This is a genomic window from Lysinibacillus parviboronicapiens, from assembly GCF_003049575.1.
Classification (GTDB): Bacteria; Bacillota; Bacilli; order Bacillales_A; family Planococcaceae; genus Lysinibacillus; species Lysinibacillus parviboronicapiens.
Map to the genome: position 1 here is coordinate 173015 of NZ_PYWI01000003.1, position 57671 is coordinate 230685.

General features: G+C 38.4%; 54 protein-coding genes, 1 pseudogene and 1 riboswitch (2 of these 56 running past the window's edge). Of the genes and pseudogenes, 3 read left to right on the plus strand and 52 right to left on the minus strand.

Annotated elements, in window-relative coordinates:
- The 25 genes and pseudogenes from rpiB to C9J35_RS05190 all read right to left on the minus strand — a co-directional run.
- On the minus strand, positions 1–391 hold the 5' portion of the coding sequence (gene rpiB / locus C9J35_RS05080; protein ID WP_107923664.1) for a ribose 5-phosphate isomerase B. 47 nt of this gene lie to the left of the window's left edge; 391 of the gene's 438 nt are visible here — the first part of the coding sequence; the start codon lies at positions 389–391; its stop codon lies beyond the left edge, outside the window.
- Positions 392–749: 358 nt separating this feature from the next.
- Positions 750–2033 carry a methyl-accepting chemotaxis protein gene (locus C9J35_RS05085; protein ID WP_107923665.1) on the minus strand — a complete coding sequence of 428 codons (1284 nt, stop codon included), beginning with the start codon at positions 2031–2033 and terminating at the stop codon, positions 750–752.
- An 8-nt stretch (positions 2034–2041) separates the two neighbouring features.
- The gene (locus C9J35_RS05090; protein ID WP_107923666.1) at positions 2042–2482 is read right to left on the minus strand and encodes a low molecular weight protein arginine phosphatase; all 441 of its coding nucleotides are present in this window, start codon (positions 2480–2482) and stop codon (positions 2042–2044) included.
- A gap of 25 nt (positions 2483–2507) precedes the next feature.
- Positions 2508–3005, minus strand: coding sequence for a manganese efflux pump MntP (locus C9J35_RS05095; RefSeq protein ID WP_107923667.1), 498 nt, complete (start codon positions 3003–3005; stop codon positions 2508–2510).
- Between the two features lie 147 nt (positions 3006–3152).
- Positions 3153–4187: an L-threonylcarbamoyladenylate synthase gene (locus C9J35_RS05100; protein ID WP_107923668.1), complete on the minus strand. Its 1035-nt coding sequence runs from the start codon at positions 4185–4187 to the stop codon at positions 3153–3155.
- 102 nt (positions 4188–4289) lie between these two features.
- Complete coding sequence (locus C9J35_RS05105; RefSeq protein ID WP_107923669.1) at positions 4290–4871, minus strand: stage II sporulation protein R; 582 nt, start codon at positions 4869–4871, stop codon at positions 4290–4292.
- Positions 4872–4915: 44 nt separating this feature from the next.
- The gene (prmC, locus tag C9J35_RS05110) at positions 4916–5773 is read right to left on the minus strand and encodes a peptide chain release factor N(5)-glutamine methyltransferase (protein WP_107923670.1); all 858 of its coding nucleotides are present in this window, start codon (positions 5771–5773) and stop codon (positions 4916–4918) included.
- Positions 5763–6839, minus strand: coding sequence for a peptide chain release factor 1 (prfA, locus tag C9J35_RS05115; protein WP_054767372.1), 1077 nt, complete (start codon positions 6837–6839; stop codon positions 5763–5765). The genes prmC and prfA overlap by 11 nt, the downstream gene beginning before the upstream one ends.
- 447 nt (positions 6840–7286) lie before the next feature.
- Positions 7287–7859, minus strand: a complete 573-nt coding sequence (locus C9J35_RS05120) for a thymidine kinase (protein ID WP_107923671.1) — start codon at positions 7857–7859, stop codon at positions 7287–7289.
- A 295-nt stretch (positions 7860–8154) separates the two neighbouring features.
- The gene (gene rpmE / locus C9J35_RS05125; protein WP_010857976.1) at positions 8155–8358 is read right to left on the minus strand and encodes a 50S ribosomal protein L31; all 204 of its coding nucleotides are present in this window, start codon (positions 8356–8358) and stop codon (positions 8155–8157) included.
- Between the two features lie 183 nt (positions 8359–8541).
- On the minus strand, positions 8542–9591 hold the full coding sequence (locus C9J35_RS05130; RefSeq protein ID WP_107923672.1) for an NAD(P)/FAD-dependent oxidoreductase: 1050 nt from the start codon (positions 9589–9591) through the stop codon (positions 8542–8544).
- A gap of 57 nt (positions 9592–9648) precedes the next feature.
- Entirely contained in the window at positions 9649–10044 is a 396-nt protein-coding gene (locus tag C9J35_RS24055; protein ID WP_235616199.1) for a TroA family protein, read from the minus strand.
- Positions 9986–10270, minus strand: a complete 285-nt coding sequence (locus C9J35_RS24060; protein WP_235616200.1) for an ABC transporter substrate-binding protein — start codon at positions 10268–10270, stop codon at positions 9986–9988. Before C9J35_RS24060 ends, C9J35_RS24055 begins: the two co-directional genes overlap by 59 nt.
- Before the next feature lie 57 nt (positions 10271–10327).
- Entirely contained in the window at positions 10328–10603 is a 276-nt protein-coding gene (locus C9J35_RS24065) for an ABC transporter substrate-binding protein (protein ID WP_235616201.1), read from the minus strand.
- A gap of 67 nt (positions 10604–10670) precedes the next feature.
- Positions 10671–11708 (minus strand): FecCD family ABC transporter permease, encoded by a 1038-nt coding sequence (locus C9J35_RS05140; protein ID WP_107923673.1) that lies wholly within the window; start codon positions 11706–11708, stop codon positions 10671–10673.
- Complete coding sequence (locus C9J35_RS05145; RefSeq protein WP_054767367.1) at positions 11705–12760, minus strand: FecCD family ABC transporter permease; 1056 nt, start codon at positions 12758–12760, stop codon at positions 11705–11707. Before C9J35_RS05145 ends, C9J35_RS05140 begins: the two co-directional genes overlap by 4 nt.
- Positions 12761–12934: 174 nt before the next feature.
- Complete coding sequence (locus C9J35_RS05150) at positions 12935–13729, minus strand: ABC transporter ATP-binding protein (RefSeq protein ID WP_054767366.1); 795 nt, start codon at positions 13727–13729, stop codon at positions 12935–12937.
- Between the two features lie 99 nt (positions 13730–13828).
- Positions 13829–15553, minus strand: coding sequence for an ABC transporter ATP-binding protein (locus C9J35_RS05155; RefSeq protein ID WP_107923674.1), 1725 nt, complete (start codon positions 15551–15553; stop codon positions 13829–13831).
- Positions 15554–15846: 293 nt separating this feature from the next.
- Complete coding sequence (locus tag C9J35_RS05160; RefSeq protein WP_107923675.1) at positions 15847–17742, minus strand: AraC family transcriptional regulator; 1896 nt, start codon at positions 17740–17742, stop codon at positions 15847–15849.
- A 126-nt stretch (positions 17743–17868) separates the two neighbouring features.
- Positions 17869–19152, minus strand: coding sequence for a transcription termination factor Rho (gene rho / locus C9J35_RS05165; RefSeq protein WP_107923676.1), 1284 nt, complete (start codon positions 19150–19152; stop codon positions 17869–17871).
- Positions 19153–19480: 328 nt separating this feature from the next.
- Entirely contained in the window at positions 19481–20437 is a 957-nt protein-coding gene (gene glpX, locus C9J35_RS05170; RefSeq protein WP_107923677.1) for a class II fructose-bisphosphatase, read from the minus strand.
- 95 nt (positions 20438–20532) lie between these two features.
- Entirely contained in the window at positions 20533–21819 is a 1287-nt protein-coding gene (gene murA / locus C9J35_RS05175) for a UDP-N-acetylglucosamine 1-carboxyvinyltransferase (protein ID WP_107923678.1), read from the minus strand.
- 60 nt (positions 21820–21879) lie between these two features.
- Entirely contained in the window at positions 21880–22530 is a 651-nt protein-coding gene (fsa, locus tag C9J35_RS05180) for a fructose-6-phosphate aldolase (RefSeq protein ID WP_107923679.1), read from the minus strand.
- A 152-nt stretch (positions 22531–22682) separates the two neighbouring features.
- Positions 22683–23537: a class II fructose-bisphosphate aldolase gene (locus C9J35_RS05185; RefSeq protein WP_054767364.1), complete on the minus strand. Its 855-nt coding sequence runs from the start codon at positions 23535–23537 to the stop codon at positions 22683–22685.
- 415 nt (positions 23538–23952) lie between these two features.
- Positions 23953–24316 (minus strand): annotated as a pseudogene (locus C9J35_RS05190) (response regulator).
- A 156-nt stretch (positions 24317–24472) separates the two neighbouring features.
- Here C9J35_RS05190 and C9J35_RS05195 point away from each other — a divergent pair.
- Positions 24473–25003 carry a DUF2529 family protein gene (locus C9J35_RS05195; RefSeq protein ID WP_054767363.1) on the plus strand — a complete coding sequence of 177 codons (531 nt, stop codon included), beginning with the start codon at positions 24473–24475 and terminating at the stop codon, positions 25001–25003.
- 450 nt (positions 25004–25453) lie between these two features.
- Here the strand turns inward: C9J35_RS05195 and pyrG are convergent, their stop codons facing one another.
- From pyrG to C9J35_RS05305, 21 genes are all read right to left on the minus strand, one after another.
- Positions 25454–27046: a CTP synthase gene (gene pyrG, locus C9J35_RS05200; RefSeq protein ID WP_054767362.1), complete on the minus strand. Its 1593-nt coding sequence runs from the start codon at positions 27044–27046 to the stop codon at positions 25454–25456.
- 646 nt (positions 27047–27692) lie between these two features.
- Entirely contained in the window at positions 27693–28214 is a 522-nt protein-coding gene (rpoE, locus tag C9J35_RS05205; protein ID WP_201262043.1) for a DNA-directed RNA polymerase subunit delta, read from the minus strand.
- A 712-nt stretch (positions 28215–28926) separates the two neighbouring features.
- The gene (gene icmF / locus C9J35_RS05210) at positions 28927–32175 is read right to left on the minus strand and encodes a fused isobutyryl-CoA mutase/GTPase IcmF (RefSeq protein WP_107923681.1); all 3249 of its coding nucleotides are present in this window, start codon (positions 32173–32175) and stop codon (positions 28927–28929) included.
- A 199-nt stretch (positions 32176–32374) separates the two neighbouring features.
- Complete coding sequence (locus C9J35_RS05215) at positions 32375–33007, minus strand: TetR/AcrR family transcriptional regulator (protein WP_054767361.1); 633 nt, start codon at positions 33005–33007, stop codon at positions 32375–32377.
- A gap of 3 nt (positions 33008–33010) precedes the next feature.
- Positions 33011–34147, minus strand: a complete 1137-nt coding sequence (locus tag C9J35_RS05220; protein WP_107923682.1) for an acyl-CoA dehydrogenase — start codon at positions 34145–34147, stop codon at positions 33011–33013.
- Between the two features lie 115 nt (positions 34148–34262).
- On the minus strand, positions 34263–35396 hold the full coding sequence (locus C9J35_RS05225) for an acyl-CoA dehydrogenase (RefSeq protein WP_054767360.1): 1134 nt from the start codon (positions 35394–35396) through the stop codon (positions 34263–34265).
- 69 nt (positions 35397–35465) lie between these two features.
- Complete coding sequence (locus tag C9J35_RS05230; RefSeq protein WP_107923683.1) at positions 35466–36317, minus strand: 3-hydroxybutyryl-CoA dehydrogenase; 852 nt, start codon at positions 36315–36317, stop codon at positions 35466–35468.
- Positions 36317–37522 (minus strand): acetyl-CoA C-acetyltransferase, encoded by a 1206-nt coding sequence (locus tag C9J35_RS05235; RefSeq protein WP_107923684.1) that lies wholly within the window; start codon positions 37520–37522, stop codon positions 36317–36319. Before C9J35_RS05235 ends, C9J35_RS05230 begins: the two co-directional genes overlap by 1 nt.
- A 236-nt stretch (positions 37523–37758) precedes the next feature.
- A complete protein-coding gene (locus tag C9J35_RS05240) occupies positions 37759–39984 on the minus strand; it encodes a heterodisulfide reductase-related iron-sulfur binding cluster (RefSeq protein WP_107923685.1) in 2226 nt (741 codons plus the stop codon).
- A 355-nt stretch (positions 39985–40339) separates the two neighbouring features.
- A complete protein-coding gene (locus C9J35_RS05245; RefSeq protein WP_107923686.1) occupies positions 40340–40903 on the minus strand; it encodes a cob(I)yrinic acid a,c-diamide adenosyltransferase in 564 nt (187 codons plus the stop codon).
- A gap of 5 nt (positions 40904–40908) precedes the next feature.
- Complete coding sequence (locus C9J35_RS05250; protein WP_107923687.1) at positions 40909–42375, minus strand: adenosylcobinamide amidohydrolase; 1467 nt, start codon at positions 42373–42375, stop codon at positions 40909–40911.
- Positions 42372–43373 (minus strand): FecCD family ABC transporter permease, encoded by a 1002-nt coding sequence (locus tag C9J35_RS05255; protein WP_107923688.1) that lies wholly within the window; start codon positions 43371–43373, stop codon positions 42372–42374. The genes C9J35_RS05250 and C9J35_RS05255 overlap by 4 nt, the downstream gene beginning before the upstream one ends.
- Entirely contained in the window at positions 43370–43855 is a 486-nt protein-coding gene (locus C9J35_RS05260; RefSeq protein ID WP_107923689.1) for an ABC transporter substrate-binding protein, read from the minus strand. Before C9J35_RS05260 ends, C9J35_RS05255 begins: the two co-directional genes overlap by 4 nt.
- Before the next feature lie 230 nt (positions 43856–44085).
- Positions 44086–44268, minus strand: a riboswitch (cobalamin riboswitch).
- 101 nt (positions 44269–44369) lie between these two features.
- Positions 44370–46037: an acyl-CoA dehydrogenase family protein gene (locus tag C9J35_RS05265; protein ID WP_107923715.1), complete on the minus strand. Its 1668-nt coding sequence runs from the start codon at positions 46035–46037 to the stop codon at positions 44370–44372.
- Between the two features lie 2 nt (positions 46038–46039).
- A complete protein-coding gene (locus tag C9J35_RS05270; protein ID WP_107923690.1) occupies positions 46040–47542 on the minus strand; it encodes a class I adenylate-forming enzyme family protein in 1503 nt (500 codons plus the stop codon).
- The gene (locus C9J35_RS05275; protein WP_107923691.1) at positions 47535–47924 is read right to left on the minus strand and encodes a MerR family transcriptional regulator; all 390 of its coding nucleotides are present in this window, start codon (positions 47922–47924) and stop codon (positions 47535–47537) included. The genes C9J35_RS05270 and C9J35_RS05275 overlap by 8 nt, the downstream gene beginning before the upstream one ends.
- A gap of 263 nt (positions 47925–48187) precedes the next feature.
- Positions 48188–49855 carry an arginine--tRNA ligase gene (argS, locus tag C9J35_RS05280; RefSeq protein ID WP_107923692.1) on the minus strand — a complete coding sequence of 556 codons (1668 nt, stop codon included), beginning with the start codon at positions 49853–49855 and terminating at the stop codon, positions 48188–48190.
- On the minus strand, positions 49855–50289 hold the full coding sequence (locus tag C9J35_RS05285) for a YwiB family protein (protein WP_235616202.1): 435 nt from the start codon (positions 50287–50289) through the stop codon (positions 49855–49857). Before C9J35_RS05285 ends, argS begins: the two co-directional genes overlap by 1 nt.
- Positions 50290–50943: 654 nt before the next feature.
- Entirely contained in the window at positions 50944–51258 is a 315-nt protein-coding gene (locus C9J35_RS05295; RefSeq protein WP_107923694.1) for a hypothetical protein, read from the minus strand.
- A gap of 229 nt (positions 51259–51487) precedes the next feature.
- Positions 51488–51712, minus strand: a complete 225-nt coding sequence (locus C9J35_RS05300; RefSeq protein ID WP_167395922.1) for a hypothetical protein — start codon at positions 51710–51712, stop codon at positions 51488–51490.
- Between the two features lie 118 nt (positions 51713–51830).
- A complete protein-coding gene (locus C9J35_RS05305) occupies positions 51831–52631 on the minus strand; it encodes a helix-turn-helix domain-containing protein (RefSeq protein ID WP_054767476.1) in 801 nt (266 codons plus the stop codon).
- A 222-nt stretch (positions 52632–52853) separates the two neighbouring features.
- Here C9J35_RS05305 and C9J35_RS05310 point away from each other — a divergent pair, with 222 nt between their 5' ends.
- Positions 52854–53081 carry a helix-turn-helix domain-containing protein gene (locus tag C9J35_RS05310; protein WP_107923695.1) on the plus strand — a complete coding sequence of 76 codons (228 nt, stop codon included), beginning with the start codon at positions 52854–52856 and terminating at the stop codon, positions 53079–53081.
- A gap of 422 nt (positions 53082–53503) precedes the next feature.
- Here the strand turns inward: C9J35_RS05310 and C9J35_RS05315 are convergent, their stop codons facing one another.
- From C9J35_RS05315 to C9J35_RS05335, 6 genes are all read right to left on the minus strand, one after another.
- Complete coding sequence (locus tag C9J35_RS05315) at positions 53504–53959, minus strand: hypothetical protein (protein ID WP_054767354.1); 456 nt, start codon at positions 53957–53959, stop codon at positions 53504–53506.
- Positions 53960–54080: 121 nt separating this feature from the next.
- A complete protein-coding gene (locus C9J35_RS05320) occupies positions 54081–54359 on the minus strand; it encodes a hypothetical protein (RefSeq protein WP_054767353.1) in 279 nt (92 codons plus the stop codon).
- A 190-nt stretch (positions 54360–54549) separates the two neighbouring features.
- Complete coding sequence (locus C9J35_RS05325) at positions 54550–55047, minus strand: hypothetical protein (protein WP_054767352.1); 498 nt, start codon at positions 55045–55047, stop codon at positions 54550–54552.
- 243 nt (positions 55048–55290) lie between these two features.
- Positions 55291–55782 (minus strand): hypothetical protein, encoded by a 492-nt coding sequence (locus tag C9J35_RS05330; protein ID WP_054767351.1) that lies wholly within the window; start codon positions 55780–55782, stop codon positions 55291–55293.
- A 346-nt stretch (positions 55783–56128) separates the two neighbouring features.
- Complete coding sequence (locus C9J35_RS23505; protein ID WP_167395923.1) at positions 56129–56275, minus strand: hypothetical protein; 147 nt, start codon at positions 56273–56275, stop codon at positions 56129–56131.
- Positions 56276–56360: 85 nt separating this feature from the next.
- Positions 56361–56543, minus strand: a complete 183-nt coding sequence (locus tag C9J35_RS05335; RefSeq protein WP_107923696.1) for a hypothetical protein — start codon at positions 56541–56543, stop codon at positions 56361–56363.
- A gap of 830 nt (positions 56544–57373) precedes the next feature.
- Here C9J35_RS05335 and C9J35_RS05345 point away from each other — a divergent pair.
- Positions 57374–57671, plus strand: the beginning of a protein-coding gene (locus C9J35_RS05345) for a threonine ammonia-lyase (protein ID WP_235616203.1). 500 nt of this gene lie beyond the right edge of the window; only the first 298 of its 798 coding nucleotides appear in the window; its start codon is at positions 57374–57376; its stop codon lies off the right edge, out of view.

A 57671-nucleotide genomic window follows, 5' to 3' on the forward strand; every position in this document is an offset into this window, starting at 1 on the left:
CGCCTTCAAAATCAGTTTCAAGCCAAGTTCTTGCGATTTCACGTGCTAGGCCAGGACCAATAACACGTTCCCCCATCGCTAAAATGTTCGAATCATTATGGCAGCGTGTTGCCTTTGCACTAAATACATCATGTACTAACGCACAACGAATTCCTTTTACTTTGTTTGCTGCGATCGACATGCCAATGCCTGTGCCACAAATTAAAATACCTTTATCAAATTCCCCGTTCGCAACACCGTCAGAAACTGGCTTTGCATAATCAGGATAGTCTACTGAATCCGCAGATTGTGGACCAAAATCTTCGTAGCTAATATTTAGCTCATCTAACAGTTGCATAATCTCACGACGTAAGTTATTGCCTCCGTGATCAGAAGAAATTGCTATTCTCACTGGGTTCCCTCATTTCGAATTATAGTCAACACTAGTTTACCACTTCTCTCTCAATAATAACACGATTTTTCTTGCATTTTTATGCTGATTTCCCCTGAAAGACGAACATTTCTTGTTATTATATAAAAAATCGTTCATTTTTAAGTCAATTTATTTGTGGATAATGTGAATATCATGTTAATAAATTCGGTTTATGGTCTTTTGTTGTAATATTCCACCTTCTGAAGTTTTTCTACTTTTTCAGTTACCGTGGACAAACTATTTCAATATTTTATCAACAATTATAAAATGTTGTAAAAGCTCCTGACGACAAAAAAAATCGAATTCATTAGCGAAACTAATGAATTCGATTTTTAAACTATGCCTGTCTATCAAATTGTTGGATCATTTTATGCAGTTCTTCGGATTGTTTTTTCAAACCTTGTGCAAGTTGCTCCACTTGCTCGATTGCATATGCTTGCTCCTCTGCGGCACTGCGAACTTCTTGTGCACCCGCCGATGTTTCTTGAGCAATTGCTGCTACTTCTTGTGATTGTCTAGCAGTTGTTTCAATATTGCGCATTTGTTGTTCTATTAATGAAGAAATTTCCACAATTGATGTCGCCATCTCGTGTACACTCGAGGACATACCCTCTACCGCTGTCGTTGTCTCTGATACGCGTGCAGCCTCTTTTGTTGCGAAGGCTACCTGTTGGTTCATTTGCTTTACGACAACCTCAACGTTTTGTTGCATGGTTTGGATAAGTGATGTTATTCCCTGCACAGCTTTTGCGCTTTCATCTGCCAACCCACGAACCTCTTCAGCGACTACTGCAAAGCCTTTTCCATGCTCTCCGGCACGCGCTGCTTCAATGGATGCATTTAACGCTAATAAATTTGTTTGTGAAGCGATGTCGCCAACTAAGCCAATAATACGCTCAACTTGCACTGCATTATCTTCTAGCGCGCGAATACTTACCAATGCCTCATTGTTACCAGCCGCAATTTGCTGAATACTATTGACCAATGTTTCAATAGCTTTCGTTGTTGTCGTTAAATTATGTAAAATCTCTTTTGTTTGCGTTGCTGACTGTTCCGCTCTGCTATTCACTTCTGTTGCAAGTGCTCGGACATCCTCAATTGCCTCAGCAGTATCCTGTACTGCCGTTGCTGATGCCTCTGCTCCAGAGGAAATATGCTTGACAGTTGATGCGATACCTTCCGCTTTTTTTGTTGCAACCTCAGCTTCGTCGGAGAGCTGGATAATCGATTGGTTTGTTTGTTGGAAGTTTTGATCGATACTTTCCACCATTTGTCGTAAATTTAACACCATTTGTTGGAATGCCTCTGCCACTGAGTGAATCTCATCATTTGTTCTTGGCATTTTTACATCCTGTCCAATTTTGCCTTGTGCTACACGAGACGCCGAATACTCAAGTTGTTGTAACGGTTTGATTAAAATGACACTGAATATTGCTGCTAGGATACCTGACCAAGTGATCCCTAATGTATAAGTAAACACTTGAAACAGTTTACGATTAATTTCTGGGAAGAAGGTAGGTTGTACAAATTCAATGAATATAAAACTGATACTATATGTGATTAGTGCAAGAATGCTGACAAATAATACTAGTTTAATGCGTAAACCAAACTGTTTTTTCATAGCGCTCCTCAATTCTTTTCAAGTTTTTTTACTAAGTTATCTACCAATTTATTTAATTCGGTAAATGTTTCTTCATATATTGCTTTATTGCCACCATACGGATCTACAACATTTTCTAAACTACCTATACTCGTATATTCTTTTAGTGTAAAGACCTTTCCTTCTGCATAAGGAAAATTTGCAATGACTGTATCTCTATGAGCTGTTGTCATTGTTAAAATTAAATCCGCCCAGTCCATTTCAGTTTCTGATAATTGCGTGGCTAAATGTTGATGTGTCATATTCGCTTCAGCTAATATTTGCTGCGCATGTGCTGACATTTCAGCATTAGGCATAGCATAAATACCCGCGGAACGAACCTCAACATTATTCATTTGCTTATGCTTTAAAATTACCTCTGCCATTGGACTGCGACAAGTATTTCCTGTACATACAAATAGTATATTCACACCTATCACCCTCCCACTAGTCAATTTATTGCTGGATAGCTAGCATACTCATTATGATAAAAACAATTCCCGCAATAATTTGAATATTTTTTCCAAAAAACACCTGACTCCTTCGCGCTATAACTAAAGCCCCATAAGAACAAATAAGAGCACTTATGCCAGCACTAATGATAAAAATGGTTTTCTCTAAATTGAGCATACCAAAAGAAACACTTACTGAAAAGGTGTCTAGGCTGGCAGTCACAGCTAAAAGGACCGGTGAAATCGTTATTTTTTCATTTTTATGTGAGAATAATAGTAAATGCAGGCCAATACAAAACAATAAAATACTTGAAATCCATTGTCCCCACTCTAACAAGAAACGTACTAAATAATTCCCTAATTCAAATCCTAACAATGGGAAAAGCATATGCAATGCCGCCGTCCACACAGATAATAATAATCGATATCTAATATTTGGTATTAATACGTATAAACCAATTACATCAACAGACGTTAAAATACCTGCAAGAATTCCCTGCAAGAACGCACTCCCTCGCTACCTAATATTTTATCATTTTATGCTAGAAAATACAGTATTATCATAGTTTTTCCCATACATTTATAAAATCTATTAGTAAATGAAAAAACCCAGCTATTTTATTATTGTAAAATAGATGAGTTGAATATTTTATGTTATATACCACTTTCCACCAGCAGCTTTTTCAAGTCTATTCATAATGGCTGCACCTACACCTTCAGTAGATGTTGTCGTTGCTAATATCAATGTAGCTTGTGTTTTGTCACAAGCACGTAAGGCATGGTACAACGCCGCACCCATCTCTTCCTTATTAGCAGCTACACCAATAGAAAAATAATAATCTACTGAAATATTAACAAAACTTTCTGGTGCTAATAGTGCAACTTTATGCCCTTGTGAATGAAGTTGCTGTATAGCCTGTTCCACTTTCTTTTTATCACAATGAATTAAGTATACAGGTGCATTTGGAGCATAATGCGTATATTTCATACCAGGTGCTTTCGGTGTAGATTCCATATGCTGTTCTATTGTTGTCGGCTGGATTACAGGACCAATTGCTTCCTCAAGCATTTCCTTCGTAATACCGCCAGGACGTAATATGACCGGTGGTTCATGTGTTACATCAAGTACAGTCGATTCAAGACCAATGCCTGTAGAACCTCCGTCTAAGATATAAGGTATATAACCTTGTAAATCATCCTTTACATGAATCGCTTCAGTTGGACTTGGCTTTCCACTACGATTTGCACTCGGAGCAGCGAGTGGTTTTTTAATATGGTGGAGCAATGCTAATGCCACAGGATGATCTGGCATACGAATTCCGACAGTGTTCAGTCCTGCTGTCACGCTTTTCGCCAGTACATTTGGCTTTACCGGCATGACGAGTGTAAGTGGGCCTGGCCAAAATAAATCCATGCATTTCATTGCAACTTCTGGAATATTTTCTATATAAAGCTCAACTTCTTCTTTTGTCCCAATGTGGACAATGAGTGGGTTATCTGAAGGGCGACCTTTTGCTTCAAAGATTTTTTTTACTGCATAATCATTTGTTGCAACAGCACCTAAACCATAAACCGTTTCAGTGGGAAATGCCACAACCTCACCTGCATTTAAGATATCCACAGCCTGTGTATAATTTAACTGACTATTCACATTACTGTCCACAATCTTACAAACGGTTTCCATCGCGAATACCTTCTTTCAATTGTTTGTTTTTACTGAATTTATCCACATTTTGTTTATAACTTACTAAAAATTGTGTATAAGTTATCTGAATTTGTGCACAATTTATTCGAATAAACCTTTAATCCATTCCCAAATAAAGAACGTAGTCTGTTCCTGTTCTTCTTCCACTACTTCCTCTTTTTCGGGTTCACAAATGGATGGAAATATGCTACACCACCAGTTATCACCGCGTGCATCACCTATTTTCACGACGATAGAATGGTACATTTTTTGTGGATAAAACATAGCATCTTGTCTCTTTGGTGGGAATAAGTTATCCCCAAGTACAACCTCTGTACGCACTTGTGGATAATTTTCTTTTATTTCTTCTTCAATTTGCTGTTTTAATGTTACAAATTGTTCGCTATCCACAGTATTAGTAGCAACTACTTGATTAAAATAAGGTTTTAAATCTTTCACAAGTTGCTCTTTTGCTAATTGATCGCTAGCCGTATTACTATTCGCAATCACTCTTATACGAAAATCGTTTTCTTGCTCACTGTTCGTAGTTTCCTGTGCAGCACCTATTAATGTTGGAATATATAAAGCACATAATTCTAAAACTATCGCCATTAATACTAGTCTCACAAAAGCTAGTAAAATATTTTGTTTAGGTAATCTAATAATCTTGTATTCGTTTAACATAAAAATCCCTCCTTGCTCAACATTGTTGTCAAGAAGGAGATTCTTTATACATGAATTTCACAAAAAATCATTCTAGGTTTTCCATTAATATCTTTTTCCACAGTCACAGTAGCCTGTGGAAAACTATCCTTAAAAAACTTTGCCACCTGATCCCCCTGTGTATAACCAATTTCAAGACCAATTAGCGATGGTTTGTTCATAAGTGCCGGTAATTGTTCAGCTAATTTACGATACAATATCAACCCATCTTCTTCAGCAAAGAGTGCGCTGTGCGGTTCATGCTCTAAAACTATCGTTGACATTTCCTGCGCTTCATCAAATGCTATATACGGAGGATTCGATAGTACAATATCAAATTTCTCTTCTGCAAGTGGCATCGTTAAATCCCCAAGTCGAAAATCTACATCCGCCGCTAACATTTGGGCATTCTTTTTTGCTGTTGCTAGTGCTTCCTCCGATAAATCTGTTGCTACTACTACTACTTCAGGACATTCTAGCTTCATAGAAATAGCTATAGCACCACTACCAGTACCGATATCTGCTAATTTCAACGATTTATCATGAAATAATTTATTAATACGATTTACAGTCCCGAGTACTAACTCCTCAGTTTCCGGTCTAGGAATAAGCACCGATTCATCCACTAAAAAGGTACGACCATAAAATTCCTCGCTACCGACACAATATTGAACAGGACGTCCGTTAGCATGCTCCTCAATTAGCGCTACAAATTGTTTACTTTGCTCCACACTTAACGTATCCTGCAAGTGAAGCATGACACCTGCATACGTAGAGCCTAAAATATGTTGCATCACAATTCGTGCAGCTGTTTCTTCACGCCCATTATCCACTAAAAAAGAAGAAGCCCAATCAAGGGCCTCCATCACATTTTTATAGATCATCGTTTAATCGCTCAAGCTTCGATGCCTGCTCTTCTAAAATAAGTGCATCAATGATTTCGTCCAGTCTACCCTCGACGATTTGATCAAGCTTTTGAATCGTTAAACCAATGCGGTGGTCTGTCACGCGGTTTTGTGGATAATTGTATGTGCGTATACGCTCGGAGCGGTCACCCGAACCAACTGCTGATTTACGTGTTGCATCGACTTCTTTTTGTGCTTCTTGCAAATACATATCAGCTACACGGGCGCGAAGAATTTTCATTGCCTTTTCACGGTTTTTAATTTGAGAGCGTTCATCCTGCATCGAAACGACAACACCTGTTGGTAAATGTGTCATACGAACAGCTGACATCGTTGTATTTACTGATTGACCACCAGCACCAGAAGATGCAAATGTATCAACACGGATATCTTTTTCATGAATTTCAACATCTACTTCCTCTACCTCAGGTAAGCACGCAACTGTCGCTGTTGATGTATGAATACGGCCTTGTGATTCTGTCGCTGGCACACGTTGTACACGGTGTGCACCATTTTCAAATTTGAATTTTGAATAAGCACCTTGCCCATTAATCATAAAAATAACTTCTTTATAGCCGCCCATTGGGTTTGGCGTCGCTTCCATAATATCGATTTTCCAGCCCTGTGCTTCAGCATAACGAGAATACATACGGTATAAATCCCCCGCAAAAATATTCGCCTCGTCACCACCAGCTGCACCACGAATCTCCATAATAACGTTTTTATTATCATTCGGATCTTTCGGAATCAATAATACACGTAAGCGTTCTTCTAATTCCTCTTGCTGTTCTTTTAATGAATTGAACTCTTCTTTTACCATCTCGTGCATGTCAGGATCTTTTTCACTATCTAACATTTCACGCGCATCTGATAATTGCGCTTTTACTTCTTTATATTCACGATAAGCATCTACTGTTTCCTGAATATCAGACTGTTCTTTCGAATATTCACGTAATTTTTTACTGTCATTCACGATATCAGGGTCACTTAAAAGTTCATTCAGCCTTTCATAGCGATCCTCTACAGCTTGCAGTCGATCAAACATAGATTTCACCTCTATTTAGTTTTTTAGCTTTAATCAGCAGTAGTCACCGATACTGGTGACATAAATACAAAATTTCAACCTTTATTCAGCGAACGGCGAACGCCTACCGAATGAAGGGAACTTAGACAAAATGGACCACATCTTGTGGCATTATCGAAATGACTAACATTGTGTCAGCTCTTAATATGAAGCTAAGCTCTGTTATCATTCAGACGACAAATACCACTGTAATTGAAGTATCATAATTTTCATTCATTCCATTACTAAGTATAAGGAAAATTTCACATGTATGCTACTTTTTCTTATATGGTTAAAGCTTTACTTTCTTTAAAGCCGCCACAATCGATAACTACGAAGTTAGGCTCACATTTGTCGCTACACTTTTTGTATTGCACTTGTTGCTGTAGCGATGCGCCGAACTGGATGATTGGCATTTTCGCGCTTTCTTTATAGTGAGGGATGCGCGTGGCATTTGCGACATACAGGAAAGTAGGAATCATTCCCTCCAATTTGAATTTGGTCACCTGTGTAGACAGGATGCCCATTTTCATCAACCCGTAAATTCATAGTCGCTTTTTTATGACAGAACCAACAAATCGTTTTCATCTCTTCGATTTTATCTGCATATGTAAGCATATACTGACTGCCTTCAAACAGCTCATTTTGAAAATCATTTTTCAAACCAAAGCCCATCACTGGAATATCCAGCTCATCCACAATATTCGCTAATTGTAGCACATGCGCTTTTTTTAAAAATTGTACTTCGTCGACAAGTACACAGTATGGTTTCACTACATTGTTTTTCACAAGTTCATAAATATTTGTATCATCATAGACAGGGATGGCTTGTTGTCGTAGTCCCACTCGACTTGAGACATATCCTACCTCATCTCGCGTATCGAGCCCTGATGTAAATATCATCACTGGCTTTTGTTGTTCCTCATAGTTATGCGCAACTTTCAGTATCTCAATTGATTTACCACTATTCATCGCGCCATGCTTAAAGTATAACTGTGCCATTTTGTTTTCTCCCTTTCCTCTATCGATCATGGGTTCTCACTTTAATTCCCATGGGGTTAGCGGCTTTGCTAAAAATTAATCTGTTCTTAGTAAAATGCCACGTCCTTCGGCATAAAAAAACGTCATCGTGTTGGCTCTTATGCCGTTATGCAGCTTAAACACTATTAAAATCCGGATGCCAGATATTGTTGTGTGTAAGCGAAGCGTCAGCAATGGAACAAAATGACCTGATACATTCACTATATACTGAAAAAAATACCTGCCAAGCACATGCTTGGCAGGTATTAAACTAACATTAGTTTTTAAGACCGTATTTTTTGTTGAAACGATCCACGCGACCATCAGCAGACGCGAATTTTTGACGGCCAGTGTAGAATGGGTGACAGTCGTTGCAGAACTCGACAACGATGTTTTCTTTCACTGAACCAGTTTTGAAAGTGTTACCACAAGAGCAAGTTACTGTTGCTTCTTTGTAGTCTGGATGAATTCCTTGTTTCATATTCGTTTTCTCCTCTCGCCCTGAACCATCTGGAACAGAGTATTATCGAACTGTACCTTACATAGCCCGAATATGTCGGCTACATATGTACACGTTACATACTTTAGAAGTATAACATAAATAATTTATTTTTATCAAGAAAGAAAATTGCTATAAATATTGTTTTAAATTTCAATCTAATACTTACCCGCGAACTTCGCGATAATCATGATCTTCTAAACCTATTTTTTTATTACGTTCCTTAAAACGAATGTTATGCGACGAAACATACGCAACTTTCGGTGCATCCGGCTCTAGATAAAGTTTTGCACTATTTAATGCTAATACGCCGTCAGTAAAAGCCCCAGCTATTAACCTTACTTTACTAGGATGATCTATAAAATCACCCGCTCCAAAAAGACCTTCAATATTTGTTTCACGCTTTTCATTTACAATGGCAACTCCGTCTTGTATGTTTATGCCCCATTTTTCTAGTGCTCCATAATCACATTTTAATCCATGATTAACGACTACTGCATCTACTTTAATACGCTCCGTTACGCCTGTTTCTTTATGCTGGATAGAGACATATTTGATTAGGTCTTCATCACCATGTAACTGGACCACTTCATAGGGTGTTCTAACATCTACTGTGGATTCACGCATTCTTAAGACATTTTTTTCATGCCCACCAAACTCATCGCGGCGATGGACAATTGTTACACTTGCTGCAATTCGCTCTAACTCATTTGCCCAATCAACGGCTGAATTACCACCACCAGAAATTAGCACATGTTTGTTACGGAAGACCTCTAACTCTTGCACCGTATAATGTAAATTCGTTACTTCAAAACGATCCGCACCTTCAACCTCTAATTTTTGCATAGCTAGAACACCATAACCAACTGCTAGAATCACTGTCTTTGAATAATGTTTCTCGCCAGTTGACGACGTCAAAATAAATGTACCATCCGCTTGCTTTTCTAAGTTTTCAACCTTTTGGTTTAACACAATCGTAGGGTCAAATGTTTTAGCTTGTTGCACCAATTGCTCGATTAGTTGTTCACCTAATATAGGTGTTACACCACCCACATCCCAAATCATTTTTTCAGGATAAATTAACATTCGACCACCTAGTTGCGAGCTGTATTCTATCACTTTTGTTTTCAAATCACGCATGCCACTATAAAAAGCAGTATAAAGTCCAGCTGGACCTCCACCGACAATTGTTACATCATACAGTTCTTCCGACATACTAAATACCTCATTTCATTTCTTATTTAATAGGAGATTTTGTACTTACCGCGTATCTTATTTTTCACTAGTTTTCTTATCAATCAACATAGTTGTCACTTCTTCTACTTGTGCAAGAACAGCAATCGGATCATATGGCCAAAATCTTTCCGGATTTAAATAGAAGACATTGTTATTTTTTACTGCATCTAGCGATAACCATAAAGCATCTTCTTTGTTTAACTCAGCACCCTTCGATTCATCTAGGAAAATATAGTCTCCCGCATATTCGGGTAACACTTCATAAGACACTTGTTTATATGTTTCACCAGCATCAATTAATTCCTTTTGAATACGCTCTGGTGCTTGCAATTGCAATTTTTTATAAATTGCTTGCCCACCACGATAAATACCGTCACCGTATAAAAAAATCCTTGCCAAATGCGCCAAAGATAGAAACTGTTTCGTTTTCATCCATAACAGTTGCTAATCTTTCTGTATGCTCATTTACTTTTTCTTCAAACATTTTTAACCAAGCTTCTCCTTCAGCTTGTTTTCCAAAAATCTCAGCAAGCCCTACCACTTCTTCTTCAACTGAACGATATGTTTCGTATGGAATCACAATCGTTGGAGCAATTTTCGAAAATTTTTCGTAATCTTCTGGTTCACCAGATGCTGTTAGTATTAAATCTGGTTGCAACGCTAAAATTGCTTCAACACTATTTTCTCCTGTGTTGGCAATGCCCTCTATTTGATTTTAAATATGGACATTTTCTAAATCTCGTTGTGTTGCACCAACTGGCTTAACTCCTAATAATAATGATGTTGGTAAATATGCATCTACAACTAGACGTTCAACTTTAGTAGGGATTTCAATTTCTCCGTTAATTGTTGGTACCTTTTTTGTTGTAGCTGTGTTTTCTTCCTCTTTCGCATTGCTATCCTTAATAGCGTCATCTTTGCTACTACAACCTACAAGCAAAAGGGCAAGTATTAGTGAAAAACCTGTAAAAAATTTTTTGAAATTTTTCATTTTAAATCTCTCCTAATAATGATAATAATATTCATTCTCAATGAGTGTCTTTAAAAAATATAATACTTTATTCCTTTACGCGCGCTAGCAAGTATAAGAAATATGGCGCTCCTAAGACAGCAACTACAATACCTGCTGGAATTTCAGAAGGCTCTAAAATGGAACGGCCAATTGTATCAGCCAATAAGACAAGTAAACCCCCTACTAATGCTGATGCTGGCAATAAAAATTGATGTTTTGCTCCAACTAGCTGACGTGCTAAATGAGGTGCAATTAATCCAACAAAGCCAATACCCCCACTGACTGAAACACTTGCTCCAGCTAAACCAACTGATGCCGCTAATAGCCAACGTCTTTCCTTTTCAATGGAAGCACCTAAACCAACTGCAGTTAAATCACCTAAATTCAAAATATTTAACACCCGTGATTTAGCATAAACGAATGGGAATAATATCAATAACCACGGTAGCAAAGATAAAACGAATTTCCAATTCGAACCCCAAATACTCCCTGCTAACCATGTGGCAACAAATTGATAATTTTCAGGTGACAAACGAAGCGTCAGCACAATCATTGCTGAACTTATACCTGCCGCTACCGCAATTCCTGTTAATAGTAGACGCATTGGTGTAATACCTTCATGACGTTTATAGGAAAGTGTATATATGACAATGGCTGTCAATCCAGCACCTACAAAAGCTAACACAGGAAGTAAGTAAACTGGAGCTGCCGTTGTTGCTGGAAAGAATGAAATAAACAGCATTACCGCTAGACCAGCACCTGCATTTATTCCTAAAATACCTGGATCCGCTAAAGCATTTTTTGAAATCCCCTGTAAAATAGCACCTGAGGTAGCTAAACCCATACCAACCAATACAGCGATAATAATACGTGGCAGTCTAAACTCATATAAGATTAACTGCTGTTGAGCATCGCCAAAACCAAATAGAGTACGTATAACTTCCATTGGTGTCAGTTTAATCACACCTGTATTCATACTAATGACAAACGTAATAACAATGAACACTACTAATATACTTAGAATGAAGAAATTTTTCTTTCTAGCCTTTTGTTGACTGGCTGTTAGAAAGCTATTATTATTCATAGTTCTTTTCCTCCTTTACGCGCTAAGTATAAGAAGAATGGAACACCGATAAAGGCAATAATTGCTCCAATTGGTACTTCGTAAGGAGGATTTATGGTACGTGCAAAAAGATCTGCTAACACAACAAGCAAAGCTCCATACACTAACGAACAAGAAATAATCCAACGGTAATCATGACCTACTATGTATCTCGTTATATGTGGAATAATTAATCCAACAAAGCCAACCGCTCCTACTACAGATACAGCTGCTCCTGCTAATATTAGAACCACAATCATACCCCAAACTTTTATAACGCCTGTACGCTGTCCTAGCCCAATTGCAATTTCCTCTCCTAAGCTCAGAAGTGTAATCGAACGTGATAATATAAGTGCCCCTATCATAGCGACAAGTATCCATGGAGACAATATCTGAAGGTGATACCATTTCGTTCCGGACACACCACCTGCATACCAAAAAGCTAAATCTTGTCCAATACGATAATAGAGTGCAATCCCTTCTCCCAATGCTCCTAAAAGTGCACTAACAGCTGCCCCCGCCAGTACTAAGCGCATTGGTGTTAAACCACCTTTTGCTATTGAACCTATGCCATACACGATTACGACCCCTAACCCTGCTCCTACAAATGACCATAAAATTAAAAACATATAGGGTAACCCAGGGAAAAAGGCGAAGCAAACTGCAAGCATAAATGCTGCACCTGAGTTTAATCCCAACAAACCAGAGTCTGCTAATGGGTTGCGTGTCATTCCTTGCATAATAGCGCCTGCCACTGCAAAGCACCCACCTACCAATGCTGCTCCAAGTACACGTGGTAATCGAATATCACGTATAATTTGATGCGCCGTTAAATCTGGTGAAAAATGAAAAACGGCTGTCCAAACAGTGCCTAATGAAATATCTGCCGCTCCAAATGAAATAGACAAACCAATAGCAAATATTAATGTAATAAGACCTACAATTAGTGCCACAACAGCACGTACTGGATGAGAACGTCTTTGTAGCTCTTCTAATTTCCCGAGCCCTTCTACTGCTTCTGCTGACGTAGTCATGCTTTTCCTCCTTAATATCTATCCGTTTAAAACTTTATTTCCTATTTAATAAGCAAAATCCACAGCATTCCTTTGTTCCACATCAGGATCAACAAGGTGTAGCGTACTTAGCTTGTGTTACTGCTTATTCTTCGGCAAAGAAAGGACTCATCAATGATGAAAACTTTCCGTTCACTACTCAGCATTTTCATATAATTGGTAAGATAAACAAATTGGATTATTACTATACGGACAAAGAGCCATCGTCGCATCAATATTAAATACTTTTTGTAAATTTTCTTTTGTCATGACTTCATCCGGGTTGCCATTTACGACAAGTTGTCCATCTCTCATCGCAATCATAAATTGAGAAAAACGGGAAGCATGATTTAAATCGTGCAATACCATAACAATTGTGCGTCCTTCTTCTTTATTTAACTTTTGCAATAATAGAAGAATATCTAACTGATGCGCTAAATCCAAATAGGTAGTTGGTTCATCTAGTATAAGAATATCTGTCCCTTGAGCTAACGCCATTGCAATCCAAACTCGTTGACGTTGCCCTCCTGATAATGCTTCTATTGGACGATCACTAAATTCTCTTAGCCCTGTGACATCAATCGCCCAATGAATATATTCATAATCCTCCTTACGCAACGTGCCAAAACCTGTTTGATGTGGAAATCGACCGTAAGATACTAATTCAAAAACTGTCAAACCGCCCGGAGCGGTTGCTGTTTGTGGTAGAATCGCCATCCTCTTTGCAACCTCTTTTGTCTTCAATTGATGAATCGCTTTTCCATCCAAATATACAGCGCCATCTTGTGTTCTAAGGACACGTGCCACAGCCTTTAATAACGTAGATTTTCCACAGCCATTTGGACCAATAATTGTAGAGATTTGCCCTTTTGGAATCGCTACACTTAAATCATCTACAATCAATGTAGATGAGTAACCTATAGCAACATGTTCTATTTCAAGGACTGTCATATGAAACTCCCTTTCTCTTTTTAAATTAAATTAAGTGTAGAAATGACAAGCATTCCGATCATTTCCACACTATGCTGGAACATACTCTATTTGTAGAATTTAAATTTGCAAACCAAATTGCGCTGTATAAAGACCGTAATAAGCATTTTGTATATTCATTAGTTCATCATGTGTGCCTTCCTCAATAATGCCCTTCTTAGACACAACAACGATGCGATCTGCATCCTTGATTGTTGCTAAACGGTGCGCAATAACTAATGTCGTACGTCCAACTGATAGTTCATTTAATGCTTGTTGAATCGCCTTCTCCGTTTCTGTATCTAAGGCAGATGTTGCCTCATCCAAAATCAATATTTTTGGATTTTTCAGGAAGATACGTGCAATGGACAGTCGTTGCTTTTGACCTCCCGATAGCTTGACTCCACGTTCACCGATTAAGGTATCCATGCCCTCCGGCAGGGCATTAATGACCTCCTCTAACTGGGCACGCCTTGCTGCATGCCAAATATCCTCTTCACTAGCTTCTAAATCACCGTAAGCAATATTTTCTCTAACCGTCCCATCAAACAAGAACACATCTTGCTGTACAATCCCGATATGAGCACGAAGAGATTGTAGCTTGAAATCTCGTATATCGATTCCATCAATCTTAATTGCCCCTTCACTTACCTCGTAAAAACGAGGCAACAAGCTACAAATGGTTGATTTACCTGCTCCTGATGGCCCAACAAGTGCAACCGTTTCACCCGGACGAACCTTAAGATTAATATTATTTAAAGTGCGTTCCTTATCTGTATAGCCAAAAGATACATTATTAAATGTAATGTCTCCTTCAATAACCTTAATATTCTTCGCTTCTGGGCAATCTGCAATTTCTGGTGCTGTTTCAAGGAAATCAATATAACGTTTAAAACCAGCCATCCCTTTTGGATAAGTTTCTATAAACATATTAATTTTGTTAATAGGACCTAAAAGAATGCCTGATAATAAGATGAACGCAATAAACTCACCATTTGTTAACTGCCCCTGCAAAACAAAGTATGCCCCTACAAAAAGTGTGAATAATGATAAAACCTTTGTTAAAATACCTGAAATTGCCACATTCCACGCCATCACTTTATAAGAAAATAGTTTGGTTGCTCTGAAGCGATTATTATTAACCTTAAAGCGTTTAATCTCATGTTCTTCATTTGTAAATGCTTGTACAACACGGATACCGCTTACATTGTTTTCAACTCGTGCGTTAAAATCAGCGATATCTCCAAACATTTGACGGAATGCTTTAGACATGAGCTTGCCAAAAAATATTGTAAGTAACAGAATGATTGGCACTAGAATGAAAATAAGTAGTGTGAAGGTGGGATCAATGTAAAACATCACGCCGAAAGAGCCAATAATCGTCATAGCAGCAATAAACATATCCTCTGGACCGTGATGGGCAAGCTCGCCAATATCCATTAAATCATTTGTCAGTCGTGAAACAAGGTGGCCCGTTTTGTTATTATCAAAATATCGAAAAGAGAGTTTTTGTACATGACTGAACGACTCTTTGCGCATATCTGTTTCAATATTTATCCCTAACATATGTCCCCAATAGGAAACAATAAAATCTAAAATCGAATTGAATATGTATAACAAGAGCAATAGCAAACTCGCCATTACAATCCACTTTAATTCCCCATCAGGAAGAATATCATCAATCACCTTGTTTAATACCAATGGAAAAGCTAGCTCGATGAGGGCTGCTACTATAGCACAGGAAAAATCTAGTATAAATAACCCCTTATATGGCCTGTAATAAGAAAAAAAACGTTGTAATAACATTGATGAGACCTCCTAATTTATAAATACTTATATAACTGGTTATTGTATTCTTTCGAACAAACTCAATTAATTGATAATGATTATCATTATTGATTAAATATACACTAAATCTTACTAGTATTGCAATATATGAATAACAGCCATGAAGATTACTATTTAAAAGTCTAATAAATGAGCTACCCGACTATAAATCAGATAGCTCATCTCACGAAATATTTGGTTATTGCTTTGATTTCGCTTTTCCTACGAGTAAGTCAGAATGCTTGTCTAATTAACGGTTGGGCGCGTTACCACTATTTATTTTTTTGAGACTCTGTAAATTCTACTATTTTATTAGCCATATCTTCAGCTTGGTGTAATCCTGATAACGGATCCGAAGCAAAATAATACTCTGGTGATAAATCAATTATGTTATTATTTTTTACAACATCTAAATTTGTCCATGTTGATGGAAATTCTCCACCCTTATTAAAGAAATTTATGAGAAATACATAATCCCCAACGTAGTCGCCTACCACTTCATAGGAGACATCATAGCGTCCGCCACCAAATTCTTTCGTATCAAAAAGCTCTTGCACCTTTTCTTGTGGCTTCATGTTAAGTATTTGGTATAATGCTCGCCCACCTGACACACTATTATTGCCAACGATTGTTGCATTTTTTTCAAATAGATCAAAAATAGTAAAGGTTGCGCCTTCTGGTATTGCAGCATTTATTTTGCTTTGTGCTTTAGTTATACGATTATCAAAATCTTTTACAAATGCCTCTGCCTCTGCTTGTCTGCCAAGAAATTCACCCATTGCCTTGATTTCACCAGTTGCTGAATTATGCGCTGATTCAGAAAACACGATGGTTGGTGCTATCTTTTCATATTTTTCTGCATCATCTTTATTCCATGTAATAATTAAATCTGGTTTTAATTCTAAAATTTTCTCCAAAGAAGTATTACCGTCTGTTCCAATATTATTAATTTCTTTATCTTTATAATATGGTTTTAAAAATGCAGCATACTCTAAATTAGCTGTAACAGCTCCTACTGGCACTATATCTAAAGCTAGAATCTGACCAAGATACCAATCTGTCACTATCCGTTCTGCCTTCACTGGTATTTCAACCTCTCGACCACTATCATCAGTTACTGTTCGAACTGTAGATTCTTCAGTTTTAAGAGTTACGTCATTGTTATTAGTTTGAGCTGAATCTTCTCCACATGCTGCAAGTAATACCAATAGACTTAACAAAAAAGGCATCCCTACGTATTTCATCATGTAATTATTTTCCCTACTTTCAAAACGTATTGCTTGCGCGGGCTGATTCTCATTGTATTGAAAACGATTCTCATTTGTAATAGCATAATCGGACAAATCGGATGTATATTTCCGCCTAAAAAAACTTGGCGCCATATTTGTTTCCTTTTTAAAGGCTCTACTAAAATAATATTCATCTTCATAGCCTAGTGATATTGCTATCTCTCTGATGCCATAATGATTTGACAATAGATAGTGTTTCGCATGTTCAATTCGTAATTGTTGCAAATAAATTTGTGGACCAATACCAAAACGTTGCTTGAAGGTGCGTAAAAGATGGCGTGTACTAATTTTGAGCGCATCTGCAAGTGTCTGTATAGAAATAGGCTCATGAATATGTTGTTCTAAATAGAGGCGTGCTGCCTCTACTTTATCTATTTCATGGGACTTGCCCAGTCCCTCATTCAGCTCTTGAAAAATACGATAGATCAGTTCATAAAAAGAGGCCTTTACTGATAGATGCTCCTGGATAGAGCTAGTTTTCCATTTATCGTACATGTCTTGCAGTAATAGATGAATACCTAGAGCATTAGCTGGTATACAGGTGAAATTCGTTTGAAATGGTTGATATTGCATGTATAAATGCTGTAAAAAGGCATCTGCGTACATAACATCCCCTTTATAGTGAATCAAGTAATAGCTAATAGTATCCTTTCCATTTATATGTAGTGTTTGAAACTTGCCTATATGAAAAATACTAAAGCTTTGTACTTGATAAGGTTGATCTCCGATTAAAACTTCTGCCTCGCCCGCTGTGATGACAAGTAATGTGCTGTGATTTACTCTTGTATCTATTTGTATGTCTGCTTTATTTACATAATCAAACTGCTTCAACTTGATATATGTATTCTCCCAAAGCAACATAAACGCCTCATAATTCATATCTTTCTCCTTTTGAAATAGAATAGTTCATCTCAATTATATTGATAACGATTATCAATTTCAATTAGGATTCTCAGACAAAAAAAATCACCATTAACTAAACTCGTCAATGGTGATCTTTTATTGTTATAGTAAACCCTTACCTTTTGTAGCTTTCTTCATATCCTCATTTAACTTTTCAAAAAATTCTTCGTTTGATTTTGTTGTGCGTAACTTTTTTAAGAAACGCTCTGCAAAATCTGGGGCATCTGAAAATGTTTTACGAATTGCCCACAGTTTTTCAAGTTGTTCTGGTTCAAGAAGTAGTTCTTCTTTACGAGTACCAGAACGACGGATATCAAGCGCTGGGAAAATACGACGCTCTGCTAATTGACGATCTAGGTGAAGTTCTAGATTCCCTGTACCCTTAAATTCTTCATAAATGACTTCATCCATTCGTGAGCCAGTATCGACTAATGCCGTAGCTAGAATAGTTAAGCTACCACCTTCTTCAATATTACGGGCAGACCCGAAGAAACGTTTAGGTCTATGGAAAGCAGCAGGGTCAATACCACCTGATAGTGTACGACCACTTGGTGGAATAACAAGGTTATAAGCACGTGCTAAACGAGTAATAGAATCCATTAAAATAATTACGTCACGTTTATGCTCAACTAAACGGCGTGCACGCTCTAAAACTATTTCTGCAACCTTTACGTGATTTTCTGGTACCTCATCGAAAGTAGAACTAACTACATCTGCATTCACAGAACGTTCAATATCTGTAACTTCCTCAGGACGTTCATCAATAAGTAATACAATTAACTCTGCCTCTGGATAATTCGTTGTAATTGCATTGGCAATTTCTTTTAATAACGAGGTTTTCCCTGCTTTTGGAGGCGCAACGATTAAACCACGCTGACCAAAACCTACTGGTGCCACTAAATCCATAATACGAGTCGATAAACTTTGATGCGTTGTTTCAAGCTTGATTTGTCGATCAGGATATAACGGTGTCAATGCTGGGAAATGCACGCGTTCTTTCGCTACTTCTGGATCTTCGCCATTTACAGCATCCACTTGTAGCAGACCATAGTAGCGTTCGTTCTCTTTTGGTGGACGTACCTTACCAGATACCTTGTCCCCATTACGTAGGTCAAAGCGTCGAATCTGAGAAGCAGAAATATAAATATCCTCTTTACTTGGAGAGTAGTTAATTGGGCGAAGGAAGCCAAAGCCCTCTTGCGATACAATTTCAAGTACTCCTTCCATAAAGAAATAACCCTCTTGTTCTGAACGCGTTTTCAAAATAGCAAAAATCAGTTCTTTTTTTGTTAGCTTGCTATAATATGAAATTTTATATTGGCGTGCGAGGGCGTAAAGCTCTTTTAACGTCATGTTTTCTAATTGAGCGATTGTCAATGCAGACATATGCACAACTCCAGTCTTTTTCAAAATATATTGCTTTGTGGGGTTATCAATGAAGTTTTTTTACGAAAGGCTCTGTGTGACAAAGGTTGGTATCCGTACCTGTAATTTGCTCTGTTTCTCGGAGTAGTGGCTAAGCCGCTCTTCTGCTCCGTGCAAGATGTTAGCTTCACTGCTAATGCCTTAGGAGTAGAACTACAGTTACTCTCCAACCAACCATACAAAACATTGAAGTATAACTTTGCCTTATAAATCTATGGGATGGTTTAAATGAAGAAGAAGGTACCTAGCACAAAAAGATGCGCTAGGTATATTTTAGAAGAAATTATTATTAATAGCTAGGTTTTTTCTCAAGAGCGTGACGACCTTCTACAAAACGAACAGTACCAGATTTTGCTCGCATAACAACTGAGTGTGTTAATGCATAAGCACCTTTGTACTGAACTCCTTTTAATAACTCGCAATCTGTGACAGCTGTTGCTGCAAAAATCGCATCGTCACCTTTTACTAGGTCATCTAAATAAAGAACTTTATCAACATCTACGCCCATTTTTTTGCAACGCTCTAGCTGTTCCTCATCTTCTGGCACTAGTTTCGCTTGGAAGTCTCCGCCAAGGCATTTTAATGCAACCGCAGAAATAACACCTTCTGGTGCGCCACCCATTCCGAACATAATGTCAATGCCAGTTTCATCGAAAGCGGTGTTAATGGCTGCTCCGACATCACCATCTTGAATAAATTTAATTCGAGCTCCAGCTTCACGAATTTCATCTACAATTGCTTGATGGCGTGGACGATCTAATAGAGTAGCTACCACGTCAGAAATATCTTTATTTTTTGCTTTTGCTACTTGTAACAAGTTATAAGTAACAGATGCATTAATATCAACTTTTCCTGCCGCTTCTGGTCCTACTGCAATTTTCTCCATGTACATATCAGGTGCATTTAATAGATTACCTTTATCGGCAATTGCAAGTACTGTCATTGCACCATTCGTACCTTTAGCTACAATATTCGTACCTTCTAACGGGTCAACTGCAATATCTACTTGAGGACCACCATTACGAAGGCCAAGCTCTTCTCCAATATAAAGCATTGGCGCTTCGTCCATTTCACCTTCACCAATTACTACTGTAGCATGCATTGGAATTGTATCGAACATTGAGCGCATTGCTGTCGTTGCTGCATCATCTGCCTCAATTTTCAAACCGCGACCCATCCATTTCCCGGATGCGATTGCTGCTGCCTCTGTTACTCGTACTACTTCCATCGATAAACTACGTTCCATTGTTGTTTTTCCTCCCGTTATCGGCATAATTCATTTGCCGAAACATTCAAATTACCTCTATTGTAACATAATTGGCTCAAAACTTTTACCACACATTATTCCTTTAGCTCTGCTACACCTACCATTATTGTCTCACGTCGAATATCTGCGCCTAAATCACGTAATTTTTCAATAAGTGAGCTATAGCCTCGTTCAATGTGATAGATATCGTGAATTTCAGTTTCACCTTCTGCTAATAATCCAGCTAATACTAAAGCTGCACCAGCACGAAGGTCTGTCGCTGTCACATTTGAGCCGTGTAATTTATTGGGGCCGGAAATAATTGCTGTATTTCCTTCGACACGTGCATTTGCATTCATACGGCGAAGTTCATCTATATGTTTAAAACGGGCAGTATATATTGTGTCCGTTACCTTTGAAGAACCGAGTGCCTGTGACATCAACACAGAAAGTGGTTGCTGAATATCTGTCGGGAAGCCAGGATACACTAACGTCTTGACATCAACTGCTTGCAATGTAGTAAGGTCGGTTTTCGGGACATAAATACTTTCCTCACCTATTTCAATTTTCACACCCATTTCACGAAGCTTTGCTGTAATTGCCTCTAAATGTAACGGAATCACATTATCAATTGTAATACCATCGCCAACAGCCGCGGCCATAATCATAAAGGTTGCCGCTTCAATACGGTCAGGAATAATTGTATGCTCTGTACCATGAAGCTCCTCAACACCATCAATACGAATAACACTCGTACCTGCGCCTTTAATATTGGCCCCCATGTTTGTAAGAAGTGTAGCAACATCAATGATTTCAGGCTCTTTCGCCGCATTTTCAATAACTGTACGCCCTTTTGCACGTACAGCGGCTAACATAATATTAATGGTTGCTCCAACGCTGGCAACGTCTAAATAAATTTTTGCGCCAATCAATTCATCTGCTCGTAAATAGATCGCTCCATGCTCATTCGTAATTTTAGCTCCGAGTGCCTCAAAACCTTTAATATGCTGATCAATTGGTCGTGGGCCAAGGAAACAGCCTCCAGGTAATCCAATAACAGCCTTTTTAAAACGACCAAGCATTGCTCCCATCAAATAATAGGAAGCACGAAGCTTTTTCACGTTACCATTCGGCAAAGGAAGGGCAATCATCTCAGACGGGTCAATAACCATTTTACCGTCTTCAAAAGTCACTTCTCCCCCTATTTCTTCTAATAACGCCTTCAATGTCCAAGCATCCGAAATTTCTGGTATCCCACCAATAGTCACTGGAGAGTTCGCCAAAATTGATGCTGGAATTAAGGCGACCGCACTATTTTTTGCACCACTAACTTTAATTGTACCTTTTAGACGATTCTCGCCTGTAATTTTGTATACATCCATTTTGCGTTCTCCCTCATGATTGGAAAGTAATTTTTGCGTTTGGCTCACTTTATAATCTTATTATTCGCCTTTTCTCTTATTCCAATCCGCTAAAAATCCTTCAATTCCTTTTTCCGTTAATGGATGATGGAAAAGTTGCTTTAATACTTTATATGGAGTTGTTGAAATATGCGCACCTGCAAGTGCTGCAGCCGTTACGTGTTGCGGATGACGAATCGAAGCTGCGATAATTTGCGTATCGATATTATGAATTGTAAAAATGTCTGCAATAGTTTCAATAAGCTCAACACCATTTTGTCCAATATCATCTAAACGACCAATAAATGGTGATACATATGTAGCACCTGCACGAGCGGCCATTAACGCTTGGTTTGCACTAAAGATTAAAGTTACGTTAGTTTTGATACCTTTGGTTGCAAAGAAACGACATGCTTCTAAGCCAGCTGGTGTCATAGGTAATTTAACTGTGATATTTGGCGCAATCGCAGCCAACTCAAGACCTTCTTTAATCATGCCTTCAGCATCTAGTGCAATAACTTCTCCACTTACTGACCCATCTACAAGCTCTGCAATCTCACGCAGACGATCGTGAAATGACACATTTTCTTCTTTAGCAACCAATGAAGGGTTTGTCGTAACACCCGATAAAATACCCCATGCATGTGCTTCTTTAATCTCGTCAAAGTTAGCTGTATCAATAAAAAATTTCATATTATTTCCTCCCAAACCCTATTTTCTTAAATTATTAAATAAATGTTAAAAAGTTGTTATTTCAAAAACAAGAGAAGGTCGACTACAAGCATCAACACTTCTCTTATTATGTGTATTCATCTATGATTTTGTATCATAATTAGATGCAAAAATTATGCTTTTTGTGAACTGCCGAACTCGCGAATTTTACCTATAACAGTTGCTTTAATCGCCTCACGTGCTGGTGCTAAGAATTTACGAGGATCATACACAACTTTATCATTATCAAGGACCTCGCGGATAACTTTTGTAGCAGCGATTTGATTTTCAGTATTGACATTAATTTTTGCTGTACCTAATGAAATCGAGCGTTGAATATCTTTTGTTGGGATACCTGTACCACCATGCAATACTAACGGAAGATCCGCTAAATTTGAGATTTCTTCCATTTCTTTAAAGCCTAGGTTAGGTTCACCTTTGTAAGGACCATGTACAGAACCAAGAGCTGGTGCTAAGCAGTCGATATCAGTTAATTCAACCATTTTACGGCATTCTTCTGGATCAGCATACATAATACCACCGATTACGCCGTCTTCGTCTCCACCAACTGTTCCAAGTTCAGCTTCCACAGATACACCTTTGGCATGAGCGTATTCAACCACTTTTGAAGTAATTTCAATGTTTTCTTCAAATGAGTGATGTGATGCATCAATCATAACAGATGTGAAACCTGCATCAATCGCTTCCTTACATTTATCAAAACTTGAACCGTGGTCAAGATGGATAGCTACAGGAACAGTAATACCATAAGATTCCATTAAGCCTTTTACCATGTGAACTACGGCGATAAAACCGCCCATATATTTACCAGCTCCCTCAGATACGCCTAGGATTACTGGTGATTTCTCTTCTTCTGCTGCTTGTAAAATTGCTTGCGTCCATTCAAGGTTGTTGATGTTGAATTGACCAACTGCATATCCTTCTGCCTTCGCCTTAACTAACATCTCTTTCATAGATACTAATGCCATACTAAAAATCCTCCTTTTAGGACTATTCTTTATACATAAATATGCTATTCAATCATAGCAAAAATAGCGAACGCTGAAAAGTATTTTCAGCGTTCGCTATTTTCAGCGCGTAAGCGGAGTGGACACGTAGCGACAGCGCCTTTGTTTTTGGACCGAATGCGCAGTGCTAACGAGTGACAGGTGTAAAATGATAAGTATTTTCAGCGTTCGCTATTTTCAGCGCGTAAGTGGAGTGGACACGTAGCGACAGCGCCTTTGTTTTTGGACCGAATGCGCAGTGCTAACGAGTGACAGGTGTAAAATGAAAAGTATTTTCAGCGTTCGCTATTTTCAGCGCGTAAGCGAAGTGACAACTTAGTGACAGCCTGTGAAATCTGCTGTGTCTTTAACAGTAGTGAAAAACAAGCGGTGTTTATCACTGCCTGTTGGTTTGTGCTTTTAATGTTTTATTGACTTCATCACGTACTTCAAAATTTTGTAAAGTAACGAATAGCCCCTAATTCTAAGGCTTCTTGAACAACATCTAATTCACCATAAGCAGTCATCATAAAGACAGGTATTTGTGGCCATTTTTCTTTTAAATGCTTTAAAATTTCTATACCATCCATTCCAGGAATCTTCATGTCTAGTAACACACAGTCTATTGCTTCTTCTTCTGCATAACGTAGTGCCTCCACGCCATTCGCTGCTAAATATGTAATGTAACCTTCTTTTTTTAACACTTCATTTAAAAGCAAACGAATGCCTTGCTGATCATCGACAATTAGTAATCGTTTCACATTTCATTCCGCCCTTTTTGAATTATTATTCTTGCACAAAAACATCTTATAATATGTATAATTCTCCTTTAAAATCTTAATACCTTCTAGTATTATAAATTATCTGCTTTTGCTTTATACTTCTTTCAACCATATAATATTGATTGAGGTGGAACCATGTCAAAAATTCTAACAACTCAACTAAGTGGCCTTCTTCAAAGAATAACACAAAGCGAAGAGGAAGCTATTGAAGAAACAGCAAGATTACTTGCACAAGCTGGCATCGGGGAAGGCAATGTTTATTTTGCTTGCTTTGGTGAAATGCAAGTTATCGAAGTAAATGCACTTCAAGGTGTTGAACAGTTTGCTAAGCTCCTTCCATGGACCAAACATACTGAAGTGAGTGAAGCTGACCGCGTGTGTATCTTTACACGTAGTGCACAGGATAAGGATGCATTAGCATTAGCACAAAAATTGAGTAATCGTTTTATTCCCTTTGCAGCAGTCGCAAGCGAAGTAACTACTAGTGAAAATCCGTTAGCCGATTTGGCGTATACATATATATCTACACGTATACGCGGTGGCTTACTACCTAATGACTTAGGTGAACGCATTGTTGTGCCACATGCAATCGCGGCTCTTTTTATCTATGAGGCGCTGAAGATCGCTTACGATGAAATGCTCGGACTTGATGAAGAAGAGCTATAAGTACCTAGTAAATGGGTAGTATGGATGAATATCCGTGAAACACTTTATACGCACCACCGTTAACACAAGGGCAAATATACACGAAAGCTCTAAAAACAAAAGGCTCCCTTTCTATGGGAGCTTCTATATTTCTACTTAGAAAGAGGCTGGGACAAAACTTTAGATTTTAAGAAAGAGGAGCAAAGGTATTATTATTTTTGCTATCTAAAATGAAGAAAAATTTAGACGTTCTTCCTTTTGGCATAAATAAAAGTTAGAAGAGAGCACTAGTTGATGGTAGCGAAGGCAGCGACTCCTGGGGGATTAGCGTGACGCCTGAGACTACAGGCTCAGGCCACGCCCCCGAAAAGCGTCCGCTGTAGTGGACATCAACGTTCACAGCAAAAAAGTGTTAGATCGACATCAGTCAATCTAACACTTTTTCTCTTTTGTCCCAGCCTCTTCTGCGTTTTATTTAAATGTTGCACCAATAAAATCACGGAATAATGGCTGTGGTCTGTTTGGACGCGACACTAATTCAGGGTGGAATTGACAAGCTACAAAGAAATTGTTCTCTGGTAGTTCGATAATTTCCACTAATTTGCCATCTGGGCTTGTCCCTGAGAAGACAAGACCTGCTGCTTCCATCGCTTCACGGTATTCATTGTTAAATTCATAACGGTGACGGTGGCGTTCATACACAAGTTCTTTTCCATAGGCAGTGCTTGCCTTAGAGCCATCTTTTAATTTACATGGATACAAGCCTAAACGTAATGTACCACCAATGTCTACATTATCATTTTGATCCGGTAAGAAATCAATAATTGGATACTGAGTTGCTGCATCAAGCTCTGTAGAGTGAGCACCTTGTAAACCAAGTACGTTACGCGCAAATTCTACTGTTGCCAGTTGCATTCCTAAGCAAATCCCTAAAAATGGAACATTATTTTCACGTGCATATTGCGTGGCTAAAATTTTCCCTTCAACTCCACGATCACCGAAGCCACCAGGTACTAATATAGCATCAGCTTCTTTTAATAGCGTCGCTACATTATCAGCTTCTACATGTTCTGCATTGATCCAGTCGATATCGATATCTGAGTTGAAAGCATAGCCCGCATGCTTTAATGCTTCTACAACAGAAATATATGCATCTTGTAGCTCTACGTATTTACCAACTAATGCAACTCTACGTTTGTTCGGTAAGTTTTTCACTTTATCTACAAGATCGCGCCATTCTTCCATATCAGCTTCCGGTGCTTCAATGCCGAAGTGATCTAGTACGATATCGTCAAAATCTTGTGCATGTAAGTTAAGTGGTACTTCATATAAGTGCTCTGCGTCACGAGATTCGATAATCTCATGTGGTTGCACATCACAGAATAATGCTAATTTTTCTTTCATTTCAACTGGTACTTCTTGTTCTGTACGCACCACGATGATGTTTGGCTGAATACCTAAAGCGCGTAATTCTTTTACAGAATGTTGTGTTGGTTTTGTTTTTAACTCACCAGCTGCTTTAATGTACGGAATTAGCGTACAGTGTACGTACATTACATTGTGATGACCAAGATTTGTTTTCATTTGGCGAATCGCTTCAAGGAATGGGAGTGATTCGATATCACCAACTGTTCCACCAACTTCAGTAATGACAACATCAGCATTTGTTTCACGACCAGCACGTTGAATGCGGTCTTTAATTTCATTCGTAATATGAGGAATTACTTGTACTGTTCCACCATTGTAATCACCACGGCGCTCTTTTTGTAATACAGATTGATAGACACGACCTGAAGTAACAGTTGAATGTTTCCCCAAATTTATGTCGATGAAACGTTCATAGTGGCCTAAGTCTAAGTCAGCTTCAGCGCCGTCATCTGTTACAAATACCTCACCGTGTTGATAAGGACTCATTGTACCTGGGTCAATATTGATATATGGGTCAAACTTTTGTATTGTTACTTCTAATCCACGATTTTTAAGTAAACGTCCTAAAGATGCTGCAACAATCCCTTTACCAAGCGAAGACACAACCCCGCCTGTTACAAAAATATACTTAGTCATGAAAAAATTCCTCCTTATATTGTTCTAGAAATTGCTAATAAGAAAAGTGCATTCGCGCCCTTTTATACCTACCTCTTAGGGTACAGGGAGAGATGTGCCGCTAAATATACTTCACTTTCCGTTCGAGGGCTTCTTACGGCCTCCAACGTAGCGCAAATGCCTTGACATCGATTAGAGAATTTATACTTGCTTATACCTTAAAATAAGAAAAGCCGAGAATTCCTACATAACATAAAATGTAGTCGATTCGAAGCTGTAATCGTTTCTATCTCTTTTTAGACTTTCCTTTATCAAATTCGGCTAAGGTCTACAGTCATCTAAAATGTTTAAGAGTACATTAGATACTTTAAGATGTAAAGACATTCAACTAAGACTTTAGCTTTATTCAGTCACCGATTATTATACATAATGAATAGTTAACAACCTTTATATTCATCTATCGCCTATAATCATTAAAGAAATAACTGAAAAAGGTAAAAACAAAAAAACGCCCCTCCTGCATAGGTTTGCAGGGGGAGCGTATTGCATACACGGTCTTTCTCCTCTTTAAAGGAGCCCAAGTAAAAGATTAAACGGAACCGTGAAAGAAGTCAAGATTTTTTACTACTTGTACAAAAGTAAGAAAATTCAAAGAGTAAATAATAAATTACACTTCTTCCTCTTCTTCTTCCTCTTCTTCTTCGTCAATGAAGTCTTCATCGATTTCTTCAATTTCTTCGATTTCTTCTTCATCTTCAAATTCGATTTCTTCTTTTTCTTCTTCAATATCTTCTTCAACAAATTCTTCATAATCCTCATCAAAGTCGATATCTTCTTCATCTAAATCTTCTTCTATTTCATCATCATCGTCTAGAGTAGCCTTAGATTTTTTCTTATGAGTTTTAACAGATGGGGCTGTTTCTTCTTCAATTTGTTCAACCTTAAACCATTCTCGTAAACCCCAACCAGATTCTTGGTTGTATAAGAAGCGGCCATCTACATTCATGTCAGTATAAAATTGTAGTAAGCGTGATTTAATATCAGCATCACTAAAACCAGTAAGCTCTTTAATAATTGTTAGCAGGTCATTAAATGACACTGAGGCACGCTTTTCAGTTAAAATTGCATAAGCTAAGTTAATTAACGATTCTTCCGCTAATTGTTCCTTTGTCATTTCACGAAAATTCAATTCGTGCACGTCCTTTCCCTCATCACATACGGATGTATTAAAATTAAAAGATGCTTTATCTACATTCAGCAGAACACATTCAACTCTATTGGTGGTGAGATGAATGCAATTGTAATTTTTCCAAACACTTGCTGAATGAAATAAAACCTCTGGCAGATGTCACAGATGTTTTGTGCGCGAAAACGTAGCGCTAGCGTAGTGACAGCAGCAGATTTTGAACAGAGTTTCATTTAAGATGTTAGCCTAACTTTATCGTGCAGGCCTAAGCACAATTCAAAATCCGGACGCAATTACGCCAAGGCGATATTGCTTTTCCGAGCGCAACTAAAAAAGGCCGCACAAAAGTAACTTTCCATACCATAAGCATAATACCCATTATATACAAAGTTTTAGTCTCTTTGCTAGCTTCAATTACTGTTTTTTATATCACGTATTATTTTAAACCCAAAGTAAAACAAATAAACAGACAATAAGAGTAAAGGAATAGCGCCAATTTGCTTATTATACAGGAAAATGACTCCTAACACTAAAGCTAAAATGATAATGTAGTGAATAACTGATTTCATCCTCTACTGCGCCCCCTTTGTGATTTCTATTATAGCGAAAATAAAAAGAAGTGCCTAATCGAAAGACTAGACACTTAAAACTTCAGAAGCTTTCCGCATAAAATAGAATAATTTGTAAATAGAAAGCGATTATGCACGTTTACTTTTTACATATTGCGACGGAACTGTCCACCTACTTCATATAATGCTTTTGTAATTTGTCCTAAGCTTGCTACTTGTACGGTTTCCATTAGCTCCTCAAAAATATTACCGTTGTTCACAGCAACTTCTTGTAAACGAGCAATAGCCGCTTCTGAGTCCCCTTCGTGCTGCTGCCAGAAGTCCTGTAGATTACGTATTTGTGTTTCTTTTTCTTCTGTGGAAGCACGCGCAATTTCCATATTGTCAATGGCATCATCTGCTGGTGGGTTTGGATTTAAATACGTGTTTACGCCAATAATCGGTAGTTCACCCGAATGCTTTAGCATTTCATAGTGCATAGATTCTTCTTGAATCTTACCACGTTGATATTGTGTTTCCATTGCTCCTAACACGCCGCCACGATCATTAATGCGATCAAATTCCTCTAACACGGCTTCTTCTACTAAGTCTGTTAACTCTTCAACAATAAATGCACCTTGTAACGGGTTTTCATTTTTCGCTAACCCATGTTCCTTCGTAATAATCATTTGAATTGCCATTGCACGACGCACCGATTCTTCTGTTGGCGTTGTAATCGCTTCATCATACGCATTAGTATGGAGTGAATTACAGTTATCTTGAAGTGCCATTAATGCTTGCAAAGTTGTACGAATATCATTAAAGTCAATCTCCTGTGCGTGCAAGCTTCGACCTGATGTTTGAACATGGTATTTCAGCTTCTGTGCGCGCTCATTCGCACCGTATTTATCACGCATAACGACTGCCCAAATACGACGCGCAACACGGCCAATCACTGTATATTCTGGATCTAGCCCGTTCGAGAAGAAGAATGATAGATTCGGCGCAAAATCATCAATGTTCATGCCACGACTTAAATAATATTCAACATAGGTAAAGCCATTCGCCAGTGTAAATGCTAGCTGTGAAATTGGATTCGCTCCAGCTTCTGCAATATGATAGCCCGAGATAGATACTGAGTAGTAATTGCGCACTTTTTGATCAATAAAGTATTGCTGGATATCACCCATCATACGCAGTGCAAATTCCGTTGAGAAAATACAAGTATTTTGCCCTTGGTCTTCTTTTAAAATATCTGCCTGCACTGTCCCACGTACAACCTGCAATGTTTTTTCACGTGTCTCCGTGAATTCTTCAACTGTCAAAGTACGACCTAATTGTTCCTCACGCAGTTTCACCTGCTGATCAATGGCTGTATTCATAAACATCGCCAAAATAATTGGTGCAGGTCCATTAATTGTCATCGATACTGATGTTGATGGCGCACAAAGGTCAAAGCCTGCATAGAGCTTCTTCATATCATCTAACGTACAAATTGACACACCTGACTCTCCGACTTTACCGTAAATATCCGGACGATAGTCGGGGTCTTCGCCGTATAATGTTACTGAATCAAAGGCCGTAGATAACCGTTTTGCATCATCGTCTTTTGATAAATAGTGGAAGCGTTTATTTGTACGTTCTGGTGTACCCTCACCAGCAAATTGTCGCTTTGGATCTTCACCTTCACGTTTAAACTGGAACACTCCCGCAGTATATGGGAATTCACCAGGTACATTTTCACGATACACCCAGCGTAAAATTTCACCGTAATCAACGAACTTTGGCAGGACAACCTTTGGTATTTTTGTACCCGAAAGACTTGTTGTCGTTAAAATCGTCCGAATTTCTTTATCACGAACTTTGGTTACCAGAATGTCTCCAGCATACGCTTCCTTTAAAGTCTGCCAATTTTCTAGAATACGCTTGGATTCCGCTGATAATTCATCACGGACACCTTCCGCTAAAGAAGTAAGTGATGCGACTAGTGCGTCATCTGGCGCTTTTTCCTTAACGGTAGCAATAGCACCTTCAAGCTGGAATAACCGACGTGCAAACGCTACCTGTTGCTCTGCCTTTTTATGATAACCTCGCACTGTATCAGTAATCTCGCGTAAGTAATAACGACGATCATTCGGAATAATAACATCTTGCTTTTGCGTTTTAGCAAATTGTTCATAGCTTGTTTCCCAATTGCTGCCTGTCTTATTATTAATAATATTTACTAACGCTGCAAATAAGGTATTTGTCCCTTTATCATTAAATTGACTGGCAATCGTACCGTATACAGGCATGCTATCAATCGGTTCTTCCCACAGCTCACGAGAACGTTGTAGTTGCTTTTGTACTTGACGTAGTGCATCTTCTGAGCCTTTACGTTCAAATTTATTGATGGCAATAACATCGGCAAAATCAATCATGTCAATCTTTTCAAGCTGTGTGGGTGCCCCGAATTCACTTGTCATGACATACATGGATAAATCAGTGTATTTTGTAATTTCCGCGTCACCCTGACCAATCCCACTTGTTTCTACGATGATTAAATCATAACCTGCAACACGCACAACATCTAAGACATCTCCAATGGAAGCCGTCAGTTCTGTTCGTGAACCTCGAGTTGCCAGACTTCGCATATACACACGATTATTGAAAATAGCATTCATACGAATACGATCCCCAAGTAAAGCCCCTCCTGTTTTTTGCTTCGTCGGATCGACTGAAAGAATAGCCACACGTTTATCTGGGAATTCCTTCAGGAAGCGGCGAATAAGCTCATCCGTTAATGAGGATTTCCCTGCACCACCCGTTCCTGTAATCCCTAAAATTGGTGTACCTTTCGAACGTTTTCGAGCTTCCACTAACATAGCTTTCGTTTCTGCATCATCATTGGATTCTGCCGCAGTAATTAAATTTGCCAGTAATTCTGGTGTTTCTGTTGTTAAAGCATCTAGCTTCTGTTGATAGTCTCCCGTCGCCGTTGGAAAATCCGTGCCTTTAATTTGCTCGTTGATCATCCCTTGTAAGCCCAGCACTCGACCATCTTCTGGCGAGAAAATCCCAGAAATGCCGTATGAATGTAGCTCTTTAATTTCACGAGGTAAAATAACACCACCACCGCCACCATAAATTTTAATATGTGGCGCTCCCTTTTCTCGCAGTAAATCATACATATATTTAAAGTATTCCATATGGCCACCTTGATAAGAGGATACAGCAATGCCCTGCGCATCCTCTTGAATCGCAGCATTCACGACTTCCTCAACAGAGCGGTTATGTCCCAAATGGATTACTTCCACACCACTAGATTGTAAAATACGTCGCATAATATTGACTGAAGCATCATGTCCATCAAAAAGACTGGATGCTGTTACAAAACGTACGTGATTTTTTGGACGATATACTTCTACCTTTGTCATATGAAATCCCCACTTTCTCCCCTTAGTAATCTCTTGCTGAGTGTATGACCGCTTAAAAGCTATATAGCGCAGAGGAATCTTTGTTTAGATGCTCCCACCTCTTTAGGCGCAACATATAAGCGAAACGCCATACTATCTCAAGTAAAAATCGGTAATTGCAAAGTCCGTCTATGCAATTACCGATTACCCCTTAAAGTTATTAAAACCCCTTAATGCCCGAAATGAATAATGTTGTCTGCATATCAATATACTCGTCAAGTGTATGTTGACGATGAAGCGCCCACTTACGGAATGCCCAGCTTTGACCTTGCACGACTAAGTTATTCGCAGCCAAATGAATCTGCTTGTCAGTCATTGAAATTTCTCCAGATTCCACACAGCGTTTTAACAGTCGCTCAAAAGTAGCAACCATTTCGAATTCCTTACTGAATACATAGCGCTGTGCTTCTCTAGACAATGATTTCGTTTCTTGATACATAATTGTCAGTTCATCGACCATACTATCGATTTGCAAGAAATACTCACGAATCATTTCTCTTAACTCGTCTATAGTACCTGCCTTGATTTCGAAACTTGAGAGCCGCTCCATTGCATGATGATAAATACTGTCACATACAAGGTATAGTACATCTTCTTTTGTACGAATGTACTCATATAATGTACCGATACTAAAACCCGCAGCTTTTGCAATTTCTCTCGTCGTAGCACGATGAAAACCTTTTTCTTTAAATAATTTAATAGCACCTTGAATCATTTGTTCTCGACGAATGGCGATCAGATTTTCATCTTTCACAGTTGACTGAACTTGGGGCCTTTTACTATTTTCTGTCATAAATTATTTTGTCAACATACGCGAGATAACGAGACGTTGAATCTCCTGCGTACCTTCGTAAATTTGTGTAATTTTGGCATCACGCATAAATCGCTCTACTGGATAATCCTTTGTATAACCATAGCCACCGAAAACCTGAACCGCCTCAGTCGTTACACTCATTGCTGTGTCACCAGCCATTAATTTCGCCATTGCCGATGCCTTACCATATGGTAGACCATTAGACTCTAACCAAGCGGCTTGGTATGTAAGAAGTCTTGATGCTTCAATTTGTGTAGCCATATCCGCTAATTTGAAAGACACACCTTGATTTGCAGTAATTGGCTTACCAAATTGTACGCGCTCTTTTCCATATTCTACAGCTGCATCTAACGCACCTTGAGCAATCCCTACAGCTTGGGCTGCAATACCGTTACGTCCCCCATCTAGTGTAGTCATCGCAATTTTAAAGCCTTCTCCCTCTGCCCCAAGTAAGTTTTCTTTTGGTACACGGCAGTTGTCGAAAATAATTTCAGTCGTTGGTGATGAACGGATTCCTAGCTTTTTCTCTTTTTTACCAACTGAGAAACCATCAAAGCCTGCTTCAACAATAAAAGCAGATGTGCCGTTTTTCGCTTCTGGATCTGTTACAGCAAATACAATATATGTATCTGCTACACCCCCGTTGGTAATGAAAATCTTCGAACCGTTTAAAATATAATCATCGCCGTCACGTTTGGCATACGTTTTCATACCGCCTGCATCTGAGCCCGATCCTGGCTCCGTTAAACCGTATGCACCAATATGTTTACCTTGTGCCATTGGACGAAGATACTTTTGTTTCTGTTCTTCCGTTCCGAATTTATATAACGGCCACCCTGCAAGGGAAGTATGTGCTGATAATGTTACCCCTGTTGAAGCACATACACGTGAAAGTTCTTCTACAGCAATTACATAAGCAAGATAATCAAAGCCTGCACCACCATACTCTTCTGGCCAAGGAATACCTGTTAATCCTAGCTCAGCCATTTTTTCAAAAATTGTACGGTCAAACTCTTCATTTTCGTCGCGCTCCGCTGCTGTTGGTGCTACTTCGTTAATAGCAAAGTCGCGAATCATTTCACGTAATTGTTCGTGCTCTTCTGTTAATTGAAAGTTCATTGTCCATTTCCCCTTTTATATGAATGAATTTCGCTTTTACGTCATTTGATTCCGTATACCTTTGAATGCGAATGGAACTAAAATCAATTCCTCCAGTTATGAAGCTTCTACTGAATCAAATTAAATGTTTACTAATGACTAGCTTTTGGATTTCACTTGTACCTTCATAAATTTCTGTCACTTTGGCATCACGGAAATATCGCTCTACTGGATAATCCTCTGTGTAGCCATAACCACCGAAAATTTGCACAGCTTCAATAGCTGTTTGCACTGCTGTACGAGAAGCAAAAAGTTTAGCCATCGAGGCTTCTGCTCCGCAAGGTAAGCCCTTGGCGCGTAAATCAGCTGCACGATAGACAAGCAATTTTGCAGCTTCCACCGCAGTTGCCATGTCTGCAAGCTTGAAGCCAACCCCTTGTTGGGCTGAAATTGGTTTACCAAATTGAACACGTTCTTTTGCATAAGCTGTCGCTGCTTCAAGTGCTGCCTCAGCAATCCCTAAAGCTTGAGCCGCAATGCCAATACGACCAACCTCTAAATTTGCCATCGCAATTTTAAAGCCTTCTCCTTCTTTGCCTAGAAGATTTGTCGCTGGTATACGACAATTATCAAATGTCAGTTGCACTGTACGTGAGCCATGTAAGCCCATTTTGTGCTCATCCTTACCTATCACTAAGCCAGGCGTTCCCTTTTCGACAATAAACGCCGAAATTCCTTGCGTCTTGTCGGCTTGATTGGTAGAGGCAAAAACGATATAGACATCTGCTTCACCACCGTTCGTAATGAACACCTTTGATCCGTTAATAACATAGTCATCACCATCAAGCACCGCCTTAGATTGCAGTGAACCTGCATCTGATCCAGCACTCGGCTCCGTTAAACAAAATGCTCCTAAATATTCCCCTGAAGCAAGTTTAGGAACATAGCGTTGCTTCTGCTTATCGTCCCCAAAGTAAATAATTGGGTTTGTACCAACAGATGTATGCACTGATAAAATAACGCCCATCACTGCACTGACCTTAGATAACTCATTTATGGCTAGTATGTACGATGTAAAATCCATCGCAGATCCACCTAGTTCTTCTGGTGTTGTAATACCCATTAAACCAAGTTCACCCATTTGCACAAGTAGCTCTCGTGGAAACTCCCCTGCTTCCATACTGTCTACCCACGGTGCAATCTTTTCTTGCGCGAAATCTCGCACCATATCACGCATCATTATTTGTTCATCTGTAAATTGTAAATGCATCTATAATGTCACCCCTCTATGTTGTCGCATAGCATTACATTTGTGTTGAATCATCCCATCCCCATAGGATTATTCGTAAACGTAAAAGCCTCTTCCTGATTTTTTACCTAGCCAGCCTGCTGCTACGTATTTGCGTAGCAATGGACACGGTCTGTATTTACTATCCCCTAGTCCCTCATGTAAAATTTCCATGATCGACAAGCACGTATCCAGACCAATAAAGTCAGCTAATGTTAATGGTCCCATTGGATGATTCATTCCAAGCTTCATGACATCATCAATTGCTTCTTTTGATGCAACCCCTTCATATAAAGCATAAATTGCCTCATTAATCATTGGTAACAAAATTCGATTTGAAATAAAGCCTGGGAAATCATTTACTTCGACAGGTGTTTTCGCCAATTTCACGGTCATTTCTTCAGCGGCTTTGTATACCTCATCTGACGTTGCTAAACCTCTAATAATTTCGACAAGCTTCATAACCGGTACTGGATTCATAAAGTGCATACCGATTACTTGCTCAGGACGGTTCGTTACTGCTGCTATTTCAGTAATCGGTAGAGATGATGTATTCGTTGCTAAAATGGCCTGTGCCGGTGCAATCTTGTCTAATTGTTGAAAGATGGATTGCTTCACTTCCATGTTTTCAACAGCTGCCTCGATAATAATATCTACATCACTCGCATCCTGTAAATCTAGTGACATCGTAATACGAGCAAGAATTGCCGCTTTTTCATCCTCTGTTTTACGACCTTTTTCAACATCACGTGTTAAATTTTTAGAAATAACACCGTATCCACGCTCAAAAAACTCTTGCTTCATGTCATTAAGTTTGACTTCATAGCCCGCTTGCGCACAAACTTGTGCAATCCCTGAACCCATTTGACCAGCACCAATGACCATTACTTTTTGAATTCCCATCATTCATGTCCCCCTGTTTTTGGTACTTCAATCATGATTGCATCGCCTTGCCCTCCCCCAGAGCAAATGGCAGCAATGCCGGTTCCGCCGCCTCGGCGTTGTAATTCATATGCGAGTGTTAAAATAATGCGTGCTCCAGAAGCTCCTATTGGATGACCTAGCGCAACTGCGCCGCCGTTGACATTGACCTTCTCCGCATCTAGTTCCGCTAGCTGATTGCTAACAAGAGCTACTGCTGCGAATGCTTCATTAATTTCGATTAAATCAATATCTGCTATTATTTTCCCAGTTTTCTTTAGTAATTTATTGATTACTAGCCCTGGTGTTTGTGGGAAATTTTCTGGCTCAAGTGCGAGCGCCTCATGGCCGATGATAATGGCAAGAGGCTTTCTACCTTCACGTGCTGCACGTTCCTCACTCATTACTACAAGTGCACAGGCGCCATCGTTCACTCCAGGTGCATTTCCTGCTGTAATTGTGCCGTCCTTATCAAAGGCTGGCTTTAATTTAGCAAGCGCTTCCATTGATGTTCCAACTCTTGGTGCCTCATCGGTACTCACTGAGAGTGGTTCCCCTTTACGCTGTGGTATTTCCACAGGTACGATTTCCTCTGCGAAGTAGCCTTTTTCAATCGCCCCGAGTGCCCGTTCATGGCTGCGCACAGACCAGGCATCCTGTTCCTCACGGCTTAACGAGAACGTAGTCGCTGTCGCATTGCCATAACTCCCCATATGCGGTCTTGCCTGATCAAAGGCACATGTTAAACCGTCATACAACATACCATCTATCATTGTAGAATCACCCATGCGTAAACCTGTGCGTCCATTCATTAAATAGTAAGGTGCATTTGACATAGATTCCATACCGCCAGCGATAATAACTTCTTCGTCCCCTAAACGAATTAGCTGATCTGCTAACGTTACTGCACGCATTCCCGACGCACAAACCTTATTAATCGTTTCTGTTTTCACCGCTGTCGGTAAACCGGCTTTTAACGCAGCCTGTCTTGATGGTATTTGTCCCTGACCACCTTGTAAAACTGTGCCTAAAATTACTTCATCCACTTCATTTGGCGTAATATTTGCCTTCTCAAGTGCCCCTTTAACGGCTATTGCCCCTAGATCACTTGCATTGAGAGGTGCTAGTGCTCCTCCAAATTTTCCAAATGCCGTTCTTGCTCCTGCTAAAATTACCGCTCTATTCAAGTAAAACACCCCTTTTGTTTTACGTTCTCGATGAAGGAATCGATTTCGTTTCTTTTCCCAACCCCCATAGTTGACTGAACGCTCGCTCGACTCTTCTCGATGAAAAATGGGAGTCCTTAACCAACTCCCATTTCCATTTAATCTTATTCTACAAAACAATTAATTATTGTGCAATTTATATTTTTCAGATAACAAAAATATTTCTACAATAACTATATTATTTTATCGTTTAGTTGTTATTTCTCATCACTTACCATAGTATCCACAGAAGCCACCACTTCTTCTAGCACATCTTCATTAACATTTTCAGTACCCTCTTCAGTTGCCACTTCAGCAACTTTCACTTTTTCACCGAAAACCGAACGCTCTAATAATTCTGCAACGTCGAATGTACTAATTGTATCCTCTACTTCTTTAGCCTTTGTACCATCCTCAAGCATTGTTAAGCAATATGGACAACCAGAAGATATCACGGATGCATTTGTAGCCAAAGCTTGCTCAGTTCTCGCTACATTAATACGATTTCCAACATGCTCTTCCATCCACATTAATCCGCCACCGGCACCACAGCACATTGCTGTTTCACGATTGCGTTCCATTTCCACCAGCTTAACGCCTGGGATACCTCGAAGAATTTCACGCGGTGCGTCATACACATCATTATAACGACCTAAGTAGCAAGAATCGTGGAAGACGATTGTCTCATCAACTTCGTAATTCATAGCTAGTCGATTTTCTTCAATCAATTGATTTAATAACTCTGTATGGTGATAGACTTCACCCTTCCAGCCGAAATCTTGGTATTCATTTTTGAAAATATTGTATGCATGCGGGTCAATTGTAACTATTTTCTTCACATCATTTTTTTCGAACTCATCGATATTTGCAGTCGCCAGCTCTTGGAATAAAAACTCATTCCCTAGACGACGTGGTGTATCTCCTGAGTTTTTCTCTTTATTACCTAAAATTGCAAACTTCACGCCAGCTTCATTTAATAGACGGCATAAAGCTAATGCGATTTTTTGTGAACGATTATCAAACGCGCCCATTGAGCCTACCCACAATAGATACTCCATTTCTTCGCCTGATTTTTTCAATTCTTTCACTGTTGGAATATTTATAGTTGGATCAAGATCACGCCAGTTTTCTTTTTCTTTACGGTTTAGTCCCCAAGGATTACCTTGTCGTTCAATGTTTGTCATCGCGCGCTGTGCATCTGGATTTACTTTTCCTTCTGTCATTGTTAGATAACGACGTAAGTCAATAATTTTGTCGACATGCTCATTCATGACTGGACACTGGTCTTCGCAGTTACGACAAGTCGTACATGCCCAAATCTCTTCTTCGGTAATCACCTCGCCGATTAACGACGGACTATAAATATCCTCAATAATGGCACCCTCAGCACCAGCTGCCATCGCCAACTGATTGCCCTTTGTATTGGCGAAGAACTGATAAGGAACCCATGGTTTTTGTTTTGTGACCACCGCACCTGTAAATGTTAAATGATCACGAAGCTTGACGATTAAGTCCATTGGTGACAACATCTTTCCAGTTCCAGTTGCTGGACACATATTTGTACAACGACCACATTCTACACAAGAATATAAATCGAGCATTTGCTTTTGCGTAAAGTCCTGAATTCGTCCAACTCCTATCGCAGGAATATCATCTTCACTTTCTGCATTTTCACCTGCTTCTTCAAGCGCCTCAAAGTCAATTGGTGTTAATGTTCCCGTACGATCTAAACGATTCATGTACACATTAATCGGACTCACAATTAAATGGAAGTGCTTCGATTGTGGTACATAAATTAGGAATGTTAATAGGATTAATAAATGTGCCCACCACATTACATAGAAAATACCTGCTGCTACAGATGCTGGTAAAAACCCAAAGATAGCTGCGATTGCTGATGCTACAGGCTCCGTATAAGTTAAGCCTTCCCCATGCCAAATCAAGCCCATACCATTGGCAAATAATGTTGATACCATTAAACCGCCAATGAAAATTAATACGAGACCATTTTTCCAACCGCGTTTTAGACGCACCAGCTTTTCCACGTATCGACGATAAAATGCCCACACTACCGCTACCAAAATCATTAGCACTACTAACTCTTGGAAGAATGTGAATACACCATAGAAAACCCCTAGTGGTAAATGAGAATTTGGTGCTAATCCTTTCCAAATTAAATCAATGGCACCTAACTGTACCATCAAGAAGCCATAAAAGAACATGACATGAATTAAGCCACTTTTTGGATCCTTTAATAGCTTATTTTGACCAAATACATTGACCATTAAATAACGTATACGTTCTTGAACACTTTCATCAAACTCAACCTTTTTCCCCAGTTGTACAAACGTGTAGCGTGTTTTTAACAGATAGAAAAATAATCCTAGTGCGTAAAGCACAACCACGACTGTTAAGATAATGTTTGCAATTAGTAATGGATTCATGGTTGGTCCCCCCCTTAGCTTGTCGTAATTTCTCTCTTTGTGTTAAATTTGCTAGCTCATGCGTAAATGTACGACATTTTGTTACTATATTCATATTCTAATAAATGAGTGAGCATTCAGTCAACACAAATCAAAAATATTTCTGATAATTTTATATTCTTACACTTTATACGGAAAAAAGCCACCCTGAAATTTTCAAAGTGGCTCTTTATCTTTATTTATAATGGCGAACACAATGACTAGTCAAAATACCCCACTCCTCTATAGTTGCCCAAATAAACGGCGGAAGTACAGTTTCAGTGGGCGCCAAAGACTAGTAAATGAAGTCGAATCTCAGAGGATTGACACAAATTACCTATTTTTTAAATACTTTACCACTTCGAATATATTCAATATCTGCTACGTTTAAGCGTGCATTGACAACACGTGCAGCGGCAAATAAATAATCCGATAAGCGATTTAAATATTTTTGCACAATTGTTGGTACATCAGGAATTTCTTTCATCAGCGTTACCATTTGACGCTCTGCTCGACGGGCAACGGTACGTGCAATGTGTAATGTGGCAGCTGCTGGTGCACCCCCCGGTAAAATAAAGCGTTCTAATGGCGGCGCTTCATCCGACAATGCATCAATACGTGTTTCCAACACCTCAATCGGTTGTTCTGCAAGTTTATAATGACGCTCCTTCATGACATTTGCTAGATCACCGCCTGCATCAAAAAGTTCATGCTGAATCGTTTCTAAATCAACTAAAATATCTTTGAATAATTCACGATCAAGTTCACTTACAGCTTTACCGATAAATGAATTTAATTCATCAATTGCACCGTATGTTTCCACACGTAAGCTATCTTTGTCAACACGTCCACCTATAAGGCTCGTTTTACCTGTATCGCCCGTTTTTGTGTAAAGTTTCATTCAACTCAGCTCCTATGCTTCATTTTATAATTTCGAATTGCCTGCACTGTCGTTTCAAAAACACCTTTACCAATAATCTTTCCTACATCTGTAATCGGACCACCATATAACATTTCCGCACCCTTTTGAGTTGCGGCAATTAACAGACTATCTGTGGCAGTACCAGTGGCAATGGTATTGGTGAGCTCATCCCGAATATTTTCTGACTGTAAGGCCTTTGTTTTCGCCTCATTTGCAGTCATCATGGCTTGGAAAAACGCCTCTTCCGATAAGCACCCATTAATCACAACCCACGTGTTAATAGTACCAATATATGGTTCATCTTGTCTTTCATGCGTACGTGACACATCCACAGCCTTTCCAACACCTGCCGTTACGACGACAAATATGCCACCAAAGGGTGCTTTATATTCATTAAGTGCAACGAGCTCTGTTGAAACGGCTGTTAACATTACTACTGTACTTGTCAATGAAAAGTGTTCCCTTTGTAAAAACTCCGCGACCTCGCGCTTCACATCTTTAATGATATAGTCACCAGCAACAGACCGATTTACTAGGCAGTCATACCATCCAATACCTGGATTATGTACAGCAGAGGAGACTGTTTTTAAAGGAATATTCGATTTCAATTGAATATAATCTGTTGTTATCTTAAAATCCTCTTTTACGATAACAGCTCGTTGCTGATGCTTACTTGCAGCTGGCATCATCGTAATTTGAGGTTTCGGAATTTCAGGATGCGCGTAAGTTGCAACTCTCGCTTGATACACTTCCTCAATTTGCGAAGCAATCAATACTTCATGCGGCGCACCAATTGCACGCATACAACCATTTTCCATTAACAATAATTCATCACAATAGAGTGATGCTAAATTCATGTCATGTAATACCATAATAACCGTTAAGCCACATTCTAGTGCTTCTTTTCGTACCATATCTAGAATTTGGCGTTGATGGGCAATATCTAAGTGATTGGTCGGCTCATCTAGCAGTAAAATTTCAGCTGTTTGTGCTAAAGCCTGTGCTACAAATACACGCTGTTGCTCACCACCCGATAAAATCTCCATCGGTGTATGCTCATAACGTGTGACACCTGTTTGCGCCATCGCATATTGGACAGCTCGCTCATCTAGCTCTGACCAACTCGAAAAGAATCCTGTTTGATGAGGATAACGTCCAAGGGATACTGCTTCACGCACTGTATTCGAAAATGCATTGGCATGCAGCTGTGGCAGTACCGCCATTTTCTTCGCCAATGTACGGGCATTATATGCTTTCATATCTTTCCCGTCTAATAAAATAGTACCTGTAGTTGCGGGGAGTATCCCACTGATTACCTTCAGTAATGTCGATTTGCCACTACCATTGGGTCCTAAAATTCCGAGTATTTTGCCCTTTTCAACTGTAAAGCTCACATCTTTGACAATCGGTACGCCTTCATAACCACCCGATAAACGTTCAACGACAATCATACGCGTACCCCCTTGCTTCTTCGTTGCTTATAGAATATATACGAAAAAACAGGTGCGCCTATAAACGCAGTGATGACACCAATTGGCAATTCACGCGGCATGATAATCGTCCGTGCCACCAAATCACATATAATCAGCAAAGTTGCTCCATTAAAAAAAGATAACGGCAGTAGATGACGGTGGTCTGAACCCCAAATCATACGGGTCATATGCGGAACAACTAGTCCAACAAATCCTATCGTTCCAGAAACTGCAACCGCTGCGCCTGTTAACATTGAGCCACCTGCTAAAATTAAATATTTACTTCGTTTGACATTGACGCCTAAATGCTTCGCACGCTCTTCTCCATATAAAAGAACATTTAACTCTCTTCTTTGCGTCCATAGCATCAACGAGCCAATCACAACAAACGGTGCAATCATTTGTACGTATGGCCACCCGCGCATTGATACCGAACCAAGCAACCAACCGATAATTTGTCGTAATTCCTCACCGGTTAAAGCTATCATTAACGAAATAAGAGAACCTAAAAATGAACTAAAAATAACGCCTGTTAAAATAAGTGTTTCCATTTTCAGTGAACGGTCAACTAACCTAGCAAAGGTCATAACAGCTACCATTGTTAACACTGCACCAATCATACTAAATATCGGTAATGCGTACAGACCTACAACCGGAATGGAAATCCCAAAAAACAGTGTCATTACTGCTCCTACAGAGGCGCCAGAAGAAACACCTAATGTATAGGGGTCAGCTAAAGGATTTTTTAATAAGCCTTGGAATGCCGCACCTGCAATCGCAAGCGATGCTCCTACAAGTCCTGCTAACATGACACGTGGCATTCGAATTTTCCACAAAATATTGGCAGCCGTTTCATCTGCTGCCTTATTCCACAATACTTCTAGTGGAATATGAACTGAGCCTATCGATACGCCACACCAGATGCTAATGATTAGAAGCGTTATCGCTGTTACATAGGCAAATACTATTCTACTCACTCGAATGCCTCTGGATAGATGGCCTTAGCTAATTCTTCAAGACCATCTGCTAAACGTGGACCTTGACGACTTATCATATTTTCATCTACTTGTACAATCGCTTTATTTTTCACTGCATTAATTGTGTCAAAGCCTGCACGTTGGGGAATTTTCGTTAAAATATCAGGTACATAATTATATGTCACAACAATAACATCTGGATTTTTTGCTATGATTTGTTCAGCATCGATCTTATACCAGCCGTTCGTATCTGCCGCCGTATTACTCGGTATGAGGGAAATAATTCTTTCCGGTGGTGCTTCTAGTGTAATATCCTTGCCCGTAACGTCTGTCATTGTAAGCGGGAATGTAGCTTCCTCTCCTTGCGGAGTTGCCTGTTGCTCTGTTGCAGGATTGTCGTTTTTCGTTTCCTTGCTATTACATGCCGCAAGTAGGCCAATTGCGAGCAATGCAGACAACCCTATTTTCAAATACTTTTTCACTGTGAATCCTCCCTAATGAACCTGCTTGTGCGCATTTAATCGCTCTGTTTTCTTGATTTATCGATACTTTTCCGTATCTTATTGCCCAACTTTGAGAATTTGTCGCCCACAATCTTGTATTTTATCGAGAAACTTTGTAAAACTGAAAACACCCCTCATCACAAAAGATGAGGGGCTGTTTGCACATAAATACATACGCAAAATCCACCACCCTATCCTCGTAGGCTGTAACGTGTTGCACTATAAAGGCAGGTCTCCTGGCTCGTGCGCTAGTTGTTTTTCATGCCTTCCCGAAAAGTTTTCAGTGGCGTAAATTGAAAAAACTCGCACTTACAGTGGCGGGACCGCATCGGAATTACACCGATTTCCCTTTTCACTTTACTTAGTAAAGAACCTTTATAATATTTTAGTTGATTTCATTATACATGAAATTAGAAAGATATAACGATAAAAAAGGTGGACTCGTCTTGCATGGAGAAAGCCGCCTCAAGGACTTTGAGACGGCTCGCGATAGCTATATGATTTCCGCAAAATATTGCACAGTTTTCATTGGCGCACCAATTTTACGCAGTGCCCATGTATCCTCTAAATAGATATCTGCTAGCTTTTCATATTTACCACCAAATCTATCTGCCCATTCTACGGCTACGACACTTTCATAGACATGTGCCATGTTCTCTGCAATCCTTTTAGCGTCAAATGTTTTAGTTGCCTCATCTAGATGACTGAAGATTTGCAAGTTCTCTTCTAATTTTTCTAATTGCTCACTTACGATTTGCAGCAATGGACTAGCAGATAACGAAGCTAATCTCTCCTGCATAACTTGAACAAACAATTCATGTGCCTGAAACTTTTCCACTAAACGAATAAGCTCTAATGCTAAAATATTGGCTGTACCTTCCCAAACTGTGAGTACCTGCGCATCTCTCAAAAGGCGGGGGGTGACAAAATCTTCAATATAGCCATTTCCACCATGCAGTTCAATTGCTTCACTTGCATAATGCAGCGCTTGCTCGGCTGCTTCTTTTTTCATAATGGCAATATTTAAACGATTCATAATGATGTCTTGTTTATTGCCCTGGCCGCTTGTTACCTTATCGTACAATTGAATGACATCAAAGACAGTTGCCACCTCTACATGTAGCTTCGCTGCAAATTTTCCTAACGTATCCTGAATCATTGGATATTGTGTTAAAGGCTGTCCAAACGCATATCGATTTGTCACATAGTGCTTAGCTTCTAAATAACCGCGACGCATAATGCCAATTGAGGCAACAGCATTACATATTCTGGACAAATTAAGTGCCTCCAACATATAATAAATCCCTTTATTTGGATCACCTACAACATATGCAAACGCCCCATCAAACTCGACTTCACCAGATGGTACTGCCTTGACACCTAGCTTATCCTTTAAACGTCGAATACGTAGATGATTAATCGTACCATCCTCTTGATGCCATGGTACGGCGAATAGCGTTAAACCTTTCGATCCTTTAGGTGCGTCCTCCATTCGTGCCAATACCATCGCTACGCCGCACATCCCTGCATTCGATGCAAAATATTTCTCACCATATAGTCGAAACTGTTTGCCATCATGTACAGCTTTCACAACATTTGCCCCAACATCAGAGCCCCCTTGTCGCTCTGTTAAAAATGTCGCACCCTCATAAAGCTTCGTGTCACCCGTTGCACAAACATGTGGTAGAAAGCGCTCCCTTACTTCATCACTCGCATAATGGTCAAGTAAATATGCTGTTGCCATCGATAAAGTTACAGGGCAATAGAAACCTGGCTCCGCATGAGACAGCAAATACCCTTGTGCAAAGCTATATACATAATTGCCTTTCCTGCCTAGCTGTGGAATCTCCTTATGCACATAGCCCACTATCCCTGTGTTATATGTTTCTTCAATCGTTCTTTTATAACCGTCATTAACCCATATTTCCGATACTTCTTCACCATAAGCATTATATCTTTGTAGTCTAGGTTCGCCTGTTTTGTCGGTATGCTTTGCTCTTTCATCAATCTCACCTGCACAAAGCTCACCGAAATCAGTTAGTTCGCGCATTGCATAGTCGTGGAACTCTTCATCTAGCATCAACTCTAATACTTTTTGCAAAGTATCATTTTCTGTAAAAAAATTGGACGTCCGAGTCTCCTCTTGTTGTAAAACCTTCATCATTATCTCACCTCTTGTCCCTTAAGAGATTGCTTCAATATTTTTCCTGATGCATTTCGCGGGAGTGCTTCCACACGTTCAAAAATACGTGGAATTTTATATTTTGCTAGATGTTCTTCCAGATAAGCAATGAGTATTTCTTCTTTAATTTCTACCTTCGAGGCATAAACCGCTTTCACCGTTTCGCCCCACTGAGGATGTGGAGCACCGATAACAGCAACCTCAAAGATACCTTCGTAACCTACTAAACAATCCTCAATTTCTTTCGGGTAGATATTGACACCGCCTGATATGATAACGTCCTTCTTCCGATCAACTATCCATATATAGCCGTCCTCGTCGAAGCGAGCTAAATCTCCTGTTTTCAACCAGCCATCTATGAATGCAGCCTGTGTAGCCACCTCGTCCTTGTAATAGCCCATCATATTCCCTTCACCAAATAAAACAATTTCGCCTACTTCCCCATGTGCTACGTCTTCGCCGTTGTCGTTGATAATGCGCAACTCTGTACCTAATGGCGCTCGCTGACCGATACTTCCAGCCTTCAACACATGTTCCTTTCCGAACATTAATGAGCCACTTGGCCCAGCCTCTGTTAAGCCGTAAACACAAGTCAAGTTAGCCGTTTGGAATGCTTTTTCTATGAAACTAACTTCATGTTTTGATAACGGGGCGCCCCCATAAACCCACCATTTCATTGAAGATAAATCGGCTGTTTTCAATCTTGAAGATTGTGCAGTTAATAAATAGGCCACCGGCGCTCCAAAAAAGTGTGTTATTTTTTCCTGCTCAATGGTATCGATAAATAAATCTGGTGTAAATATTGGTGTCAGAACATTGGTTGCTCCTACAAGCACACCAGCCATTAAAAATAAATGTAGAGGGGCTGAATGTGTTAATGGCATCATCAGTAGTATGCGGCTTTCCGGCTTTACTTCCATTTCTACAGCAATCATTTGCGCCACTGTTAAAATATTGCGGTAGCTAAAGAGCACGCCTTTAGGCTTACCTGTTGTACCGGAAGTATATAAAATCGTAGATGCATCATCTTCGTTGAGCTGGCAATCAATTGTATGGGTACTTGCATTTTGGATAAGCATTTCATAGTTCAACCAACCATCCATTACTTGACCTGTTTTAATTTTGATGGATACCAAGGTAATGTTTTCAACGGATGTGAATATTGCTTCATGGGCAATTATCGCTCTAGCCTCGGCATGTTGTGCGACATATTCGACCTCAGGTAAAGTCAATTTTGCATTAACCGGTACTACAATTGCTCCAATTCGTTGAATGGCGAAATAACTGACAACAAACTCTACTACATTTGGCATGAAAATTAATACTTTATCACCTTGTCTTACGCCTTGTTCTAATAATGCATGACCGAGTCGTGTCACTTGCTCGTCTAAATCACGATATGTCACTCTGCGTCCATGACAAATAATCGCTTCATTTTTTGCATACTTTCGGGCATTCCGTGCTAACAAATTCGAACTATTCATCGTGCATCTCTCCCTTTAAAGTAGTTAATTTTTCACTAAATATGCCATGCATTTGTTGTAATTCACTTTTCATTTGCTGAAGTTCAGCTATTTTGTCATCAATCTCTTGCATTTTTTGTTCTCCATACGTAACTGTCCGTTGTAATTGCTGCATACCTGTCCGGTCAAAATCAAAAAGCAACACCATCTCCTTTATTTCTTCCAATGAAAAGCCATATCGCTTGCCCCGAAAAATTAGCTTTAATTTGGCCATTTCCTTTTTTGAAAAGGTTCGCTGATTGGTATTAGAACGACTCGGATTAAGCAAGCCAAGTTCTTCATAATAACGTATGGTGCGTGTTGAAACATGAAACTCTTTTGCCACCTCTTGTATCGTTTTCAAATCCAATCCCCCTTCACTATTACCATCAGTATATCATTGACGTTAACGTAAACTTCAACAAAATTTCCGTAATAATTAGATAAAATATTACACAAAGCAGATTAATATCACACTTCCATTGATGTGATTTCAGTCATGTAAGAGTTATGTGAGCTATCTATCCGCCACTTTGTCTGTTCTATCCGTCACTCTTGCCGTGCTATCTGCCACTTACATGCAAAAAGCCCCCGACACATTATAGTGCCGAGGGCTAAACATTAAAGTTACATTTTTTCTGGTGCCGATACACCAATTAAACGTAATGCATTTGCAATTGTTGTACGTACAGCTGTAATAAGCGCTAAACGAGCTTCTGTCAGCTCTTTGTTTGAAGCATCTAGTACTTTTTCAGCATTATAGAAGCTGTGGAATGCTGCTGCTGTTTCTTGAATATAGTTTGCGATGCGGTGTGGAGTACGGTGCTTAGCAGCATCTGCCACCACTTTCGGGAAATCGCCCACTTTTTTCAATAAATCAATTTCTTTTTCTGCCGTTAATAAGTTTAGATTGTCAGTCGAAGCGGCAAAGCCTTGTTCTCTAGCTGAACGTAAAATGGAAGAAATACGTGCATGTGCATATTGCGCATAGTACACTGGATTCTCGTTAGATTGTGATACAGCAAGGTCAAGGTCAAAGTCCATATGAGAATCGCCTGCAGTTTTCACGAAGAAGTAACGCACTGCATCCAAACCTACTTCTTCTACAAGCTCACGCATTGTTACTGCATTACCTGTACGTTTCGACATTTTAAACTTCTCACCGTTTTTATACAGTTGAACCATTTGAATAATTTCTACTTCAAGTGTCTCGCGATCATACCCTAGAGCTTGGATGGCCGCTTTCATACGTGGGATATATCCGTGATGGTCTGCTCCCCAAATATTAATTAGCTTATCGAAACCGCGCACAATCTTATCTTCATGGTATGCGATATCAGGTGTCAAGTATGTGAAAGAACCATCGTTTTTAATCAATACTCGATCTTTATCATCGCCAAACGTTGTCGAACGGAACCAAGTAGCCCCTTCTTCTTCAAAGACATGACCATTTGCTTTTAATTTATCTAATGCTACCTCAATTTTGCCGTTTTCATATAATGAAGTTTCAGAATACCATACGTCAAAGTTTACGCGGAAATTTGCAAGGTCAGTTTTTAATTTATCCAACTCTAATGCTAAACCGTGTTGACGGAAGAAAGCAAAACGTTGTTCATCAGGGTTCGCTAAAATTGTGTCGCCATGCTCATTCGCGAGTTTACCGGCGATGTCAATGATATCTTGACCGTGGTAGCCATCCTCTGGCATATTCGCATCCATACCTAAAGCTTGTTTGTAACGTGCTTCTAAAGAGTAAGCTAAGTTATTAATTTGGTTCCCGGCATCATTAATATAGTATTCACGAGATACCGCATAGCCTGCCATATCTAGTACATTACATAATGAATCCCCTACAGATGCACCACGCGCATGACCTAAGTGAAGATCACCCGTCGGATTTGCTGAAACGAATTCTACTTGCACTTTCTCGCCTGCACCAGCATTCGAACGACCATAGTCAGCCTCTTGTTCTAGTACCGCTGTTACGACACCAGCCAAGAAATCTTTACGAACTGTAATATTCATGAAACCAGGGCCTGCTATTTCGATTTTTTCAATATCTGTCCCTGCTATTTCAAGGTTTTCTAAAATTGCATCTGCAATGGCACGAGGTGGTTTTTTCGCTAATTTTGTTAATTGCATGGCAATGTTTGTTGCATAATCACCGTTCGCCTTATCCTTTGGCGTTTCTAAGTGAATATTTAATTCCGTGCCAGCTTCGACTATACCTGCTTTTTCAACAGCAAGTGCAATCGCTGCTTTAATGGCTTGCTGTACTTGTTCTACTGCGTTCATCATTGTACCTCCGTAAATGTAATGTCTAATGTATAATTGCCGACTGATTGCCCACCCATTAGTAAATCGTACTGCACATAGAAATCTCCGCTTACTGCTTGCCTTGTAAACGCCATGTTTTTCGTTCTAGTCATGAGTGGCATCGAACCGAATTCACTTTCATAATGTCCCATTTGTTGTTCAACAGTATTGAGTGGTAAACGCATTTTTACTGCTCCAGCACGCATAATAAGTGCCCGATCCTTACCTAGCTTCATCGTTGTGCGGATAGTTTTATCTTCCTGCACCTCTTCATATTTCAAATACAGATTATCTGCTTTTTCAAATAAATGCCCATCCAACCACATTTCGTATGTTTCGGACTCGCCATCAATCGGACGAATCGTAGAAATGAGCTTAATGTTCACCTGCGATTTTGCTTCGTTCACCATCATGGACGCTCCCTTTTATTCTTTTTACTATAACCTTTTTATTATATATTAGGAATGACGCAAAATACAACACACAAGTGCTTTGAAGTCTGATAAATCAGCGTTTATGATATTGTTCTCTGTTACCTCAACGATGCAAAATAAGGCATATTAAAGCATGATTTTGGGGCCAATTGGGGCTAGATTGGGGCTAATAAAATACGGCGAGCGTGTGTACAGGAATAGGTGAGTATGAAAGATTGGAGCTTAATTGATTCAATTTTTTATTTGGTGATTGACAGGTGATAAATAAAAACACAAAAAGTAACGTTTAGAGTTAGTGCTCTATCCGTTACTTTTTAATTTACACACCTCTATTCTTTATTAAGCAACTAATTAACTCCTTCATACTCATCAAAGGACAACTTACAGGTGACATTATTAAACGCTTTACCTGTTCTTCCATTAAGTAAATCTCTGTAATTTCTTCTCTATAATAACCAAAATGCTCTTTCGATTTTTGGGTCCTTTTTAATGCATTTTCTACACTCATTATTACCCAATCTTGTTCATCACATGTCTCCAACAAATAATATCCGCGCTCATTATCTACATATTTAAAAAGTCTATTTCCCTTATAGTTAATATTTCGTACCCATACTTTCTCTTGGCGGTCTATTAAAGCCACATTTTTTTATGATTAGCTTTAATGAACAAACTATTTTCGAGTGCTTTAGGATCATAATGTTCTAAAAAAGCAAAACACCCTGACCACACAGTATCGTCCATTTGAGGCTCTACTCGTTTTATACCAACAGGTAAGATACAGGAACAAGTATCAATATCCGTTACGTCTATAAAAATAAAAGAAAAGCAGTGATAATAAGCAATTGAACCATATTCCTTTTGGGAAGAATTGTATGGCTTTGTATTAAATCCTCTATTTTCAAATCTAATTACACTAGCAAAATCAGCTTGTGAATCATACCACATAACAGACCACCAACTTTAATATTTTCAAATGTTACTACATCTATATATTTTACTCTTACCTTATCTAAAAACTAAATATCAGTTTACTTGTACATTGATAGATTTCCCTCTTTTATACAAAGCTCTGATTTATTTTCAATCACTATCTCAAATAGTTCCTGAGCGTGAATATTAACGGTATTTACTTCATCTGCCATTCTTGTAAACAGTGGATAGAATGCCATATCAATTAAACGTAATGATCTTTTATTTCATTGATTGCACAATACGCCATTCCTCGGTCTTTGTCCCAACCTTTATGAACAATCTCATCAATTCTATCCATTAAATGTGCTACTGCCTGTTGTACAACCTCTAATTGAATCATCTGTGTAGATAAACTATAAGTATTGTTGCTATTTTCTAGTACTACTTTTTCTAATATGTGTTGTGTTTGTTGTTGCATGTTCATCATTTCCCTTCTATATATGTTTATTTGTTTGCTACCGCATTTAAAAGTAATTGTTTATTGTGGTCAGACATGACGCACCATTCTTTAACAGTAACCTTCATGTGTCCTCACTTCCTTTCAATTAAAATACTATTGTTGGTCCATCTCGTTCAGTTAACCAGTTATAGAAAGGCACTGTGCGCTCACGTGAAGATTCTTTCTTCATATATGAGGTGTTTGTTGTTGGATGCTTATCTCTCCGTTGTAATGCCTTTTTATGAGCCCCTACGAATATGGCACGTAATGTTCTAGTGACCGTTAGCACACCTTCTTTAATGTCATTAGCTATTTTAAAGATGATGTTCTTGGCCAATATAAATTCATGAATGTTACTTACATTAGATGCCATTACCACTTTATACAGCTCTTCTTTAAAGCTGTCTGGAAGAGGTAACGAATGCATAAAATCATAAAGCATTTGCTGATATTCATTCATAAACTCTTTGCATACTTCTCTATCAGCATGAGCCCGTTTATAGACTTCTTTTAATAGAGCAACATCACTTTGTATCGTCTCTTGCACAAAAGGTTTGTCAGAGCTTCCACATGCTTCTAATTGATACGGCAAAATAATATAGATGTTTGCATCACGGCCTCCCTTTACCTTCGTAGTTGTTTGTTTCTTAATGATTCCTAGCAATTCCAATTTTGAAATAGCACGGTAAACTGTCTTTGTGCTGACCTCCAATGCTGCAGCAATCGTTGAAGCTTTTAAATGACAAGCTCTTGGATACTCCAATGAATGACTAGCAAGTTTGAAAACAATGGCACGCTCTGATTCAGTCAAATCATAATAGTGCGCTGCTATATGATCCTCCACATTCTTATCCATATCTGCTATTGATTCAAATCTTGTGTATGCTGCTAAGTATTCAAAGGCCACCGTTTTCACCTCACTTTCCTGTATCAACTGATTAGTTCATTTGCTGATTAATATTTGATGATAAACAAGTCTTCTCTAACAAATTAACTCCACAAGGTTAATATATCATCCCAAAAAGTTAATGTAAATTTACATTTTAACCTTTCAAGGTTACTTTTTAATATTTTGGGAAACAATTTAACTTCAAAAGTGCTATAATCAAACTAAAAAAGAGGTCTTCTAATGGTTATAAAATCAAATTTAAGAATTTTAATGGCTGAACATCGTATTGATGGAATATCAGCATTAATGGAGAAGTCGGGACTTAGTAGAAATGCTATTAATCGGTTGTATAAAGGAACTGATGAGGAAATGAAATCGACAAATTTAAAAACCTTAATAACGCTATGCGAAGTCTTTGAATGTAAACTATCTGATTTATTAGAGTTTACTCCAGAGCCAAAAAAGTAAATTTAACACAGCAAAAAACTGCTACTCATTACGAGGCTGTTTTTCTTTTGGCCATAATAAAAAGCAACCACATTTCTGCAGCTGCTTAAATATATATATTAATTATTAAGAGCATGTTTTAAAAGATTAAAAGAATAAATGATTAAGTTCCAAATTTCATCGTTTAAGACTTACTCCCCTAATGGATTTCAACATTTTAGCGGTAGGACATTGCGGTGGGACATCCACCAAAAGATTCTATTATGTTCCCCGCACAGTGTATAATCTTTATAAATTCAATTTATAATACTATCAAACGGAAAATCATGTTTAATATGTGTATTTACTTTTCTTACTTAAAGTAAATACACAGTTATATTTTTTATTGATTAAGAAGAAAATTAATCACTTTTAGTTTTTAAAATATAATGTAAGAATTTTTACTATAAAACACTGTCGCCCCACTTTTCTTGTGCTTTCTTGAATAATATTTCAATTTGTTCTTTATTATTTTTAATTAAATCAGCATTCTCATTATCAACAACACTTAAATCTCTTTTAATCATTATAGAGTACACTTGGTCATTCTCGTCCTTTATTTGAACACCATATGTATTTTCTCCAAAGAATGATGGCCATATGATTAGTGCAATTTTATTGTCATCTGTTGCAACACCTAAATTTCCTACAAACGATAAATAATTTGGGAATTTCACATTATACAAATAGGAACTTTCTGATAGTACGTAACTTCTATTTGGTACAAATTCGTTTAACCCTTCTTTATAAGCAGTATATTTATTTTTCATCCATCCATACCAAAATAGATTATATAAAATAAAAACAGGGAAAAATACAGTTGCCAAAATTATAATAATTCTTTTCTTATTTTTTTTCATATTTAAATTATTCTCTTTCCTCTTTTTTTTATTTCTTCATCCTGAGTAACTAAAATAATTGTCTTACCACTATCATTCATACCTTTTAGAATACTCATTACTACATCTGCATTATCTTTATTTAGTGGTCAGCTTCTAGCTCTCTTTTACTCCAAAATTTCCTTTCAAGATAACGTTTTTGGCTCTCAAATAATTCCTTATTAGAATATTTTAAACGTTCTTCATCTGTTGTATCTCTTCCTAAATGCATTACTGTTTGAATAAACTTTATCTCATCAAATGTTAGTTGATACATATAATTTCCTAATTGTTGAATAGCTTCAACACTGTTACTGATCTGTCTATTACAAGCAAGTCGATATATTGTTTTTGTGACGTTAATATAGTGAGCAAAATTCATTTATATTCCTTGATTTCCACTTACAATTATTATATATCAATTTCTAACAAATAAAAAACACCAACCGAAGTAAGTGTTTTTCATAAAGCCTATTTATTGTTCCCCCATCACTGAGTGGTCTTTTTATGGATTACTCAATCATAGCTCCTGTTGAAGGACATTTACTCACTAATTCAAACGATTTACTACTCTACTTACCTAACTCAACCTTCACTGACAAAGCTATATCTACTGGAGGAGTTTCTTCTTGAACTACACATGAAATTAAGTAAGCCCCTTCTGGTAAATCATTAAATACCTGTTCAAAACTTTCATTCTCCTTCAAGAGACCAGCTGCAACCTGTCTTTTATCATCCGCATTTCGAATACTATACCGAAAGCTTTTAGTGCCAGTATTCAATAAATATATCTTAACCTTCAAATCTCCGTGAATTGTAAAATATGATTTACTTTCACCAAGAGAAGACACTATTTGTTCATCAATCATACGTTCATGAGTAACTTCAATTCGCTCTTCCTTTAACTCTTTCTCTTTCTTCTTTTGAGTAGTATCCAACGCAACTGGTTCATTTTTGATTACTTTTGACTCTCCATTGGAAGATGGTTCTTCTGTTTGAGATGAATACATACTACATCCTGATAAAATAATACAAATAGAACATATATGTGCTAATTTATATATTTTCATAATTCTCTCCTATGCAATACTTATTTTATTTCAAATTAATTATAGCAAAAAAATTAACAATTTTTTCTTATTCTGTATACTTGCTTCGTTAGTTGAATAAATACTACCAATAAAACACCCGAGTCTTAAGTCACTCAAAATGAGTGATTTATTAATTTGTAACTAAAAAAGACCAGGCTCAAAAATTTGAGTACCTGGACTTTTGATAGTTCATATGATTATTAATATATAATAATTAATAGTCTAGTTTAATGATCTGACAGCGAAATCAAATGCTCCTGGACCACCATTAGATGAAATAATTGAGATCTTATATTCACCAACAGGGATAGAATCTAGATCAGCCCATGCAGTATAAGTTTTAGATTCACCAGGTTTTAAAGTACCAGAATTCCAAATACTACCGCCAGGAGTGTAAATTTTCCAAGTAAAATTATTTGAACCTCTATTTGCAATGTTATATCTTATGTCATACTTACTTGTACCAACTTGGAATGAATTTTTAAATTCTCCATTTACTAATGGCTGGTTAATGTAGCTTGCCATTCCTGATCTTACCCATTTCCAAGAATCACTACCAAAATACTCTTCGTGATTCGAATCAATAGTACTCTCTTCATTTTCCTGAATGTTTGTGTTAATTGTTTCTTTTTCATCTGCCATTGCAGATGCCATACTAGTTCCTGCTAAAGCTAAAGTTAATGCAGATACTGCTGCCAATTTTGTAAATTTCATAAGATGTCACTCCAAATTTTATATTTTTAAGTATTTTAATTTACGTAAATAATATGTGAAATTTATAATCTAGATGTCTTACCCTCGAGTTAATTTAATCCTATCATTACCAATACATCCAATTCAATGGAAATTGAACGCCAATTTTTGGCGGTGTTATTCTAATTCACGCCAGTTCCCGCCATGTACAACGCCATTTTTTGGCGCGATATTTTCTTTTTTATAGTTCAAAAGATTTGTTTTTTTGTATTTGTCACAGAATGTTTGACATTTGTATTTTAACTATCTCTTTTTATTTATTATTTGTGAATATCACTTTCACAAATCTGTCATTTTTATACTGTTATTAATCATATAAGCGATCATTTGTCATTGTACGATTCTTTAAATCCTTCAAATGTGAAGCCTGAATAACACCCTCTTTAACAGCTTGTGCAATAAAGTTTTCTGTTTCAGTTTTCATAGCTGGTGTACCTGGATTCCAATTTGTCACTTTAACTTCCTCCTTTTTGTCTTCCGCACACAATAAAAAGCACCTACCCAAAGGTAAGTGTCTATATAAACAGTTTATTCAATTGCTACATTGCTCTCTTTTTATTCTTCTTCAGTTGTTGCACCGATGTCAGCTTAACTTTTGGTGCTGGCCCTTCAATATCATTAGAGATTTCTTTCGAACGTTGCTCTGCGGCTTCTGTATCTGCATCATAGTATGCCTCGATAAATTTAAGATACTTTTTCACTCCCCCCCCGTAGTAACTCATAATCAACCTTCTCTCGCTCTTTTAATCACTTCTATAGCTTGTTTGGGTATAAACATCCAAGATGAAGAAAAGCGCTCGTACGCCCTCTCTAAAATTTCTATTTGTCGCTTCCTGTTCTCTTTCTCTGCTAATCATTAAAGCGAGTCGTTTGGTCCTTTAATTACACCTGGTACTGTTCCGCTGATTGTTTTAAATACTTGGTCACTCGTTTGATGTCGCATCCTTCCACTAGTGAAAAGACCACTCATAAATAGAGTTATGGCTAATTTCAAATAGAGAGCAATATACTTCTTACTATTCTAAGTTAATTGCACCACTTTCCACTAAACTCTCAATATCCTCAGGTTTAAACCGTTTTAAATCATATGTTGTTAATACATTACCTATTTTGTATTGATCACCATTGTGTCGAAGATCTCGATTTACATTAGATTTATCTCTGTAAAGTGTCTGTATAACTCTGTGAGGAAGGAAGCCCAATACAATAGCTGTTATTCTAACAAATCGAATGGTAGCAGTTGTTGCCGTTGGTGAACCAATATTATCCTTAAAGATAAACTCCCAAAAAACTCCGTTTATGGTGGCTCGATCGGTTATCTCGCTGATATTGCAACAGATGTAACAGTCTAACCTAAACCTGTTATCGAAATCTACATACCAACAATATAAAAAGTAGCACTTCAAATGCATGCTTCAAATGGAGCTTCTCTTTCGATACAGTTTTTCTAACATTAAACTACTATATTGTATTGACAGATATTTCCGCAAACACTACAGTTGTACTATTTTTTCAGAACTTTCAAATTACTAATAGAAATGAGGATTGCTATATGTTAACACTTGAGAAAATTCAAGCTGCCAAAATAAAACTTGCACCTTATATTTATGAAACACCTGTTATCCGTCTATATGGACTCGACGATATTTTAGGTTGCAACGTATTTATAAAAGCAGAGAATATGCAAAAAACTAACTCATTCAAATTACGTGGTGCTCTCAATAAAATGCTTTCGATGCCAATTGAACAATTACAAAATGGCGTTATTGCCGCTTCCTCTGGTAATCATGGTAAAGGTGTTGCCTACGCAGCAAAGTTACTAAACATTCAAGCAACAATCGTCTTACCAG

Coding starts and splice junctions, on each gene's coding strand:
- C9J35_RS05085 (WP_107923665.1), bottom strand. CDS start 2,033: ATGAAAAAACAGTTTGGTTTACGCATTAAACTAGTATTATTTGTCAGC.
- C9J35_RS05100 (WP_107923668.1), bottom strand. CDS start 4,187: ATGGAAACCGTTTGTAAGATTGTGGACAGTAATGTGAATAGTCAGTTA.
- C9J35_RS05105 (WP_107923669.1), bottom strand. CDS start 4,871: ATGTTAAACGAATACAAGATTATTAGATTACCTAAACAAAATATTTTA.
- prmC (WP_107923670.1), bottom strand. CDS start 5,773: ATGATCTATAAAAATGTGATGGAGGCCCTTGATTGGGCTTCTTCTTTT.
- prfA (WP_054767372.1), bottom strand. CDS start 6,839: ATGTTTGATCGACTGCAAGCTGTAGAGGATCGCTATGAAAGGCTGAAT.
- C9J35_RS05120 (WP_107923671.1), bottom strand. CDS start 7,859: ATGGCACAGTTATACTTTAAGCATGGCGCGATGAATAGTGGTAAATCA.
- rpmE (WP_010857976.1), bottom strand. CDS start 8,358: ATGAAACAAGGAATTCATCCAGACTACAAAGAAGCAACAGTAACTTGC.
- C9J35_RS05130 (WP_107923672.1), bottom strand. CDS start 9,591: ATGTCGGAAGAACTGTATGATGTAACAATTGTCGGTGGAGGTCCAGCT.
- C9J35_RS24055 (WP_235616199.1), bottom strand. CDS start 10,044: ATGAAAACGAAACAGTTTCTATCTTTGGCGCATTTGGCAAGGATTTTT.
- C9J35_RS24065 (WP_235616201.1), bottom strand. CDS start 10,603: ATGAAAAATTTCAAAAAATTTTTTACAGGTTTTTCACTAATACTTGCC.
- C9J35_RS05140 (WP_107923673.1), bottom strand. CDS start 11,708: ATGAATAATAATAGCTTTCTAACAGCCAGTCAACAAAAGGCTAGAAAG.
- C9J35_RS05145 (WP_054767367.1), bottom strand. CDS start 12,760: ATGACTACGTCAGCAGAAGCAGTAGAAGGGCTCGGGAAATTAGAAGAG.
- C9J35_RS05150 (WP_054767366.1), bottom strand. CDS start 13,729: ATGACAGTCCTTGAAATAGAACATGTTGCTATAGGTTACTCATCTACA.
- C9J35_RS05155 (WP_107923674.1), bottom strand. CDS start 15,553: ATGTTATTACAACGTTTTTTTTCTTATTACAGGCCATATAAGGGGTTA.
- C9J35_RS05160 (WP_107923675.1), bottom strand. CDS start 17,742: ATGAATTATGAGGCGTTTATGTTGCTTTGGGAGAATACATATATCAAG.
- rho (WP_107923676.1), bottom strand. CDS start 19,152: ATGTCTGCATTGACAATCGCTCAATTAGAAAACATGACGTTAAAAGAG.
- glpX (WP_107923677.1), bottom strand. CDS start 20,437: ATGGAACGTAGTTTATCGATGGAAGTAGTACGAGTAACAGAGGCAGCA.
- murA (WP_107923678.1), bottom strand. CDS start 21,819: ATGGATGTATACAAAATTACAGGCGAGAATCGTCTAAAAGGTACAATT.
- fsa (WP_107923679.1), bottom strand. CDS start 22,530: ATGAAATTTTTTATTGATACAGCTAACTTTGACGAGATTAAAGAAGCA.
- C9J35_RS05185 (WP_054767364.1), bottom strand. CDS start 23,537: ATGGCATTAGTATCTATGAAAGAGATGTTAGTTAAGGCGAAGGCAGAA.
- C9J35_RS05195 (WP_054767363.1), top strand. CDS start 24,473: ATGTCAAAAATTCTAACAACTCAACTAAGTGGCCTTCTTCAAAGAATA.
- pyrG (WP_054767362.1), bottom strand. CDS start 27,046: ATGACTAAGTATATTTTTGTAACAGGCGGGGTTGTGTCTTCGCTTGGT.
- icmF (WP_107923681.1), bottom strand. CDS start 32,175: ATGACAAAGGTAGAAGTATATCGTCCAAAAAATCACGTACGTTTTGTA.
- C9J35_RS05215 (WP_054767361.1), bottom strand. CDS start 33,007: ATGACAGAAAATAGTAAAAGGCCCCAAGTTCAGTCAACTGTGAAAGAT.
- C9J35_RS05220 (WP_107923682.1), bottom strand. CDS start 34,147: ATGAACTTTCAATTAACAGAAGAGCACGAACAATTACGTGAAATGATT.
- C9J35_RS05225 (WP_054767360.1), bottom strand. CDS start 35,396: ATGCATTTACAATTTACAGATGAACAAATAATGATGCGTGATATGGTG.
- C9J35_RS05230 (WP_107923683.1), bottom strand. CDS start 36,317: ATGGGAATTCAAAAAGTAATGGTCATTGGTGCTGGTCAAATGGGTTCA.
- C9J35_RS05240 (WP_107923685.1), bottom strand. CDS start 39,984: ATGAATCCATTACTAATTGCAAACATTATCTTAACAGTCGTGGTTGTG.
- C9J35_RS05245 (WP_107923686.1), bottom strand. CDS start 40,903: ATGAAACTTTACACAAAAACGGGCGATACAGGTAAAACGAGCCTTATA.
- C9J35_RS05250 (WP_107923687.1), bottom strand. CDS start 42,375: ATGATTGTCGTTGAACGTTTATCGGGTGGTTATGAAGGCGTACCGATT.
- C9J35_RS05265 (WP_107923715.1), bottom strand. CDS start 46,037: ATGAAGGTTTTACAACAAGAGGAGACTCGGACGTCCAATTTTTTTACA.
- C9J35_RS05270 (WP_107923690.1), bottom strand. CDS start 47,542: ATGAATAGTTCGAATTTGTTAGCACGGAATGCCCGAAAGTATGCAAAA.
- argS (WP_107923692.1), bottom strand. CDS start 49,855: ATGAACGCAGTAGAACAAGTACAGCAAGCCATTAAAGCAGCGATTGCA.
- C9J35_RS05285 (WP_235616202.1), bottom strand. CDS start 50,289: ATGATGGTGAACGAAGCAAAATCGCAGGTGAACATTAAGCTCATTTCT.
- C9J35_RS05295 (WP_107923694.1), bottom strand. CDS start 51,258: ATGTGGTATGATTCACAAGCTGATTTTGCTAGTGTAATTAGATTTGAA.
- C9J35_RS05300 (WP_167395922.1), bottom strand. CDS start 51,712: ATGATGAACATGCAACAACAAACACAACACATATTAGAAAAAGTAGTA.
- C9J35_RS05310 (WP_107923695.1), top strand. CDS start 52,854: ATGGTTATAAAATCAAATTTAAGAATTTTAATGGCTGAACATCGTATT.
- C9J35_RS05315 (WP_054767354.1), bottom strand. CDS start 53,959: ATGAAAAAAAATAAGAAAAGAATTATTATAATTTTGGCAACTGTATTT.
- C9J35_RS05320 (WP_054767353.1), bottom strand. CDS start 54,359: ATGAATTTTGCTCACTATATTAACGTCACAAAAACAATATATCGACTT.
- C9J35_RS05325 (WP_054767352.1), bottom strand. CDS start 55,047: ATGAAAATATATAAATTAGCACATATATGTTCTATTTGTATTATTTTA.
- C9J35_RS05330 (WP_054767351.1), bottom strand. CDS start 55,782: ATGAAATTTACAAAATTGGCAGCAGTATCTGCATTAACTTTAGCTTTA.
- C9J35_RS05335 (WP_107923696.1), bottom strand. CDS start 56,543: ATGAGTTACTACGGGGGGGGAGTGAAAAAGTATCTTAAATTTATCGAG.